The sequence below is a fragment of the Bacillus sp. P14.5 genome, assembly GCF_003316765.1.
Classification (GTDB): domain Bacteria; phylum Bacillota; class Bacilli; order Bacillales; family Bacillaceae_B; genus Rossellomorea.
Window position 1 is genome coordinate 1 of the sequence record NZ_NIJF01000041.1, and the last position, 41633, is coordinate 41633.

Below are 41633 nucleotides of genomic sequence, written 5' to 3' on the forward strand. Positions count from 1 at the left end.
TTTAGAGAGAGAGCTTTCTGCGCTGCATGAAGCTTCGACTAAAAAATAAATACTAGTGAAAACTCAAACAAAAGCATATGATTGTTTGGGTTTTTTACTAGCCTATCAATATTGTTTCTATTTAAAAGGCCCTTTTTTGTAAACTTTGTTGCTATTCTATACTAATTCCGAAAAAATTATAGTACGAAGGAATAATTTAGTATTAATGAAAAGAAAAGAGCTGCTCTTCCCCCATTAGAGAAAAACTCCTGGTATCCGGGGGAAATCCGGCTCTTGGGATTTTCCGAAAGCAACAACATAGGTGAAAACAGCCATTTTAAAAGAGCAGCAGGATTTTTGCTATTTAGATAGAATATTTCTAAAAAAGGGATAGGAAGAGATTATGCTCATAAAAAAATATTAAAATCGTATGATTACTCGTTGGTAGCTGTTTATCTTTTCTTGTGTTTTTTCGGGTTGATCATGATATACAGCGCAAGCATGGTGACAGCGGTAGAGATCTATGGTTACAGCAGTGACCACTTCTATAAAAAACAGCTGTTTAATATTTTAATAGGGTTTGCGGCATTCTTATTTGCTGCTGCATTTCCGTACAAAGCTTTCACAAAGTTCAAGTTCCCTTTAAAAGCAGTGATTTTTGGCACAATCGGGCTCCTTCTGGCTGTCCATTTCATTGGTGTAGAAGTGAATGGGGCACAAAGCTGGATCGACACCGGAATCATGAGGATTCAGCCCTCCGAGTTTGCCAAATTATCAGTGATTATTTATCTCTCTGCAGTTTATGCTAAGAAGCAGGATTACATAGATCAATTGAATGTTGGTGTCATGCCTCCATTACTGCTTTTTGGCTTTATCTGTTTCCTGGTCTTTCTGGAACCGGATTATGGAACGGCGGGAATCATCTTTGTGATCGGCTGTTTTGTTATACTCTGTTCCGGCATTAGCTTTAAAATGTTTTTTAAGCTGGGAGCATTAGGAGCCGGGCTGCTGATATTGGTTTCTCCTCTCATTTATCTGGGCAGGAAGTATATTTTCACTACTGAGAGGGTGGGAAGGATCCATGCCTATCTTGATCCCTTTCAATATGCACAAGGTGACGGATACCAGCTCGTCAACTCCTATTTGGCGATAGGTGCTGGCGGTTTAAAAGGGCTTGGCCTGGGGCAGGGCATCCAAAAGCTTGGATATCTTCCGGAGTCACACACAGACTTCATCATGGCCATCATAGTTGAGGAACTTGGCCTCCTGGGGGTTGCTTTTGTCATCCTGGGGCTTTCCTACATTGTACTCCGGGGCATATACACCGGGGTGAAGAGCCGGGATCCTTTCGGGACAATGCTTGCTGTCGGTATTTCAAGCATGATTGGCCTTCAGGCATTCATCAATCTGGGAGGCGTATCTGGTGTGATACCCATCACAGGAGTCCCGCTGCCTTTTGTCAGTTACGGCGGATCTTCCCTGCTTGTTCTCTCGCTTTCAATGGGAGTACTTGTGAATGTATCGATGTTTGTTAAATATGACGAGAAATACGGCAAGAAAAAAGAGAGTTCTGCCGTCAATGACAGCAGGGAAGTCAAAAATGTTTACAATATCCATCATTAGAAAGAACGGGCTGGTTATTTAAGATATACCTTAGTGATCAGCCCTTCTATATAAGCAGATTTGTTTGAAAAATTAAAATTTTATCATTGATTTTTCAGCAGCTGCATGTTCAATACATAACTCACAAGATTATTGCTTAAAGGAGAGGTAGAATTTGAGGAAATTCAGCAAAGTTTTAGTGGCCAACCGCGGAGAAATCGCAATCCGGGTATTTCGTGCATGTACAGAATTAAATCTAAGGACCGTAGCAGTTTATTCTAAAGAGGATTCAGGTTCCTATCACCGTTATAAAGCCGACGAGGCTTACCTTGTCGGCGAAGGGAAGAAACCGATTGACGCCTATCTGGATATTGAGGGGATCATCGAGATCGCCAAGAAAGCGGATGTTGACGCCATACATCCGGGCTACGGATTTCTGTCCGAGAATATAAATTTTGCGAGAAGATGCGAAGAGGAAGGTATTACGTTTATAGGACCGCATTCTAAACATCTTGATATGTTTGGAGATAAAGTAAAAGCCAGGCAGCAGGCTCAACAGGCTGAAATACCGGTCATACCGGGAAGTGACGGACCGGTCAGAGGGCTTGATGAAGTTGTGCAGTTCGGGAAGGAGCACGGTTATCCCATTATTATCAAGGCTTCACTTGGCGGCGGCGGCAGAGGGATGAGGATTGTTCACGGACCTGACCAGGTGAAAGAATCCTTTGAAAGAGCTAAATCTGAAGCTAAGGCCGCTTTTGGTAATGATGAGGTGTATGTAGAGAAGTTCGTACAAAATCCCAAGCATATTGAGGTTCAGATTTTAGGGGATGAACAAGGGAATATTATCCACTTGTTTGAGAGGGATTGCTCTGTTCAGCGCAGGCACCAGAAAGTGGTGGAAGTTGCACCTTGTGTTTCACTCGATGAAAAACTGAGAGATGAAATATGTGATGCAGCTGTCCAGTTGATGAAAAAAGTAGAATACGTGAATGCCGGAACCGTTGAATTCCTGGTAGCGGATAACCGTTTCTATTTTATAGAGGTAAATCCAAGGGTGCAGGTTGAACATACCATCACTGAAATGATCACAGGTGTGGATATCGTGCAGTCACAGATTATGATTGCAGAAGGAAATGAGCTCCATGGAAGCAGAATCGGCATTCCTGCTCAAGATAAGATAGCGATTCACGGTTATGCGATTCAATCAAGGGTGACCACAGAAGACCCTTTGAATAACTTCATGCCGGATACAGGAAAGATTATGGCTTACAGGTCAGGCGGAGGTTTTGGAGTAAGGCTTGATGCCGGGAATGGATACCAGGGGGCAATCATTACCCCATTCTATGATTCACTGCTCGTGAAGGTATCCACATGGGCATTATCATTTGACCAGGCTGCATCAAAAATGGTCCGCAACCTTCAGGAATTCAGGATAAGGGGGATCAAGACGAACATCCCTTTCCTTGAAAATGTAATTAAACATGACCAATTCCTGACTGGTCAATATGATACTTCCTTTATTGATACAACTCCGCAGTTATTCATATTCCCCAAACGAAAAGACAGGGGAACAAAGATGCTCTCATATATTGGAAATGTCACAGTCAATGGTTTTCCGGGGATTGAAAAAAAGAGGAAGCCGGTGTTTGACAAACCGAGAATCCCGAAAGCTAAAGAATTACCGGATTTACGGAGCGGTACAAAGCAAATTCTTGATGAGCAAGGTCCGGAAGGTATAGTTAACTGGATCAGGGAACAGAACCAAGTCCTCCTGACTGACACCACTTTCAGGGATGCGCATCAATCATTGCTGGCGACGAGGGTCAGAACCACTGATTTAACTTCGATTGCAGAACCTTCTGCCCGTTTGATGCCGGATCTCTTTTCTTATGAGATGTGGGGAGGGGCGACTTTCGATGTGGCTTACCGCTTTCTTAAGGAGGATCCATGGGACAGGCTCATTTCCCTGCGTCAAAGAATTCCAAATGTCCTTTTTCAGATGCTGCTCAGGGCTTCTAATGCGGTTGGATACAAGAATTATCCCGATAATGTAATTAGGGAGTTTGTAGAAAAATCTGCGTTTACGGGTATTGATGTTTTCCGTGTTTTTGACAGCCTTAACTGGGTTCAGGGAATGGAAACAGCCATTGACGCTGTAAGGCAGAATGGCAAGATCGCAGAAGCTGCCATTTGTTACACGGGTGATATAATGGACCCTTCCAGACAAAAGTACGATGTACAGTATTATAAGAATCTCGCCAAGGAGCTGGAAGCCCAAGGAGCCCACATTCTTGCAATCAAAGATATGGCTGGACTTCTAAAGCCTCAGGCAGCCTATCGATTGATATCGGAACTGAAAGACACCGTCGACCTGCCGATACACCTGCACAGCCACGATACAAGCGGTAACGGGATCTATATGTATGCCAAAGCAATCGAGGCAGGGGTGGATATCGTTGATACGGCACTTGGCTCCATGTCCGGATTAACTTCACAGCCAAGTGCAAACTCACTGTATTATGCAGTTAATGGAACTGATAGAGAACCAAAAGTTGATGTGCAGTCTCTTGAAAAACTTTCATACTATTGGGAAGATGTCAGGAAATACTACCGTGACTTTGAAAGCGGCATGATGTCTTCACATACAGAGGTTTATCAGCACGAGATGCCAGGCGGCCAATACAGCAACCTGCAGCAGCAGGCAAAAGCGGTGGGGCTTGGGGACCGCTGGGAAGAAGTCAAAGAAATGTACTCAAGGGTGAACCACCTGTTTGGTGATATTGTCAAAGTGACTCCGTCATCTAAGGTTGTGGGGGATATGGCATTATTCATGGTTCAAAATGACTTGACGGAGACTGATGTATTAGAACGGGGTGAGAAAATCGATTTCCCTGATTCTGTTATTGAACTATTTGAAGGCTATCTGGGACAGCCATATGGAGGGTTTCCGGAAAATCTGCAGAAAGCAATTTTAAAAGGAAAAGAACCCATCACGGTCAGACCTGGGGAATTGCTGGATAATGTAGATTTTGACAAGCTGAAAGAAAAATTGTTCAAGGACCTTGACCGTCAAGTGACGAGCTTTGATGCCATAGCATATGCTCTTTATCCAAAAGTTTTCATGGAATACAGCAAGACGGTGGATACATTTGGCGATATTTCAGTCTTGGATACACCGACTTTCTTGTATGGTATGAGACTGGGTGAAGAAGTAGAGGTGGAGATAGAAACGGGTAAGACCTTGATCGTCAAGCTGATTTCTGTAGGGGAGCCTCAAGCAGATGGAACAAGGATTGTGTATTTCGAGCTGAATGGCCAGGCGCGTGAAGTGGTCATCAAGGATGAAAGCATCAAAGCCTCGGTAACTTTGAAACCAAAGGCAAACCCTAAAAACGAAAACCATATCGGTGCCACCATGCCCGGAACTGTCATTAAGGTAATAACGGAAAAAGGTGAAAGAGTCAGTCAAGGCGACCATCTTCTAATTAACGAAGCAATGAAGATGGAGACGACTGTGCAGGCTCCTTTTACTGGAACGATAAAAGATATCCATGTAAAGGGCGGAGATGCAATTGCCCCTGGAGATTTATTAATAGAAATAGACCGAATCTGACAAAAAAGGATGCCGTCCCCAGAGGGGCGGCATCCTTTTTGGATATTCATATGCTCAATTCTCTTAAACCAGGATGATCTTTTTAAGAAATTGGTTACCCTTATTATCCTGCTGTACCCAGGTATGCAAGAATGAACGAGCTGACTCTCTCTATCTAAGAAACTAAAAGGCTGTTCGCAAGCGGCAACCGGTCCGAAAACAGTCTATTTTATTGACGGAGCTTGCTCCGGGAGGCAAGCAGGATCAAATAGCACAGAAGCCCGAACAAGCAGGAGATAATCAGTGCGTGAGCAAGGGCGATCATAAGATTCAATCTTGTAATTACTGTCAATGCACCTGTAGAAGCCTGAAGCGTGACAAGAATAAAGGCTATGATCCAGCCCCAGTAAATGACTTTCTGATCTTTGTAATTTTTGACAGCGAGATATGCGGCATAAGCAATCCAGAAAAAGATAATGCCAGCAGCGAATCTATGGCCCATCTGAATCCATTCGTACATATTCGAAGGAAGTCCAGGACTGTCGTTAAGGCATAATGGCCAATCACGGCATACAAGGCTTGAGTCTGTATGCCTGACCAAAGCGCCGGTATAAACGACGATATAGCTGTAAAGAGTAATGCCGAGAATGTGGAACCTCATCTTGCGGTCGATGACCACCTTGTCAGCATCGAATTTTTTGTCCACTTCAAATATCAAAAGAGTTAATAATAATACTGCTGCAAAAGAAATCAATGAGATCCCGAAGTGGAGTGCCAGCACAAAATCGGATTGCGCCCATATAACGGCTGCAGCTCCTATAAGTGCCTGAGCGGCAAGGAAGAAAAAAGATAAAGCAGCGAGAAGCTTTGTTTCCCTTTTATGTCCGATGGCTTTCCAGGACCAGACAGCCAGTATAAGAACAAGAATCCCTACACTTCCTGATACCAGCCTGTGAGATAACTCAACGACCAGTTCGAAAGTAATGTTACTTGGGACAAACTCTCCATGACACAGCGGCCATGAACGTCCGCAGCCCATCCCTGAATCGGTTTTGGTTACCAAGGCCCCGCCGAGTAAAACAAAAAGCATTCCCAGGGTTGTTATGACGCTTAACCACTTTAATCCTTTGTGCAATCTATTCACCTACTTTAAATAAACTCTGAGACTTATAATCATAAGAAACAAGACAAACATTTCAAAATGAAGCATTTGTAATAAGGTTTAAAAAGGTATACTGCAAAAATGTACGCCTCTAAGATGATACCGAATAAACCCTCAAAAAACAACAGATAAAATGTTACAGAATAACGAGAATATCACTATGCAATAACTAATGTGAAAGAGTGGAAGTTAAAGAGGATGATGGAATTGTTATAAAAACGTCGAATGTCTGTAAGCGTTTCAATGAAAATTGTGATATGATGATTTTGTGAAATAAACTATAATGTTGGAAGGAAGCTGGATGACACAATATCGCCATATTTCATTCCGTTCTAATTCCCATTTAGAAAAAAATCTGTGGTTTAATATAATATTGACAGCTTGAATTTCAAAATTTTCTCAGGCTGGGCAGATCATTTTTTCGAAGTTAAGTGAGGAAATCTATTAAATTCCCGCGTGGTTATAGAAATGGTTTTGGAATTCCTTTATAGTATAGAGGTGAGGAAAACCTCTGTTATTTAAGAGAGAGGAGGGGGAAAGATGTCTAACAGCAGAGTAATTGCAGATATGAAAGATGCAGATATTCAAGTTACTACAGCCTGGAAAGACTTTTTGGCCCTTATAAAAATTGGCATTGTCAATTCCAATTTGATTACAACATTCACTGGTATGTGGTTAGCCTTTTACTTCACTAATACACATTTTCTAAATTCACTTGATACAATGTTCCTTACTTTGGCAGGATCAGCACTAGTCATGGGCGGAGCTTGCAGCATCAATAACTTTATTGACCGCGATATTGATCATTTGATGGAGAGAACCAAAGGACGCCCTACGGTTACCGGTAAGATTACAGGAAGCAGAGCACTGCTGATCGGGCTGCTTATGATTACGATAGGGACAGTCTTTTTATTTATGACAACTGTGACTGCAGGAGTCATAGGGATTATTGGTATTTTCAGCTATGTTGTTCTTTATACTATGTGGTCGAAGAGGCAGCATGTAAGCAACACGATTGTGGGGAGTATCTCGGGTGCAGTGCCTCCGCTGATTGGATGGGCCGCAGTTGATGCTGACCTCAGTCTGCTGGCATGGATGCTGTTTGCAATAGTATTTATTTGGCAGCCTCCGCATTTTTATGCCTTGGCGATGAAACGCTGTGAAGAATACAGAGCAGCCAATATTCCAATGCTTCCGGTGGTAAAAGGATTTAAAGTTACAAAGCATCATAGTGTTGCATGGGTAGCTGCCCTGCTGCCGATTCCATTCTTCTTGATGGATCTAGGCTTGCCCTTTTTTATTTTAGCCACAGCATTCAACCTTGGATGGTTAGCGCTTGCCCTTTGGGGATATAGAATGAAAGATGATCTTAAATGGGCAAGACTCATGTTTGTTTATTCTCTAAACTATTTGACAATCCTTTTTGTAGCGATGGTCATCGTTACAGTCATTTAATGAATCCGGGAATTCTTTCTATAGGAAATCCATATAAAATAAGTTTCAGTCCTTGTTTTACAAAAAGTACATTACACGAAAGAGGGGTTTGATTAAGCTATGAAAGCAAGGCTATCTAAATGGCGTCTATTATCGCTTTTCACGCTGATGGCGCTCGTTCTTTCCGGCTGTGGAGAGCCATTTGTTTCTACATTACAGCCAGCCGGTGAAGTGGCACAGATGCAATACGATCTTATGATCTTGTCTACCGTAATCATGGTTCTCGTCATACTGGTAGTTGCAGTTGTCTATTTTGTTGCTATTACACGTTTCCGTCGTAAAAAAGGAGACGAAAACAGGATTCCTAAGCAGGTGGAAGGAAGCCACACATTAGAGGTAATCTGGACGACTGTCCCGATCATCCTGCTATTGATCCTTGCTGTTCCTACTGTTTCAGCTACTTTCAAATTGGCGGATACAGAAGCAATGGAAAAGAAAGACGCGGAAGGCAATCGCGAAGCACTTGTGGTTAATGTCCGTGCTAATCTCTACTGGTGGGAATTCGAGTATCCTGATCAAGGTATCATCACTTCCCAGGATCTTGTAGTGCCGACTGACAGAAAAGTTTACTTCAATGTTACAGCTTCTGATGTCAAGCACTCGTTCTGGATTCCGGCAGTTGGAGGTAAGATTGATACAAACGTTGATAATGTCAACACGTTCTTCCTTGAGTTTGACAGTGATGCAGCTGAAGAAGTTGAAAGTGTATTCTACGGAAAGTGTGCTGAACTCTGCGGACCATCACATGCATTGATGGATTTTAAAGTTAAAGCAATTTCCCAAGATGATTTCAACAGCTGGACAACAGCTATGCAAGATACAGAAGAACAAGCTCCTACAACTGAACTTGCTCAGGAAGGACAAGAAATCTTCAACCAAAAATGTTTAAGCTGCCACGCAGTATCAGGTGTGGATGAAAGACCTGAACAGGCACGTCTTGCACCTAACCTTGCCAACTTTGGCGAGCGTACACGTGTAGCAGGCTTCCTTGAGCATAATGAAGAAGAAATTAAAAACTGGCTGAAAGATCCAGAACAATACAAACCTGGAAACAAGATGACAGGAACGTATGAAGAACTGGATGAACAGGAGCTGGACGCCCTTGCAGAATATCTGATGGGCTTAAAAGTACAAGATTAATTGGGGAAAGTAAAAGGGAGGTTTAATCGTGAGTAGCTATGCACAAAAGAAAGGCTTCGGCGCCACTCTTTGGGACTATCTGACAACAGTGGACCACAAGAAAATAGCTATACTCTACCTGGTATCAGGAGGATTCTTCTTCTTGCTGGGTGGACTTGAAGCCTTGATAATACGTATTCAGCTTGCTGTTCCAAACAGTGATTTTATCAGCGCAGGCTTATACAATGAAGTTCTGACCATGCACGGAACGACGATGATATTCCTGGCAGCCATGCCGCTTATATTCGCATTCTTAAATGCCATTGTTCCTTTGCAAATAGGTGCACGTGACGTTGCATTTCCATTCTTGAACTCACTTGGTTTCTGGCTCTTCTTCTTTGGAGGAGTATTCTTAAACCTTTCTTGGTTCCTGGGTGGCGCTCCTGATGCTGGATGGACATCCTATGCATCTTTATCACTGCATTCAGAAGGCCATGGAATTGACTTCTATGTCTTAGGCCTTCAGATTTCTGGGGCCGGTACGCTTATTGGCGGTATCAACTTTTTGGTAACGATCATTACTATGCGTGCTCCAGGGATGACTTACATGCGACTGCCTTTGTTCACTTGGACGGCATTCGTTACATCCGCACTGATTTTATTCGCATTCCCGGCTTTGACTATCGGGTTGTTCCTTATGATGTTTGACCGTATGTTCGGTTCTAATTTCTTTGATTCAGCAGCTGGAGGAAACACAATTATCTGGGAACATTTCTTCTGGATTTTTGGACATCCTGAGGTATACATCCTGATCCTGCCTGCATTCGGTATTTTCTCTGAAATTATCCCAACATTCGCAAGAAAGCGTTTGTTTGGTTATTCTTCAATGGTCTTCGCGACAGTACTTATTGGTTTCTTAGGATTCATGGTATGGGCTCACCATATGTTCACAGTTGGTCTGGGACCTATCGCGAACGCAATCTTTGCTGTTGCAACAATGGCTATCGCTGTTCCTACAGGAATTAAGATATTCAACTGGCTGTTAACCCTTTGGGGCGGAAGCATTTCCTTTACAACTCCGATGCTTTATGCGGTATCTTTTATTCCGTCATTTACCGCAGGTGGTGTAACAGGTGTCATGCTTGCATCCGCAGCTGCTGATTATCAGTTCCATGATACTTATTTCGTTGTAGCTCACTTCCACTATGTAATCGTGGGCGGAGTAGTATTTGCACTATTGGCTGGAACGCATTTCTATTGGCCTAAAATGTTTGGTACAATGTTGAATGAATTCCTGGGGAAGATTTCTTTCTGGTTATTCTTTATCGGATTCCATTTAACATTCTTTATCCAGCATTTCCTTGGACTCATGGGGATGCCGCGCCGAATCTGGAAATTCTTGCCTGGTCAAGGTTTCGAAACAGGAAACCTGGTAAGTTCCATCGGAGCCGCATTCATGGGAGTGGCAGTTCTGGTATTGCTTTACAACATCATCATGACTCAGGTCAAAGGTGTGAAAGTCGGCAACGATCCTTGGGGAGACGGCCGTACATTAGAATGGGCAATTCCATCTCCTCCTCCATTCTATAACTTCAAGCAAACACCGCTTGTCCGCGGATTGGATGCTTGGTGGTTAGAGAAGATGGAAGGGAAGAAAGAATATACTCCGGCAGAACCGCTTGGAGACATTCATATGCCAAACAATTCATTCCTTCCGTTTGTTATCTCACTTGGATTATTCATAGCTGCATTCGGGGCAATGTACAGAGTGGATGACAAGGCATGGGCGATTCCTGTCCTTGTAATTGGAATGCTGATTACTCTCGGAGCTATGTTCTTGAGATCAGTAATTGATGATCACGGCTACCATGTTCATAAAGAAGACCTTCTTGACGATTCTGACAAAGGAGGTAATGCATAATGCATAATGAAGAAAAGTTCACTCCAAAAACATGGCCTGCGGCTCCCGAAAAGGCAACTTTGGAAGCTAAGAATAAGTTCATGGGGTTCTGGTTTTTCCTTGGCGGGGAAACAGTATTGTTTGCTTCCCTGTTTGCTACTTATCTTGCATTGAAAGACAGTGTTCCAAGTCCTGATCATGCGCTTGCGAAAGATATCTTCGACCTTCCGCTGGCTTTTATAGCAACCATGTTATTATTGACCAGTTCACTAACAAGCGTATATGCTATGTACCATATGAAAAACTATAACTTCAAGGGTATGCAGGCTTGGCTTCTGATTACAGTTTTGCTTGGTTTTGCTTTCCTTGTACTGGAAATTTATGAGTTTTATCATTATGTTCATGCATATGGGCATACATTTACAAGCAGTGCCTTTGGTTCCGCCTTCTATACCTTAGTCGGCTTCCATGGTGCCCACGTTGCTTTCGGTCTGATGTGGATCATTTCATTGATGGTCCGAAATGCGAAACGCGGACTAAGCTTGTATAACGCACCAAAATTTTATGTAGCAAGTTTATACTGGCACTTTATTGATGTCGTGTGGGTGTTCATCTTCACGGTAGTATATCTAATGGGAATGGTGGGATAAACTGATGGCGAATGTACAATCAAATTCAGGTAACCCAAGTGTAGATTACGAATATCGCCGCAAGAAAAACGCAGAAGACATGAGAATGCAGGTAGTATCGTTTGCTCTGATGATCTTCTTGACTTTGACGGCATTCGTGGCAGTTGCAGGTGGTTTTTCTAAATGGTTTGTTATACCATTTATCCTTCTGCTGGCAGCTGTGCAGCTGATATTCCAATTGTATTATTTCATGCACATGAGCCACAAAGGACATGAAGCTCCAGCATTGTTCCTGTATTCAGGAGCGTTGGTTGGGTTCATTACCATCTTGGCTTTCATGACAATCGTCTGGATCTAATGAATAAAACCCTTGAAACTGCAATGGCAGTTTCAAGGGTTTTCTTTTTTTGCTCTTTAGCAAAAATTGTGGCTCTTGAGAAAAATAATGGATTTCCCCTCCAGGAGTAAGCTCCGCGGGGCGGGCGGTGAAGCAAAAGTAGAAGCGGCCGAGCAGCGACGTACAGATTTCAGGGCTCTCATATAAGATAAAGGAATCACAATGATCGTAGTGAGTTGATGTTGACTTATCGCAAGGAGGAGGCAGGGAAGTATGCTAGCCGTTGGGGCCATGCAGTTAGATTAGCAAGGAGAGAGAACGAAATCTGCTAGTCGGTGGCCGCTGGAGCTAGATTGGCCTCCTCGGCTGCGCCTGTATAAAAAGTGAAAGCAGCCTGCTCAGTCCCGACAGGCCAATGTTCCAAAGCAAAAAAAGGTGGTCTTTGCTTTTATCCGCTTGGGTTTATTTGAACCCGAGGGACTGGGCCAGGAACTAGACGACGCTAGTCTCGCAGGAGTCGTACGCCTGCAGCGAAGTTTCCCCTGCGTAAAAGTGACTGAAAATAAAATGCGAAAATAATATAAAACGGAGGCATTCTTGTAAAACAAAATGCACCTTAAATAGCAAATGACAGAACTTTTTGTTCTTCAAAATTAGGGAAGGATTTCCTAAACACATTCAATCCCAATATAAATCTTTAAGAGAGTAGTTAATAATTAAAAATCTTACAATAATTTTATTGGAACGGAAGGTGCGTGACCTCCTGCGGGACTAGCGTGACAGGTGAGACCCCACAGGCAAAGCCGAGGAGGCTCACCGCACGCCCCGCGGAGTCACGCACCTGGAGTGGAAATCAATAGACATTGTTTTAAGGTGCGGATCACTCAATCATTTCCTTGGTTAATTAGAAGATTGTACTTCAAAACAGTACCCGTTATACGAATACAGCCTTTTTTGCATGCCATTAGGTGAGGCACTGTCAATGAATGTCATGGATTTTCTGTAATAAGTTAAACACAACAAGATAATTCTCTCTATATAAGATGGTGATAAGTTTCCATGTGCAACTCATCTGTACAATTTTTAAGCATACCCTGCGCATTGATCCTTGCATGTCCATATAAAAATCATGAGATCTTGAAGTAGCTGCTATGCTAATGATGACAGTGGAAGAGAGCATGGCTGCTATGGGAAATGTCATGAACTTGTCAAGAGCTGGCGTTGAACTGTTGTAAGGGTCAACGTATAATAAAGATGAGCATTCCTAGGAAATGAGGTATTCATTATGCATTTAGGTATATTCGGATTTTTTGCACTGTGGAGTCCGTTATTTATAATTACAATCTTATTCATTACTGCTGTATATTTCTTAATAACCATTAAGTGGAGGGGCAGTTTTCAAGAGAGTGAGCCGCTTACTGTTAAACAAGCAGCCTGCTTTTTAATCTCTATGATACTACTCTATGCTATTAAAGGTTCCCCTGTGGAAGTGATGAGCACTATGCTGTTTTCCGTCCATATGACCCAGATGGCGACTCTTTACCTGGTATTCACACCGTTGTTTATCCTTGGTATTCCTTCCTGGGTGTGGAAGAGCGTGGTGAAGCTTCCGGTAATCAAACCGGTCATGTCATTCATGACAAAACCGCTGATTGCCCTTGTTTCATTCAATATTTTGTTCTCTGTTTACCATATACCGGGGGTTTTTGACAATGTCAGGACAGATGTGACCTTGCATGGTTTGTTCACATTCATCTTATTCCTCCTGGCAATCTTTATGTGGTGGCCGCTGCTTAACCCTGCAGATAATAAAATTGACTTGCACGGCCTGAAAAAAATCGGCTATATCCTTGGAAGTGCCGTACTGTTGACTCCAGCATGCGGACTAATCATCTTTGCCGATAATCCGCTTTATGCCACTTATTATGATCCTACAGAGTGGTTAAAAGCTTTGGCCCTGTGTGTCCCTGCAAACACTCTGTCCGGTTTGAACTTAAGCGGTCCGGAATTATTTACTTCCATGTCACTTGAAAATGATCAGCAGCTAGGCGGCGTAGTCATGAAAATCATTCAGGAAATTGTTTTTGGGTTTGTGCTCGCCAGCTTATTCTTCCAATGGTATAAAAAAGATCAGGCAGAAGCCGATGAAACCATGAAGCAATATGAAAATGGAGAATTCACTAATCCAAGACCTGTTGAATAAGAAGCGTTTCTACCATATAGAGAAGAGAGGAAGAAATCATGTCTTTACCTATTTTACCTACTATCAGCACCACATTTATCGTTTTAAGTGCCATTACTGTGGCTATAGGCTGGTGGCAGATTAAACAACGAAAGATTGAAGCTCATAAAAAACAATGTTTATGGCAGCTGTTTTCGCTTTAACTTTCTTTATTATTTATGTTAGCCGGACTATCTTTGTTGGAAATACTGCATTTGGCGGTCCTGCTGATATAAAAATCTACTACACCCTATTTTTGATTTTTCATATCACCTTGGCTACAACCGGAGCGGTCTTTGGTCTGGTGACTTTATGGACAGGGTACAAAGCTAATTATGAAAGACACAGAAAATTGGGGCCAATTACAAGTATCATTTGGTTCTTCACGGCCACTACGGGTGTAGCTGTATACTCATTGTTATATGTCATTTATGAAGGCGGAGAAACAACATCTGTTATCAAAGCGATCCTAGGCTTTTAATAGCAAGGTAATGTAAGGAGCCGGTGAATTTTCCGGCTCCTTTTTGTGAACGCTGAAGGGATTATACCTTTATTTATAGAATTATTTATGATGAGGTGAAATGAGTATGACAATTAAAAGACTGGACAAACATTCTTATGAAGAAACGTTAAATTTATCGATGTATGCGTTTCAGTACAATGTTCCTGAAGAGGAAAAAGAAAAAAGATTTAAGCAGTTGGATCAACATGAATTATATGGCATTGAGATTGAAGAAAATCTTGCAGCGAAACTCCACCTGTTGTCATTGAATGTTTTCCTGGGAGAGAAGGAGTTTAAAATGGGAGGTATAGCCGGAGTGGCAACCTACCCTGAATATAGAAGAAAAGGAATGGTGCATGATTTATTAACCTTTACTCTGGAACGGATGAGAGAAAAAGGTCAAACTCTTTCAATGCTTCATCCTTTCTCGATAGCGTTCTATCGGAAATATGGCTGGGAATTGTTCGCCACTTTAAAAAAGGTAAAAGTACCAAAGGCGGAAATGAAAATGTTTGAGCATGCCCCCGGGACAGTAAGGAGATTCAACAAAGAAAGCTATCCTGATAAATTAGAGGAAATATACAGGCGGTATGCCAAAGGGTACAGCGGCATGCTGGCAAGGGATAGTGAGTGGTGGAAGGATAGATCCATAACGACTCTCCATGTTGCCATTTACTCCAACGATAAAGGAGAAGAGACAGGATATATTCTTTATAAGATCAAGGAAGAAAAGATGAAAGTTGAGGAGTTTATACCACTGAACGCTGAAGCAAGAAACGGCTTATGGAATTTCATCTGCCAGCACGACTCCATGCTTACAGAAGTGGAATTAGTATTGCATCCTGGTGATCCATTACCCTTTCTGCTTGATAATCCAAAAACAAAAACAGAGCTGCATCCTTATTTCATGGCAAGGGTAGTGGATGTCACACAATTCTTTCGATTATATTTCCCTTCTTTTAATGGAGAATTATCGATGCAGATCAATGATAAATATGCTCCTTGGAATAACGGAAAGTTTCTCATGACGAACAAAGAAATCAAGAGCATGTCTCCTGAACATGAAGTAGACCTGGAGTTGGACATCAATGTTTTAATTCCGCTGTTTTTCGGGACTTATTCTGCCGCAGAGCTTTTTAATATGGGGCTCATTAAAGGAAATGCAGAGAAAATATTTATTTTAAATGAAAATCTTCATTCACGACCTGGTTTCTTTATCGATTTTTTCTAAAGGAGCAATCTGAAAAAAGAGGCATTTTTGAAGGCGTATATGAAACGTATTGTCCTCAAAAAAGAGGCAGGTCGCTAATGACCTGCCTCTTTCTATATAAGATTATTGAGCCGGAAAGTGCTGATTAAGTTTCTGAATCAAATTTTGAAGTTCATTTTAATGATTCCCGCTTCCTTAGCGGAATTGAACACGATTAAAATCAAAGGTCCCAATATGAAACCGAGAACACCCAGCAGCTTTAACCCCAAATACATCGCAATTAGTGTGGCTAGTGGGGAGAGGCCGATGTGGCTTCCCATCACTTTGGGTTCTACTGTCCTCCGGATAATCAGTAGGACCGCCGCAAGGATTGCAAGCTCTGTTCCTAAAGTGAGGTTTCCTGATAATAGGTGGAATATGGCCCAAGGAGCCAGCACAACGATTGATCCTATCAATGGAATGAAATCAATGATCCATATGATGATCGACATGACGATGGCCACTTCAGGAGAAATAAAGAGAAGGCCGATCAGTGCAGCTACAAAGATTATAATACTTACCAGGAACTGTGCTTTAAAGAATCCGAATATAACATAGGAAAGCCTGGAAGTCATAAAGTTCACTTTTTCTGCAGTTTTTTCCGTAAGATGGTTAAAAATGGTCTGCTTTATCCTCGGAAGGTCAAGCATGAACATGAACAATGCTATTAAAAATACAAGGAAACTGACTAAGTAGTTAGGAATGTAGGCGAGAAATGCACTGATTTTCTCTATATCTAAATACTCTTTCAAGCTGCTTTTGAAGCTGTTCAAAAAGTCTTGGACCTCTCTGCTTGTTTCAGTGACAATTTCTATTGGCAGGTCCTTTGCCGCATTAGTAAATTGTTTCTCATAAGACAGCCAGATATCACTTAACTGATTGATATATAAGGGAATATCCTCTACAAGTTTAACACCTTCACCAACGACTTTCGTAATCACAAAGTATGAAACCACACCGATTGAGAGAATAAAAATGATAAAGACGATTAAGACAGCAAGCTTCCTTTTGATCTTAAATCTTCTTTCAAGCATTTTTACTGCAGGGTCAAGCAATAGTGCGGTGACAATGGCGGTTATAAGAGGGATGGAAACAGGGAGGATATAATAAAGCAATAAACTAATTAAAATGACTGAGATTGCAATCAAAATCATTTTCTTGGAAAGAAACTTTGTCAATTTGGTGCCCCTTTCTTCTTATGTACCTATATAACTATTATATTACAATACAGCCTATACTGAATAGAGCACAGCTTCTAATTCCACATTTTTTTCTGTTTGCTCTTTTCTTCATAAAAGGCTGCTGTTTTCGCTAAGGTGGTGGTTGTTGAAAAAATCGATTTCCACTCGGGCACCTGGGTCCAGAGGTGCTAGGTGCGCAAATAGAAACCCGCTAGTCCTGCAGGGGGCCGCACGCCTTCCCCTCCAATCAATAGGGGGCGGGTAAAATGGCACCCGGGTTTTCGAATAAATGGTTTCTTGCGGATTCCCCCTGGATACTAAGGTGTTTCTTTCTAAAAGGGGAGTGCAGTTCTTTTCTTTTTGTAAATCAAAGATATTCTTTATATTTCACAATAAATTACATCGTTGAATACGAAATTCTTATAAAAAAAAGCCGGCAGAGAGGTAATCAATCTACCTTCCTGCCAGCTAAGCTTTCGTTATTCGGCAAATCCAGATACTTCAGCTTTAATTTCAGCCAATAGCTTTTCACATGTAGTCACAAGGTGGGCAGGGAAATGCTCTCCCTCACCATATTCGATACCATGCGGATAGTAGTGTTTGCCCAGAAGAGGTGTCATAAGCTGAATGATTGCATCATGTCTGCCGATGTCACCGTTGACCGTATGACCTTGAATTCTAAGATAGTATGTACCTTCTTTGATCTCAAACTTTTTGTCATAAGTCACGCGCTCATAATCCCATTGTCCATCACGCAGCATGCCGTGTGAACTCATTACTTCATCAAGTCTGTTTAAATCCGCTTTCATTTCATTGACGCCAGAAGTTTCAAAACGCATATATATCCCTCCAATATCATCAACGCATTCTCACCTATTGTTTTCCTTCAGAATGCAAAATTCCTCATTCTTTATAATAGTGTAATTTGTCAATTGATGCAACGAATACATTGTGACGAAATTAGTAAATCGCGGAATTGCAGGCGAATACTTCGCTTTATAAGGAGAATGATAATAACAGCATCAATGACAATTGGAGGGATCAGAATGAATGTCAAAGAAATCATGACCAAGAATGTAGAGACATGCACCCTGCTTGATAATGTTTATGAAGTGGCAGTAAAAATGAAGGAGAATGATGTCGGCGCGATTCCAATTGTGGATGGTGAGTTTCTGGTGGGGATGATTACCGATAGAGATATTGTGGTCAGGGGTGTCGCAGAAAAGCATCCTGGTTCTTCTAAAGTCGAACAAGTGATGAGTGATGAACTGGTCACGATAGGTGCGGAAGCCTCTATCGATGATGCAGCGTCGCTCATGAGCAGGAACCAGATAAGAAGACTTCCTGTAGTGGATGGCCAGAAGCTAGTGGGAATCGTGTCGCTTGGAGACCTTGCCGTGAGGGATAAACTTGATCATCAAACAAACATGGCTATTGAAAAAATATCACAGCACGATATTGGTTCCAACAAACCTTGTTAATAGTTTGAATTCCTTTCAGTGGCTTAGCACGTCAAGAACTTGCTTTCAATTCTTGAGGCCAGATTATAAGATGTGAGTGTTCTTTTTAAAAGTAATGGCTTGCAGCTCCAGTCCCGCAGGGGGCCGCAAGCCTTCCGCTCCGAACCTTATGGGTTAAAGGATAAGAATTTAAATAGCATTAAAGCAAACAATCTTTTTAACGGCAGCAGCAAAGTATACGAAAAGAGCTTTAAAAAATGATAGAGCCGTGCTTTCAGAGTGCGGCTCTATTTGGTTAGACAGGTGCCTTGAATTAAAGAAAGATCTCAAAAGCGCTAAATAACCTTTGCTGCTTTAAATTCAATTATCTATAAATCCCAACCCTGACAACTGTGTAATTAGGTCAAATACTTAAAAACACTCAAATAAAAGAAGTAGACAGTGAATATTATAAGTAATATATGAAAAATAGAAATGAATACGCCTGCCGTTGAAATTTATAAAAGGTCTTACTGTAAAAGGAATTATAAGTAATGCTATACTAATAATAGTTATATATACATAAGGCCTCTGTCTGGATGTTTAAATTCATGGTTCATTTCTTCAGGTTTGTAGAAATATTTTATATCAGCATACTAAGAGAAAGGAGGATAACTCCTGAAAACCTTACTTCGTATCTTAACAATTTTAGCCATTATAATTTTTGTAGGTATTTATTCAAATGGAAAGCAGGATGACACCCCTATATTACAAGGGCCTGCAATAAATGAGCCTCAAGAGGATCAAAACGATTCCTTAAATGGGACAGAAAAAAACTTAACTCCGGGAGGACCAGCTCAAGGGATAGCCTCCTTTATCAATAAAAGCGCCGAGGAATTGGTTGCGCAGTTAGGGGAGCCTGACCGTATCGATCCATCAGCATACGGGTACGAGTGGTGGATCTACCATATTTCTGATCAGCAGTACTTTCAAGTCGGAATACTTCGAAGCAAAATCGTTACCATTTATGCCGCTGGAGATGAAGCGGAGATAGAACCATTCAAGGTGGGGCAGACGATAAAAGAAATCTACCAGACATCTCCCGTGGAATCAGAAGTAGTCGTCAAGGTTAATGAAGGCACCTACCGATTTGAACTTTCTGAAGAAGACCTTAATACAAGGATGCTGACCACACTCGGGGATGTGTATGCCCAGCTTAATCTTGATAAATATACTGGTAAGCTTGTCAGTATACGTCTGTTCAATAAAGAGGCCTTAGTAGAACAAAGACCCTATGAGATGGTGTATAGAGGGGAATTGATGGAAGAAAGCGAAATTCCTCAAGAAAAATGGAATGAGATAGCAGAAGGCAGTGAGAAGCAGATATTCGACATTACCAATATTATCCGTTCCAGTTATGAAGCGGGCGAGGTGGAATGGGACGAAGAAACAGCCTCTGTTGCAGAGCAGCACAGTAAAGACATGTTTGAACAAGATTATTTTTCCCATGAATCTCCTACCTCAGGAACACTCGCCGACAGGCTTGAAAGTGCGGAAGTGGCCTTTGGAATGGCGGGAGAAAATATTGCAGCACAATATGCTGACGGCCCTGCTGCTGTACATGGCTGGCTGAATTCCGAAGGGCACAGAAAAACCTTATTGGAGCCGGATTTCACACATCTTGGAGTAGGAGTGTATAGAAAGTATTTCACTCAAAACTTTATACAGCAGTTCCAACCATAATAAAAAGAATCGGTCATTGATGACTGATTCTTTTTATTTGGCTCTTTTTCGTGAATTTTGATATGTGTAAAGGCTCTGGTAAAGATTATTGTTGTTCTTACAGGATATGTTGACTTCCGTTCCAGGTGTACGTCTCCGCGGGGCGGGCGGTGAGACTCCCTCGGCTTCAGGGCGCATTAATCATAAAAGGGCATGCTTATTAAATCAATCAGGGTCTTTTTTTAACCACAAAAAATGATCCTGTACAATGGGCAACTGTTTTTCCATCATCCGCCATTACTTTGCCATCAATAACTAAGGTTTTGGAGCCTTTATGCACAAGGGCAGCTTTGGCCGTCAAGCTTCCTGTTTTCCCAGGTGACAGGTAATGAATATTCAGGTTGGTTGTGACCGCGCCATATCCTTCGGGAAGGAGTATGTTAGCCAATGTTCCCATGGCAGAATCGACTAAAGTGGCCGTGATGCCTCCATGTACGATTTCCAGGGAGTTATAAGTGAAAGGCGTAATAGGGATTGTCACTTCACAGGAATCTTCTGAGGTGACCCTCTCCATCGCCAAGGCGGCCCCTATATAGGATCCATTGTACTCGTCCTGCTTCCTTCTGACTCCTTGAAGCACTTGCTTTAAAACTTTGAAGTCTGCTTCATTTCCATTTTCTATGCAGTCATTCAAAAGTTCTGTTAATTCTTCTTTCATTTTCACTTCATCCTTCGTCTTTGTTTTAGCTTGAATTGGCCATTTACTATATTTGAATAGAAGATTGGGAGCAAATTCATTCTAGAAAATCTTAATAATATGAATAAACAGCCATGTTATTGTTACCGGTTCTAAGATAAATCTAGTTAATCATATCATGAAATAATTTTCCGGGGAATTTTTGGTTTTTTTCCTGCTTTATTATAAAGGCTTCTTTTCCAAGGAGTGAAATAAGAGCTGCTTTAATCTTTTTGGCCGCTGGCTATATCAGAGTGTATATTCTCCTTGAGAAGAGGTTTAAATCATAATTTTCATAAGCTAATGCCATAACTCACCGAAATTACCTTGGTAAACAAGAAAGACAAGAGCTTCTCCCTCAGTTTAAGAGATGAAATTCTTAGTATTCGGGGTAAAATGGGGTTCTTGAGATTTTTCTGAAAGCAACATAAATGCGAATACAGCCTTTCTAAAAGATTGTTGCTATTAATTGTTATCTTATCCTCTTCCCCCTCTTACATAGAAGGATTGGAGCGGAAGGCGTGTGACCTCCTGCGGGACTAGCGGTCGTCTAGTTGCAGCGCCCAGCCCCTCGGGGTCGCGCGCCTGGAGCGGAAATCCATTACTTTTAAAACGGCTAGAGTCTCTCTGCTAAAAACAACCTTGTGAAAAGAACTTTTAGAAAGGGTCCAGCATTTTTGTCTTAAGAATTCACATTTAATCAGGACTTTCATATCTTATAGTAGGTATATGCCCCGACTTAGGAGGTGAAGGATATGGCTAAAAAGCTGCATCCAAAAGTTAAGGAATTCAAGGAATTTGTGCAAAGGCACCCTAAAATGTCGTCAGAAGTCAGGAAGGGTACAGCCAGTTGGCAGGAGTTATTTGAGGAATGGTACTTGTTGGGGGAAGAAGATTCAAGGTGGGATGAGTTTAGAGAAGGAAAGGCGCATACTAAAGAAGAGAAGAAGGACTCCAAAGGGTTTATGGATCAAATTGGAGGGATGCTGAAAAATATGGATCCTGCTCAAATGGAACAGCATATCAACAGTTTGAGCCAGGCGATTGGTGCAGTGCAAGGAGTGCTTTCGCAATTTCAATCGTCTGATACTTCATCTTCGCCGGCACCTAAACAGTCTGAAGCACCAGAGCGGCGGCCCCATCCGTTTTCATTTAGAAAAGATTGAGGGAAGTGGTTTGTATGAGAAAAGAAGTGGTGGACTATATCCATTCTAAGGAAGATCTTAAAAACTTTATAAGGTTACAGCCAGCGTGGTATCGAATCCTTAGTAAAAATCCCCATCTGCTGGATAAGTTCGAAGCAGCCTCCATCAATCATTATGAAAAAACGGTCCACCATCAGGTTCAGCGTTTTTCCAATGGCGTTCAAATGGCATCGATGATGATGCAAATGTTCCAGGCTATGAATGATTCCCAGTAGTAATGGAAGCTTGAAGTTCCGGCCAGGAGAATAAGGCTTATTTTTTGTTTAAAAACCCCCATGTCTGCAAACGCTAACGGCAAGGAGTGGTTTTTATGAAAAAATGGATACTATTACTGGTCATAATATGTTTGGCAGGCTGCAGAGAAGATATGCCTGAACCGGAATCTTTTGGTATGGAGCATGAAGCAGAGGCAGCGATGCTTAACGCCCAAAAGAAAACAGATATAACAGTGAAACATATCGTTCAAGGCAGTCAAGTATACGTAGAATGCATTGTTCCCGGAGTCACTTTTTCGACAGGAAAGAAAGGCAAGAAGGGTAAAATAGTGGTCAGTGTAGATGGGAAGAGGCATGACGAATATCATACTGCAGCATTTGTCATCAAGGGACTTACCAAAGGGATACACCATGTGAAGCTTGATATAGTGGAGAAAAAAAGCAGGCAATCTTTAGGGCTTCAAAAACAATTCTATATCACCATCCCCTAAAAACAACTATTAGCTTACTTTCCCTAAACGTGTTAAAATGTCGTTATGGAGGTGAGCGTTTTTGCTTGCTACATTGGAAAGATTGGAAATTCAGGAATCCGCAGAAGAATTGGCAGCTCAGATTCTGGAATCAGATGTTGCAGAAGAGTATCGCCGTAGTTTATATATGTTAAAGTCAGATAAAGGCACGCAGCTCAAAATACAGAAATTCAGCAAAATGAAAGAACTGTATGAAGAGGTTCAGCGCTTTGGCCGTTATCATCCCGATTATAAAAGGGTGATGAAGGAAATCCGGGAGCTGAAACGTGATATGGATATGGATGAAAATGTCGCAAACTTCCGACGTGCAGAAAAGGATCTGCAAAGCCTGCTGGATGAGGTCAGTGTTTTAGTCGGCCGTTCAGTTTCTGAAAATGTTAAAGTGCCGACCGGAAATCCCTTCTTTGACTCAGGCTCTGCTTGTGGAGGCGGTTGCGGAAGCGGAGGAAGCTGCGGCTGTTCATAAATGCGGGGATTTCCTCGCATTTTTTTTGATGCTCTTAGAATCCCTGGCTGTGCCGGGGGTTGCAAAGATCTTATACCTGGAGTTAAAACCTCCTTCATGATAGGAGCCGGCTAATCCATTTCATCATAGAAGGAGGTTTGCCATGTGAAGGACCCAACAATCCTTCATTGAGTCACCAGTTATATTTAAATAAGCGGAGAATTTCCGGTTAAGCTGTGGAACAGAAGTCTATTTAGGGCAAATAAGCGGAAATTTTCCGCTTAAGCACGCCAATTGGACTCATTTTGCACCTTTTCAGAGAATAAGGGAAATTATTCCGTTAATTCATCTGTTTTTAGAGCTATCTTTAAAAATAGGCGGAATTTTTCCCCTTATTTTTAAAAAATCCGCCGATCCGCATACAAGTGATACAAGTGTGCCTTTTATGTCAAGGCCGGTAAGTAAGGTTCTCAGCGGCATAGAAAACCACCAGTTCACACTAGTGGTTTTGATTATAGAGGAAAACAAGAAAATCATAACGGGTTCTGTTTTCGAGTACATAATCAAGAATTACAAATCAAAAGGAGTGCCAAATCGCATCGATGTTGACACTCCTTTTTTGTTAGTTTAACGCTATTCTTGCTGGTTAATCTGTTTATTGGGTAATACTAAATGTAACTCAAATAGCAAATGACAGAACTTTTTGTTCTTCAAAATTTGTGGCACAATTTCCTATGCACTTTCATTCCCAATATTAATATAAAGGAGAGTATTTATAGAAAGTCAGCAATGATTTGATTGGAACGGAAGGTGCGTGACCTCCTGCGGGACTAGCGTGACAGGTGAGACCCCACAGGCGAAGCCGAGGAGGCTCACCGCACGCCCCGCGGAGTCACGCACCTGGAGTGGAAATCAATAGACATTGTTTTAAGGTGTGAATAACTCAACCAATTCTTTGGATAATTAGAAGTTTGTACTTCAAAATAGAACCCGTTAAGAAAATCATCGCCTTTCCTCTCTTGAGAACAATTTCCTGTCGGGGCTGTACCAGGGGCTTTCGCTTTTAAATTTACCCTCGCAGTCTTATGCAGTCGACACACAGGTTGCCGCAGCAGAACATTTTTTCCTGTGGTACATAGAAACGGTGGCGGTATACGTAATACTCTGATCTTTTCCTGACATATACCGTTTCGGAATGCAGCCGCTTGCCCCGGATGGATTTTGCGGCCGCCCGTTTAATTGAGTCTTCAAGCTCTTCCTTAGGAAGCTCGGCTTTAATATAAATAAAGGGAATGCCAGCTATTTTTTTCATTTCATAGTCTTCAATGCCTTCGAAGGATTGCAAATGTTCTGCGAATTTATCCCAAATCAAGGCAAGGTCCATGCTTCTCAGCCCTTCTTTTGTTGATTTATAGTTATTTCTTATGCTAGACTTATGAAAAACAGAGTGTTATTTAAGGGGAAAATAAAGATGTTCACCGATAGACAAGGTATTACAGTATGGTTATATAGTTTAAAACACGCCAAGTCGATGAGAAGGTTTGGCAATGTACAATATGTTTCCAGAAAGATGAAGTATGTTGTCCTGTATTGTAATCAAGATGAGACAGAGGCGATTGTTGAAAAGCTGTCTTCGTACTCCTATGTAAAAAAAGTGGAGCCGTCCTACAAGCCTTTCATCAAGACACAGTTTGAAAATTCCAAGCCGGATAAAGCAAAAGAGTATGATTATAAAATGGGTATTTAAGTGAAAGAAAACAGGTGTCTGCCACCTGTTTTCTTTTTTTGTTATAAGACTTTCCCGTTTCCAAAACCTCTTTCAATTGAAAGCCCCCGTCCTGGGTCTAACTACTGTAAAGGGGGGATAAAGTGGTTCAGGCGCAAAATGGCAATCAGATGCTGATAGTATAATTCTTTTTCCGCGAAGAAGGAGGAAGGCTTAACGTCCATCTGTATGACTTCCCGGCCTTGAGCCCTTGCTGCTTCATCAAATAGCTGATATCTTTTGTTAGGCAGGTGGTTTGGATCTGGAACGCCTTCCCTGCATATATATAGTGGCTGGAATTTGCTCTCTCCTGCAGGCTTAAGTACAACCGCCAGAGAAGTTACAGGTCGTTCTTTCACAACAGTATGAAACGCCATGAAATGAAGCATTCTTGGTTCATTGTATTGGGCCAGTTCAATAAGCTCATATAAATCAGAATACCCTTCTCCTAGTTCAATAAAACGCTGGATCATGTATACTACTTCCTTTCAGCCTTCATTAGTATAGTCTTTTCCAACTTTCAATTATTCCAAAAGCCTATAAATAAGTAAAGGATATTGTTAAATTGGTGATGATTGTGAAAGGCGGGTGACCCGGTTCCAGCACAAAACCGTATTTCTAAGGCAGCGATAAAGTTTAAAAAATAAAATAAAAATTTTTAATTTACTAAAACTTTTTCAGAGTGAGAAAGTCTAACGTACAGGAAGGAGGATTATATGAAAAAAGAAGATGAAGTATTAGTCAAGAAAGCAAGTAAAGGTGATGGCGAAGCATTTTATCAGCTCATGAAGATATATAAAATGCAATTATACCGTATAGCATTATCTTATTTCCGAAACGACCAGGATGCTCTGGAAGCCATTCAAGAAACCACATTCCGCGCTTACAAAGGAATTGGGAAGCTGAAGAAACCCAGCTACTTTTCCACATGGCTGGTCAGAATCCTTTTGAATTACTGCAACGATGAACTGAGAAAGAAAAAAGAATTGTATATAATAATGAAATTCTCCATAAGGCACCAGCTTCCGAAGAGAAATCCAGCTTGGAAATAGATGAGGCTATTGAGCGGGTTGATGAAAAATACAGAGAAGTTATCATCCTTAAATACCTGGAAGGGATGAAAATAGATGAGATAGCGGACATACTGGAACATCCACAGGGTACAATCAAGACTTGGCTTCATAAGGGGCTGCTTTCTTTAAGAAAACAATTCACTGAAGATGAGGAGGGGGATTCTGATGTCTAATCGTGAAGAAGATCGTCTTGAAGAACTTAAAAAGAAATTGAATGAACGAAAATACCCAGAATTAGCAATCGATGAGGCTATTAAGATGGGAATCCAAAAGGCCAAACGCTCAAAAAAATCAGGTCATCTTTGGAAAGCAGGGATAGCGGCAGCGGTGATCCTGCTTACAGTCTTCATCAGTTCACTGAGGGTCTCTGAGGCTTTTGCCGATTATGTCAGGAACATACCAGGTATGGAGCAGATTGTTGAATTGGTAAGACAGGACAAAGGGTTGGTATCCATAATTGAGAATGATTATGTTCAGGAAGTGAACAGCTCTGTTACACATAAGGGAATCACAATCACACTGAATTCATTCGTTGCCGACCAGGAGCAGCTGGTCCTGTTTTACCAGGTGGAATCAGACTCCACTCCGTTTGAAGATTTGCAGGTCGAAAAGATCATGGTGAAGGAGGAATCCGGCGATGAGGTTCCATTTGAGAGCTTGGGCATTGACTCACTTGATACGGAGAAGTCAAATATGTATCAGTCTAACTATGGGTTGAAAGAATCCTTAAACAATGAGGAGTATACCTTGGTAATGAACTTGCGCAATGGGGGTGAGGTGTTTTCTGAAACATGGGAAATCCCTTTCTCAGTGGACAAAAAGAAAATTGGAAAAACGAGAGAAAAACATCTCAATAAAGAATACCTGGTAGAAGGCCAAAAGGTCTTAGTAGAAAAACTTGAGGTTTCACCAAGCAGGACCAAAGTACAGATGAAATTTCCGGCTGAAAACGATAAACGGATTTTTGATATAGAGGACCTCCGTATAGTTGATGAGAATGGAGAAACCTGGTCAAGAATTTCAAACGGTCTTACAGCCAGCGGTGATTTTGAAGAAAAAACCTATTATCTTCAAAGCAACTACTTTGAGAAACCTGATGAGCTTTATCTGGTCTTCAGTAAGGTAAGGGCATTAGAAAAAGATAAACTGAAAGTGAAGGTAGATACCGGAGAGCTGAAGATCATTCAGGCACCCGATGAAAGGCTTGCAAAAGTGGAATATGAGGAAATATTTGATGAGACTGGCGCCTTACTCTTTTCGTGGGATAAACGATATGAACAGGCTGATCATATGTCCCCAATCCAAAGCTACACCGGAGCTGATGGGGAAGTGCATGAATTGAAGTCACAGTATCATGAGGGCGGCGGTGTGGACCGCATGCCGCGTTTTGGTTTTCCTTATGACAGAAGCGAAAGTTCCGGGGTAATCACCTTTGAACTTCAAGATTATCCATCATGGATTGAAGGAGACGTTAAGATTCCGTTAAAACAGTAATTCATGTTAGAGACTTTAAAAATGCTGCTGATATGGAAAGGCATTAGAAATATAAAAAATACCCTGCAGGACTTCCTGCAGGGTCCTTCTATTTCCACAAGGGAAAGAAGGCAAAGGGAGAGGAGAAACCGGAGGAAGAACTTATGGGGAAACGTAAGTCTTCTCCGCGGTTGGCAACAACACCAGAAAAGATGTTGTTACTAGCATTATCACCAGTGAACTATGTTTTATACATGAGGATCCAAATTTCATCGTTTTCCTCCGCAATTCGACGATGGATAGAAAAGAATGTTTATATATGGTAGGATATAAAAGAAATAAATACATATTCAGTGGTGAATTTAATGAGAGTTATATCAGGCGAATGTAGAGGAAGGCCGTTAAAGTCAGTGCCGGGAAGCGGGACCAGGCCGACAACTGATAAAGTGAAAGAAGCAATATTCAATATTATAGGTCCCTATTTTGAGTCTGGCAGCGGTCTAGATTTATTTGCAGGCAGCGGCGGTCTTGGAATAGAAGCCCTGAGCAGAGGACTCGGGAAGGTTATATTTGTGGATAAGGATTTCAAAGCAATACAGACCATTAAATCCAACTTGGATTCATGCGGATACAGTGATAGAAGTGAAGTATACCGTAATGAAGCTGGAAGGGCACTTAAAGCTGTTATGAAAAGAGATATAACCTTTGATTATATCTTTCTTGATCCTCCGTATAAGAAACAGAAACTTCAGCAATTAATGAAAGAGATTGATGAAAACGGCTTATTGAATGAAAGCGGTTTCGTTATTTGTGAGCATGGATCCGAGATTGAACTGCCGGAAGAAGTCGGCACTTTGAAAACAATCAGGGCGGAATCCTATGGAATCATCGGAATCACAATCTATCAAAAGAGCTGAGCCTTTTTCAAAGGCTTACTCTTCTTGATTTTTATTGTTTTTTTATAGAGGGGCAAGTATATCCGCGAGTCCGCATGTCAGGAAATGGAAACGAATTCAGCATTTCCAAAAGATTACGAACTATTTTTCTAGGGGAGTTCCCCTATCTAATGAAACGGAGGCTGCAAGCGAATGGGAAGTATAGCTGTCTGTCCTGGAAGTTTTGATCCAATTACATATGGACATCTGGATATCATAACTCGGGGTGCAAAAGTATTTGATAAATTGTATATAACTGTTTTGAACAATTCATCGAAACAACCGATGTTCTCAGTAGAAGAGAGAATGCAGTTAATCAGGGAAGTGACCAAGGATATACCTAATATAGAAGTGGATTCCTTTCAGGGGCTTCTTATCGACTATGCCAAGAGTGTGAATGCCAATGCCATCATCCGGGGGTTGAGAGCCGTTTCGGATTTTGAATACGAGATGCAAATCACCTCCATGAACAGGGTTTTGGATGAAAATATCGAGACTTTCTTTATCATGACCAATAATCAATATTCATTCTTAAGTTCTTCGATTGTTAAAGAAGTGGCCAAGTATGATGCCGATATTTCAGAACTTGTCCCTAAACCTGTCGAAATTGCCCTGCAGGCTAAAAATAGCGGTTGATCTTAGATATGAAATTTAAGAGGCTGGGACAAAAGTAGAAAACTAATTGATGCAAGTAGAAATCATCGAAAAAAACCGCATGAGATCAAGGTTATATACTTGATCTCATGCGGTTCATTTTTGTTATTAGGCTCTTACCTTATAGATTAGGTTATCCCCCAGTTCCTGATCGTAGGCGGATTGGAGCGGAAGGTGTGCGACCTCCTGCGGGACTAGCGGGACAGGTGAGACCCCGCAGGCAAAGCCGAGGAGGCTCAGCGCCCGCCCCGCGGAGTCGTGCACCTGGAGCGGAAATCCTTTCTTTATACTCAGACACATTCTTTTGAAAAGAGCTTTTTATAAGGTTTTGTCCCAGCCTCTTTTTGAAGAAATGAAAAAATCTGCCCCAGCTGTTATTAATGAGCGCTTATTTTAAAGCCGGCTGTTCTCTCTCAATTTTTGGACATATAAGAGTATATAAACCACCATGGAAAAGATCGTGATCACAGGCCCCCACTGTTTCAGCCATAAAAGTGCCTGTTCCCAGAAAGTCCAGTCAGGCTGGTTAAAAACAGGTACAGAATTTGAAGGTTTATCTCCGTAAAAATTCACATAAATCGGCTTCCAAATAAGGAGAGTTATGATGGCGGCGGCAGTCCCGTGAATAAACCTGGCTATAAAGAATGGACGAAAGCGGATATCTGTCTGTGCCAGTATGCTGGCCACTTGAGCCTGGACGCTGAAACCGCTGAATCCAAGGATGAAGCTGGTGATGATGGCTTGCTGAAGAAGGGTTGCTTCTCCGGCCCCGCTGGTCATCTGGCTTCCAAGGGTGATTTCAAATAACCCTGATATAAAAGGAAGAGTTAAAGCTTCAGGGAGGGTCAGCGTCTTTAGGAAAATATTAAGCGCATCTGCAGCAAATGGAGTAATGCCAAGGTGAAAGAGGAGCTTATTGATCACTGAAAATAAGATAATGAAACCGCCAATCATAAGCAGAGTCTGAATCGACGAGTTCACTGCATCTCCCAGCTGTTTGCCAATGGGCCTCTTTTCTTTCACTCTTGTTCTGTGAAGTGCGGCTAAAGCTGCCCTGATTGAAAAGCCATTATTGGAAACTGTATTACTCTGACTTTCTTCTTTACGTCCATAGAAGCTCATCATCAACCCAACAAAAATGTTGCCAAGATAATGGGCGCATGCAAGAATGACCCCTAAGTGCGGGTTATAGAAAAAGCCGATGGATACTGCACCAAATATAAAAAGAGGATTGGAAGAATTGGTGAAAGAAACCAGTCTTTCAGCTTCGATCCGAGTCAGCTGCTTTTCTTGTCTGAGCCTGGCCGTCAGCTTTGCGCCAGCAGGGAATCCAGATGCCATGCCCATTGCCCAGACAAATCCTCCTACTCCAGGAACCCTGAAAAACGGGCGCATGAGCGGTTCCAAAATAACACCGATAAACTTAACAACCCCGAATCCTATGAGCATTTCGGAGATGATGAAAAATGGGAGCAGCGACGGAAAGACGATTTCCCACCACATATTCAGTCCCCTGATGGAGGCTTCAAAGGATTCTTGAGGAAATATAATTAAAGAGGCTGCAAGTGTAGTGACGGATAGTGCTAAAAAGATTGTTTTAAATTGCGAAGCATTCAATCTGTTCCCTCCCGGAGTCTATATGGATGATCCATTTCCTTACCTTGTAGATAGTGGAAAAAATGGTAGAATGAAATTAGGTAGTGCTATAACAAGCAATCACACCTTGTCCTCATATTATTGAAATATACTCATAGTCACTCAAAATAGACCATAGAATAAACCAAACGGTGAAAAAAGGGGGAGGCCAAGTGAACAAGCCTAAAGTCGGCTTAGCTCTCGGTTCAGGAGGAGCAAGAGGGTTTGCCCACCTGGGGGTGCTGAAGGCCTTTAAAGAAGAAGATATCCCTGTTGATATGATTGCCGGAAGCAGTATGGGGGCACTTGCTGCCTGTTTGTACGGAGTCGGCCATAATATGGAAGATCTTTATAAGTTATCTACCGCATTTCGAAGAAAGTACTATCTGGACTTCACTGTGCCAAAAATGGGGTTCATCGCAGGCAAGCGGATCAAGCAGTTTGTCAGGCTGTTTACCCATAATAAAAACATAGAAGATCTCAGTATTCCAATAGCAGTGGTCGCCACTGACCTTACCAAGGGAGAAAGAGTAATCTTTACTGAAGGCCCTATAGCCGAGGCAGTAAGAGCGAGCATCAGCATACCGGGAATTTTTGTTCCAGAGAGAATCAATGGAAGACTGCTTGTCGATGGTGGAGTAATCGACCGGGTGCCTGTTTCTGTAGTTGAAGAGATGGGGGCGGATATCGTCATAGGAGTTGATGTTGCACAAGTGAAACAAAATGCAGAAATTCTGACTGTGTATGATGTTATAATGCAGAGTATTGATATACTTCAAAAAGAAATCATCATGAATCGGGAGTTGAGCGCTGATTTTATGATAAGGCCGAATGTGGAACAGTACAGTTCACGAGCATTCACTAATACGGAGGAAATCATTGCCGCGGGAGAAGAAGAAGCCAAGAAAATAATTCCTTCAATAAAGCAAGCCATTGAAGAATGGAAGGAGAAGCAGCAATAAGTGTCACAAAAAAAATGGATCAGAATTCTAGTCATCATGACAATTCTTATTATAGGAAGTTCTTTTTATTATCTACCGTACTACGTCACCAAGCCTGGAAGTGCAAAAGATCTTGATTCAATCATTGAAGTGGAGAACGGATTTGAGGATGAAGGCCGGCTCATGCTGACGACCGTCCGGATGGGGAAGGCCAATATCTATACCTATCTCATCGCTTCTTTACGGAAGTACGAACATATCTATCCGGCAGGTGAAGTCAGAAGCCCGGAAGAAACAGATGAAGAATACAATGTAAGGCAGCTTCACCTGATGGAAACGTCTAAGTTGAATGCCATAGAAGTCGCCTTTAAACATGCAGACAAACCTTATTCATTTGACTATAACGGGGTCTATATCTTGAACGTTTACCCTGGTATGCCCGCAGATGAGGTTCTTAAACCAGGGGACATGATTACAGCCATAGATGGGAATGCATTCAGTTCTTCTCAGGAATTCATTGACTATATCAGCAAAAAGACAGTGGATGACACGGTCAAGATCACTTTTACCAGAGAAGGGGAAGTGTTTGAAGAAGAAGTTCCGCTTGCAGAGTTTTCGGCCAGTGACGGCAAGGTCGGGCTGGGGATCGGCCTGGTGGATGACAAGGATATTGTCACTGAAACAAAAGTGACAATGAATACCGAGAAAATCGGAGGACCGTCCGCAGGATTGATGTTCAGTTTACAGCTGTATAATGGCTTGGTCGAAAAAGATATTACCAGGGGGATTGATATTGCCGGCACAGGAACCATCTCATCGAATGGAACTGTTGGAAGAATAGGCGGGATTGAGCAAAAGGTCATTGCAGCAGATAATGCAGGCGCGGAGATTTTCTTTGCCCCTATGGACATCATTCCCGAAGACATAAAGAAATCCAACCCCGATTTACAACCGAATTATGAAGAAGCCTTGAAAACAGCCAAAGAAATTGGAACTGACATGGAAATAGTGCCTGTCAAGACGTTTGAAGATGCGTTGAATTATCTGGATTCTATATAAAGGGATAAATCCGGCAATTGGAATTTTTCCGGAAGCGACACTCTTTGCGAAAACAGTGTATTAAAAGAAAGAACTAAATAATTTCTTAAGTGATGGGTTTTGAAGTGAAAAATTAAATGAACGCTGCGTTTGGGATACTAATCCGCATATGGATTGGTATCCCGCTTTTATTTTATTTATAGGGATTTGAACTGTTTCCAAGTATGACTTAGCGAGTTCTTATACAGCTTAACAAGTGCCTGATAGACGGAAGTCGACTTAATTAGTCTGTTAATCACACTGTTAAATTGGGCAAATAAAAAGGTCAGTGGCTGTCACCTCTGACCAATAGTTATATTCATCACGAATTTCTCTCTAAATCATTAATTCTTTTTTCAAGTTCTTTTACATTATTACTACTATTCAACACTGTCGTATAAGCAACAATACCGAAAGTAAATCCCGCCATGCCAAAAATAAACCCCATAATCCCGAAAACCTCCATATAATCCCCCCTTATTTTGAACTCCACTGCTTTACCGGAACAATTGATTGAATTATATTTTAACATAAATCCCCATTTTGTTTTGCCCCTTTAGAGGATATAAAATAGAGCAGCAGGTGTTTGGGTCACCTGCTGCTCTTCTGTTATCATCATTGCTAATACTATTGCAATTACAATTGAGTTAACGAATAAGCATTTTCTACTCGAAAACCGAACTCGTTAACAATTTCTGTTCATTTCTTTCTTTTATAAACGCTCATTTCGTAAACTTTGCTGCTTATGATATGAATTTCGTAAGTTGACGTCATTATTCATTGGAACTATCCTGGTAAGCAAAAAAGAAAAGAGCTACTACATCCATGTTAAAGAGAGAAACCTGAGTATCCGGGGTAATCACGTACCTTGGGGATTAGTCCAAAAGTAGCTATATTTGTAAAAAATCCTCTCGGAAAGGTTGTTCCTTTTAAATGCTAATTTCTCCTTACTCCCCCTCATACGTAAAAGGAGTGGAAATCCATTACTTTTAAAACAGCCACAATCTTTGCGGAAACAGCCTTTTGAAAAAATGCTGAAAATCTAATCAGATATCAGTCTTCCTGTTTAATACAGTAATTATCCTTATTTAACTTTTCAGGTAGATCGGAGGCTGCTTGAATTCCTGCTGCAGCAGCTTCATTTGTAATTCCGGGTCCACCGCACCTAGTGAAAAGATTTCAGCTGCCTTTATATCAAGGGAAATCATTTCCCTGTCGGCAGAACTCAGCTTACTGATCAATGGCAGGCCGAGATCCTTTTTTATTGTATTAAGATACTGCCTGCCTGCTTCCGTCATGCCCAGCAGACGTATGTATTGCGGAGATTTATGGGCATCCATAGCTTCCTTGGTTGTGTTAGTCAGTATATGAAGTGCCATCCGTTGAAGACGTGTCCAGGTGTATCTCTTCGTTTTAACTGTTTCCATAAACTCCTGAAAGCTTGAACAAGAACGAGCTGCGGCTTTGAATCTGTTTTCGATGCCTTCTTCTATTTCATAGATGCCAGCGAGCTCCTCACTGGAAGATGATAAGATTTTATATTTCAAAAGGCTCCAGTAAAGTTCCCAGTCATGAAGAATTCCGAATGTATCCTGGTAATCTTTCAGTTCAGCCAGGGTTGATTCAGTGATGAAGGAGTGGACTGCATCCACATTTCCTTCTCTCTTTTTTAATTCTTTTCTAATGCTAGTAGCACTTGCGATGGATTCATCGCTAAAATGTTCATCATGATAATTTGCATTTTTTCTGGCAAGGGTATAAGCTTTCATTTCTGAGCCTATAGCATTGCGTGCATGGATATAATGATATCCGAGAATATTATTGGGCAGTGAAAGGTCGACCAGGCTTCTATCCGGATTGAGACTCTGAAATGCTTTTGACAATGCAGAAGGATAGCTCATTCCCATCTTGATATATTCTTGTACAAAAGCATTATATTGCTCATCATGGTTATGAAGGTACTCTACAGTATTTTCAAAGGAGGCGATGTTACCCGACTCACTTCCAAAGCAAAAAGCCGAACATTTCATGGCATCCAACAGTGCAACCGATCCAGAGGCGAAAATTTCAGCATGCTGGGTTGCAAAGGCGTAGGGAAGTTCTATCACTATATCTGCACCTGATTTCAAGGCCATCTTTGCGCGGGACCATTTAGAAACAATGGCAGGTTCTCCCCTCTGCAAGAAATTTCCGCTCATTACAGCAATGATCAGGTCTGCATTTGTCATTTTTCTCGTCTCTGAAAGATGGTGAAAATGTCCATTATGGAATGGATTATATTCTACAATAACGCCCGCTGCTTTCATTTCTTTTTCACATCCTTTAAAATGGGTGGTAAATACTCATAAATACAAGTTATAATTACAACACTATACTTGTAAAGAGTGTAAAGAAAAAATATTGACAAAAGGTATTATGAAAGCTATAATTACCTTTGTTGCCTTGAGGTGATTACATTGAAATGGTCAATTATTCAATTGCAAAAGTTTCGTGATAAGGGAATGCCCCTTGATGAAACAGTAGATGCAAGTGAAGTGAAAAAACTTGATCCTCAGATACGTGATGTTTCTCCAATCCATGTCACAGGAAGAGCAGACATCAGTTCTGATAAAGTAACCTTCCATCTGCATATTGAAGGCCAACTTGTTCTTCCTTGCTCAAGAACGCTGGAAGATGTCCATTTTCCGGTTGATATTGACACGGTCGAAACATTCTTATTAAAAGCAAATGACTATGATCAGTATGAAGAGGAAGAAGTGCACAGGATTCAGGGAGATGTCATTGACTTGATGCCTGTCATCAATGAGCTGCTTGTCCTGGAAATTCCTATGCAAGTTTTCAGCGAAAAAGCGAAAGACGATGAAAACCTTCCATCCGGCAAGAATTGGGAAGTCATTACGGAAGAGCAGGCCATTCAGGCGGAAGAAGAAGAGGAAAAGAAAGTTGATCCTCGGCTTGCCGGTCTTGCTAAGCTTCTTGAACAAGACAAGAACTCTTAAAGCGTCGTGAACCAGCTCGTTCTGGCTTCATCATAACATATCTCTGTAAGGAGGTGGGAAGAAATGGCAGTACCTTTTAGAAGAACATCTAAAACAGCAAAGAGAAAACGCCGTACACATTTCAAGTTAAATGTACCTGGTATGGTTGCATGCCCCAATTGCGGGGAAATGAAACTAGCTCACCGTGTATGTAAAGAGTGCGGTACTTATAAAGGAAAAGAAGTTGTGAATAAATAAGTTTATTCTCAGCAAAAAAGCGTGAAGAGACCATGGCTCTTCACGCTTTTTTGTTTTTTCTTTTAGCTGTTTTCTTAAGGATTGTGGCTGTTTTAAAAGTAATGGATTTCTGCTCCGGGTGTAAAAGGGGGAGGGATTTATAATAGCACCCAAAACAACAATCTTTTTGAAAGCTTTTTTGCAAAAATTGCTGCTTCCGAATTTCCCCCGGAAACTAAGGTTTTTCTCTTTAATATGGAGGGAGCAGCTCTTTTTCTTTCTTATGAGATTATTTCCACTCAATTATAACGGTAGTTTTCGATATTTATGTGGATAGCAACAAAGTTTACGAAAAGAGCTTTTTCGTTTTACTGGTTACTTGCTTTGTGCAGGGGAGCTGTTCGGTTTTCATTACACCGCGCTATGTGAGCGAGAGGCATCATATACGTAATTTCCTCTTTTGATGAACCGCATTGTGTTAGCGAGGGGCATCATCTTCGTGATTTCTTCTTTTGATGTACCGCGCTGCGTGAGCGAGGGACATCATAATCGTAATTTCCATTTTTAATGTACCGTCATTCGTTTGCCAAGTGAATTTGTTGCTATTAAGGATGTCGATTACGAGGGTTCTCTCTGACATTTAAGTAAAGCAGTTTCGTATAAAGTGTTGATTTCGAAGCCTCGATTAAGATAGGTGGTATTTATCCTTGACTTGTTACTGATGCATGACGTGCGGATATAGTCTTATTGATCCCATAAACTCGTCTTGGGGTATTGAGTCTGGTGCACTAGTCTATCACAATGACTTAACCGATCTTCTTCACCTAAGTAAATTGCATCCTTTAAATAGATGAAAATCAGAAACTCGGCGCAGGGAACACCCTCATTCCCGAATTATAGAGACCCGTTAACAAAGAATTAATGATCACCGCTTGCGCATATAGAAAAACTTCCCCTGTATCTGTAAATGTATGGTATTAATATAGAAAGAGAAACAAGTTTAACTACATATAAAATTTACTGCAAAGGGGAATGAAGATGGAAGATTATCTACTGGAAAAAACAGAAGACGGCGTTCTTGTTTTTACCATCAATAGGGAAGAGAAACGAAATGCGGTTAATTATGAAGTGATGGACGGACTACAGAAAGCTATTGATGAGGCGTCTTCTGATGATGAGATTAAACTTCTGATTATAAAAGCTGCTGGAGGAAAGGCATTTTGTTCTGGAGGGGATCTGGAAACCTTTCATGGGTTAAAGACAGAAGAACAGGCCTATTCTATGCTGAAAAAGATGGGGGACATACTCTATCAATTGGCGACACTTCCGAAAATTACCGCTGCCCTGATAGATGGAAGTGCGGTAGGGGGAGGATGTGAAATCGCGGCAGCATGTGATTTCCGGGCTGCGCGAAAAGGAGTAAAGCTGGGATTCATTCAAGGAAGGCTGGCGATTACAACGGGGTGGGGCGGAGGTTCCTTGCTAATGGAAAAAATGACGCCTGGACATGCCCTCTATCTATTAGGAACTGCCGATTTATACTCGTCTGAGCATATGCATGAATATGGATTCATCAATTATCTTCTTGAAAAGGCGGATGTTCCGTCGTTGGTTCAATGTATGAAAGGCTTTTTGAACAAAGATGTTAACGTCCTTGTCGCTTATAAGCAAGCGGTAAAAGAAAAATGGGAATCAGTCAATCTCTATGAAAGAATTGATAAGGAAATAAGGACATGTGCAGGATTATGGGAGAAAGAAGCTCATCATCAAGCGGTAGAAAAATTTTTATATAAAAAGTGAAATGGAAGAATTTGAAAGAAAGAGGAATTTATCGGTAAGAGAGCAGCATCGGTTCTAAAAAGCATTAAAATCTTGAGTTATATATTCTATCTTTTCTACTATAAACATAAGTATGGATTAATAAATAAATTCATACAGGAGGGATAGAAGTGACTTCTAATAGACAAGATGCATGGAGCCAAGATGAGGATTTATTGCTTGCCGAGGTGGTGCTTCGTCATATCAGAGAAGGGGGAACGCAGCTTCAGGCTTTTGAGGAAGTGGGAAGGAAGTTGTCAAGAACGGCCGCCGCCTGCGGATTTCGCTGGAATTCATTTGTGAGAAAACAATATAAATCCGGGATAGAACTTGCAAAAAGACAACGTAAGGAAAATAAAAAACATTCTGTACCTGCCGAGCAGCCTGAACCTGAGCAGAATGAAAGAGTCCAGGAAATTCCGTCACTGAAAAACGATGAAACGCATTCAGGAAAGCTGACACTCGATGGGGTCATAGAATTTCTTAAGAGCCTGAAGGGCAATTTAACTGAGGATATAGAATTGCAAACTGCTTATAGAAAACTTGAAGAATACTCCGAAAAGCTTGAGCAGCAGGTAGAGCGGCTTAAAGAAGCTAATTCAGCCTATAAAGATAAACTGGAACTGCTTGAAGAAGATCATCAATCCCTGCTGTTCATATTTGAAAAAGCCAGGAAGATGGCTCTGCTGCAAGAGAGTGATGATAAAGTGAAGTTCCAAATGGATAAAAACGGAAACCTGCAGCGGCTTCAAAAATGATTACTGCCAGATGGCGAGATTCTTAAACACACAAAAGGCTGACTAATCGTCAGCCTTTTGTATTGATCTAATCAAGAATGTTTTTGTTCGTGGACACCTTCAGGAAGCCATATCAGCGGATTTTGCCCCAGGTCTCTTTCCATATCGTAGGTTGCCTTCTCGAAGCCCATTCTTTCCCAGAATCCATGAGATTGTATCCTGGGATTTGTTTTGATCGCCACATTGAAGCTTTTAGCGAAATCAACCAGAACTTTGCCATACCCTTTTCCCTGGTAGGTTGGGAGAACCTCCAGCTTCCATAATTCAAGGTAATTTTGCGGTGGATCAAAATACTGGTCATTGCTTGAGTCCCTCTGATATAGGCTCATGCGCGCTATAAGAGTATCGCCAAAATAAATGCCATAGAAGGGTGACTCACTGTTATTTTCGATTATATTGGATTCCAGGTCTTCCATCATCGAAAGCTCCTGTACACCGTACTCTTTAAATTTCTTGAATTCTTCCAAAGTCTTGTAGTTTACTTTTAGTTTTTCAACTTTTACTGTCATATGCGGTACCTCCCGGCCAAGTGATATAAGTGTATACCTTCTCTGTTGAATGAATATCATCTAGTGTAAAGAGTATGAGTATCTCTTTTCATTCATTACTATAGGAGAAGATTATGATATTATCATTATATAACAAAAATACAAAAAATTCTGCACTCAGCTAAGAAAGCGTTTGCAGTTTTGGGAGGATTTTTTGTTTTTTGTAGAAATCTAATACTAGAATACTTATTCATGAACAAGGAAAGGGGATATGTTGTGCAGAAGATTTTAGTGGCAAACAGGGGAGAAATAGCTTCAAGAATCATTCGGACTTGCAAGGAAATGGGAATACAAACTATAGCAATCTATTCAGATGCTGATAAAGATATGCCATATGTTGCTGAAGCAGACAGTGCATTCCGTATAGGGGAGCCGCCGGTTAATAAGTCTTACTTACAAACTGATACCATCCTGGACATTGCTGTAAGGGAAGGAGCAGAAGGGATACATCCAGGGTATGGGCTGTTATCAGAAAACAGCGATTTTGCAAGAAAGACAAGAGACCGCGGCATAACATTTATCGGGCCTTCAGCGGAAGTGATGGAGATGATGGGAGATAAAGTTGCTGCAAGAAAAACAATGATTGCGGCGAATGTACCTGTTGTTCCTGGGAGCGAAGGCGGGGTCGCTTCGATCGAAGAGGCCAAGGAAGTGGCGCAATCCATCGGCTACCCTGTTATGTTGAAAGCCAGCAGCGGCGGAGGGGGCATCGGCATGATCCGCTGTAACGATGAGCAAGCGCTCGTTCAAAGCTTTGATTCTACGAAAAACAGGGCAAAAGCCTACTTTGGTCATGACGAAGTTTTTCTGGAAAAATGTATAGATGACGCAAGACACATAGAGGTACAGATATTTGGAGATGAAAAAGGTAACATCATCCACCTATTTGAAAGAAATTGTTCTGTACAAAGGCGGAATCAAAAAGTTATTGAAGAAGCGCCGTCACCTCAACTATCTCATGAGGCAAAGGAAAGAATGTTTGAAGCAGCTGTCAGGGCAGGAAGGGCGGTGAATTATGTCAATGCCGGTACGGTCGAATTCATTGTGGATAGCGAAGAAAATTTCTATTTTCTCGAAATGAATACGAGACTGCAGGTCGAGCACCCGGTTACAGAAAGCATCACCAATCTGGATCTGGTTAAGTGGCAGGTCCTCGTCAGCAGAGGAGAAGAACTTCCTATTTCCAGCCAGGAAGCTATCCGATGCGATGGCCATGCCCTGGAGTTTCGGGTATATGCAGAAGATCCCAAAACCTTTTTCCCTTCACCCGGCAATATTTCGTCCATTAAATGGGGAACCGCGAAAAATGTCCGGATAGACACCGGCTATGAGCAGGGAAATAATGTAACACCTTTTTATGACCCGATGATTTCCAAAGTCATCATTTACGGAAGCACCCGTGAAGAGTGCGTTCGAGAAGCAATCAAGTTTTTTGAAGATACGGAAATACAAGGGGTAAAGACAAATATCCCTTTATTCAGGGAAGTGCTCAAAGAAGAGAGCTTCCAGGACGGGTCCTATAATACTGCGTGGCTGAGTTCAAGGAAGACCGTAAATAACTGACAACGATTACTTAGGAGGAACAGGAAATGAAAGAAATTACAGCATCAATGGCAGGAACAGTATTGAACGTTTTTGTTGAAAGCGGAGCTGAGGTTAACGGCGGGGAGACCATCCTAATGCTTGAATCGATGAAAATGGAGATTCCGGTAGAAGCTGAGGCGGCTGGAAAGGTTGCTGAAGTAAAAGTGAATGTCGGCGATTTTGTCAATGAGGGCGACGTTCTTATTACGTTCGAATAGAGATGCATCACAATAAATAAACCTGGAGAGAAAGAAAGGGAAACCGTCTTTCTCTTCGGAACATCGCCTGTCGGGCTGACCAGGGCGCATTCGCTATTTATGACAATCCAGCTTCTGACCCGGGGGTCCTCGCCTATCGGAACCTTCATCTGGAGAAGGTCCATCTGCCCCTTGCGAAGTTGTGCCTCAGGAGCGGTAATCAATTTTTTAAAAAAGCAGATGGCAGTAATGCATTTGAAAACAAAGGGGGATTTTTTGTGTCACAGAAGACATATGAACATGTACTGGAAGAGCAAAGGGAGAAAATATCCAGCGGCGGCCAGCAGAAATATCATGAAAAGCTTAAAGAACAAAATAAGCTTTTTGTAAGAGATCGTTTGAATCTATTGTTCGATAACGGGGAGTATCAAGAAGACGGCATGTTCGCCAATTGCCAGGAAGAAGGGCTTCCTGCCGATGGTGTAGTGACGGCAACTGGCAAAATTGGAGGAAGAACAGTTTGTGTTATGGCAAATGATTCTACAGTCAAAGCTGGATCATGGGGTGCCAGAACAGTGGAAAAAATCATCCGTATCCAGGAAACTGCCCTGAATCTTAAAGTGCCCATTCTGTACTTGGTCGACTCAGCTGGAGCGAGG

42 protein-coding genes and 1 pseudogene are annotated in these 41633 nt (G+C 41.6%); 32 read left to right on the forward strand and 11 right to left on the reverse strand.

Annotated features, from left to right (window positions below):
• Positions 1-369 precede the first annotated feature (369 nt).
• Positions 370-1602 carry an FtsW/RodA/SpoVE family cell cycle protein gene (locus tag B9Z54_RS04915; RefSeq protein ID WP_113927378.1) on the forward strand — a complete coding sequence of 411 codons (1233 nt, stop codon included), beginning with the start codon at positions 370-372 and terminating at the stop codon, positions 1600-1602.
• A gap of 154 nt (positions 1603-1756) precedes the next feature.
• The gene (gene pyc / locus B9Z54_RS04920) at positions 1757-5197 is read left to right on the forward strand and encodes a pyruvate carboxylase (protein ID WP_113927379.1); all 3441 of its coding nucleotides are present in this window, start codon (positions 1757-1759) and stop codon (positions 5195-5197) included.
• 208 nt (positions 5198-5405) lie between these two features.
• On the opposite strand, the gene B9Z54_RS04925 is transcribed toward pyc, so the two are convergent.
• Positions 5406-6311, reverse strand: coding sequence for a COX15/CtaA family protein (locus B9Z54_RS04925; protein ID WP_113927380.1), 906 nt, complete (start codon positions 6309-6311; stop codon positions 5406-5408).
• A gap of 567 nt (positions 6312-6878) precedes the next feature.
• Between B9Z54_RS04925 and cyoE the strand changes: the two genes are divergently transcribed.
• From cyoE to B9Z54_RS04965, 8 genes and pseudogenes are all read left to right on the forward strand, one after another.
• Positions 6879-7793, forward strand: coding sequence for a heme o synthase (gene cyoE, locus B9Z54_RS04930; RefSeq protein WP_113927381.1), 915 nt, complete (start codon positions 6879-6881; stop codon positions 7791-7793).
• Between the two features lie 99 nt (positions 7794-7892).
• Positions 7893-8972, forward strand: coding sequence for a cytochrome c oxidase subunit II (gene coxB, locus B9Z54_RS04935; RefSeq protein ID WP_113927382.1), 1080 nt, complete (start codon positions 7893-7895; stop codon positions 8970-8972).
• A 28-nt stretch (positions 8973-9000) separates the two neighbouring features.
• Positions 9001-10872: a cytochrome c oxidase subunit I gene (gene ctaD, locus B9Z54_RS04940; RefSeq protein WP_113927383.1), complete on the forward strand. Its 1872-nt coding sequence runs from the start codon at positions 9001-9003 to the stop codon at positions 10870-10872.
• A complete protein-coding gene (locus B9Z54_RS04945; protein WP_113927384.1) occupies positions 10872-11501 on the forward strand; it encodes a cytochrome (ubi)quinol oxidase subunit III in 630 nt (209 codons plus the stop codon). The genes ctaD and B9Z54_RS04945 overlap by 1 nt, the downstream gene beginning before the upstream one ends.
• A gap of 4 nt (positions 11502-11505) precedes the next feature.
• Positions 11506-11838: a cytochrome c oxidase subunit IVB gene (gene ctaF, locus B9Z54_RS04950; protein WP_113927385.1), complete on the forward strand. Its 333-nt coding sequence runs from the start codon at positions 11506-11508 to the stop codon at positions 11836-11838.
• A 1264-nt stretch (positions 11839-13102) separates the two neighbouring features.
• Positions 13103-14020, forward strand: coding sequence for a cytochrome c oxidase assembly factor CtaG (gene ctaG / locus B9Z54_RS04955; RefSeq protein WP_113927386.1), 918 nt, complete (start codon positions 13103-13105; stop codon positions 14018-14020).
• 38 nt (positions 14021-14058) lie between these two features.
• Positions 14059-14519, forward strand: a pseudogene (locus tag B9Z54_RS04960) (DUF420 domain-containing protein).
• A gap of 106 nt (positions 14520-14625) precedes the next feature.
• On the forward strand, positions 14626-15771 hold the full coding sequence (locus B9Z54_RS04965) for a GNAT family N-acetyltransferase (RefSeq protein ID WP_113927387.1): 1146 nt from the start codon (positions 14626-14628) through the stop codon (positions 15769-15771).
• Between the two features lie 137 nt (positions 15772-15908).
• Here B9Z54_RS04965 and ytvI read toward each other — a convergent pair whose 3' ends face one another.
• The gene (gene ytvI / locus B9Z54_RS04970) at positions 15909-16967 is read right to left on the reverse strand and encodes a sporulation integral membrane protein YtvI (protein ID WP_113927388.1); all 1059 of its coding nucleotides are present in this window, start codon (positions 16965-16967) and stop codon (positions 15909-15911) included.
• Between the two features lie 482 nt (positions 16968-17449).
• Positions 17450-17809, reverse strand: a complete 360-nt coding sequence (locus B9Z54_RS04975) for a YugN family protein (protein WP_113927389.1) — start codon at positions 17807-17809, stop codon at positions 17450-17452.
• Between the two features lie 207 nt (positions 17810-18016).
• On the opposite strand from B9Z54_RS04975, the gene B9Z54_RS04980 reads away from it, so the two are divergent.
• Both B9Z54_RS04980 and B9Z54_RS04985 read left to right on the forward strand, forming a co-directional pair.
• Positions 18017-18451, forward strand: coding sequence for a CBS domain-containing protein (locus B9Z54_RS04980; protein ID WP_113927390.1), 435 nt, complete (start codon positions 18017-18019; stop codon positions 18449-18451).
• A gap of 723 nt (positions 18452-19174) precedes the next feature.
• Positions 19175-20152, forward strand: a complete 978-nt coding sequence (locus B9Z54_RS04985; RefSeq protein WP_397541237.1) for a CAP domain-containing protein — start codon at positions 19175-19177, stop codon at positions 20150-20152.
• Between the two features lie 208 nt (positions 20153-20360).
• Here the strand turns inward: B9Z54_RS04985 and B9Z54_RS04990 are convergent, their stop codons facing one another.
• Positions 20361-20849: a PaaI family thioesterase gene (locus B9Z54_RS04990; RefSeq protein ID WP_113927392.1), complete on the reverse strand. Its 489-nt coding sequence runs from the start codon at positions 20847-20849 to the stop codon at positions 20361-20363.
• A gap of 773 nt (positions 20850-21622) precedes the next feature.
• Here B9Z54_RS04990 and B9Z54_RS04995 point away from each other — a divergent pair.
• The 5 genes from B9Z54_RS04995 (at position 21623) to B9Z54_RS24685 (ending at position 23893) form a co-directional block, all read left to right on the forward strand.
• Positions 21623-22033 (forward strand): YlbD family protein, encoded by a 411-nt coding sequence (locus B9Z54_RS04995; protein ID WP_113927393.1) that lies wholly within the window; start codon positions 21623-21625, stop codon positions 22031-22033.
• Between the two features lie 14 nt (positions 22034-22047).
• Entirely contained in the window at positions 22048-22287 is a 240-nt protein-coding gene (locus B9Z54_RS05000) for a YlbE-like family protein (protein WP_113927394.1), read from the forward strand.
• Between the two features lie 95 nt (positions 22288-22382).
• Positions 22383-22778 carry a hypothetical protein gene (locus B9Z54_RS05005; RefSeq protein WP_113927395.1) on the forward strand — a complete coding sequence of 132 codons (396 nt, stop codon included), beginning with the start codon at positions 22383-22385 and terminating at the stop codon, positions 22776-22778.
• A 61-nt stretch (positions 22779-22839) separates the two neighbouring features.
• Positions 22840-23283 (forward strand): YlbF/YmcA family competence regulator, encoded by a 444-nt coding sequence (locus tag B9Z54_RS05010; protein ID WP_113927396.1) that lies wholly within the window; start codon positions 22840-22842, stop codon positions 23281-23283.
• Positions 23284-23707: 424 nt separating this feature from the next.
• On the forward strand, positions 23708-23893 hold the full coding sequence (locus B9Z54_RS24685) for a hypothetical protein (protein WP_162785092.1): 186 nt from the start codon (positions 23708-23710) through the stop codon (positions 23891-23893).
• Positions 23894-24331: 438 nt separating this feature from the next.
• Here B9Z54_RS24685 and B9Z54_RS05015 read toward each other — a convergent pair whose 3' ends face one another.
• Entirely contained in the window at positions 24332-24634 is a 303-nt protein-coding gene (locus B9Z54_RS05015) for a hypothetical protein (protein ID WP_240189808.1), read from the reverse strand.
• Positions 24635-24733: 99 nt separating this feature from the next.
• Here B9Z54_RS05015 and B9Z54_RS05020 point away from each other — a divergent pair, with 99 nt between their 5' ends.
• On the forward strand, positions 24734-25009 hold the full coding sequence (locus B9Z54_RS05020) for a YlbG family protein (RefSeq protein WP_113927398.1): 276 nt from the start codon (positions 24734-24736) through the stop codon (positions 25007-25009).
• A 101-nt stretch (positions 25010-25110) separates the two neighbouring features.
• Here the strand turns inward: B9Z54_RS05020 and B9Z54_RS05025 are convergent, their stop codons facing one another.
• A complete protein-coding gene (locus B9Z54_RS05025; RefSeq protein WP_113927399.1) occupies positions 25111-25500 on the reverse strand; it encodes a DUF7147 family protein in 390 nt (129 codons plus the stop codon).
• Positions 25501-25743: 243 nt separating this feature from the next.
• On the opposite strand from B9Z54_RS05025, the gene B9Z54_RS26095 reads away from it, so the two are divergent.
• The 5 genes from B9Z54_RS26095 to coaD all read left to right on the forward strand — a co-directional run bounded on the left by B9Z54_RS26095 (position 25744) and on the right by coaD (position 29144).
• Entirely contained in the window at positions 25744-26079 is a 336-nt protein-coding gene (locus tag B9Z54_RS26095) for a sigma-70 family RNA polymerase sigma factor (protein WP_275887781.1), read from the forward strand.
• On the forward strand, positions 26070-26273 hold the full coding sequence (locus B9Z54_RS26100) for an RNA polymerase sigma factor (protein WP_275887782.1): 204 nt from the start codon (positions 26070-26072) through the stop codon (positions 26271-26273). The genes B9Z54_RS26095 and B9Z54_RS26100 overlap by 10 nt, the downstream gene beginning before the upstream one ends.
• Positions 26266-27594, forward strand: a complete 1329-nt coding sequence (locus B9Z54_RS05035; RefSeq protein WP_162785093.1) for a DUF4179 domain-containing protein — start codon at positions 26266-26268, stop codon at positions 27592-27594. The genes B9Z54_RS26100 and B9Z54_RS05035 overlap by 8 nt, the downstream gene beginning before the upstream one ends.
• 344 nt (positions 27595-27938) lie before the next feature.
• On the forward strand, positions 27939-28490 hold the full coding sequence (rsmD, locus tag B9Z54_RS05040) for a 16S rRNA (guanine(966)-N(2))-methyltransferase RsmD (RefSeq protein WP_113927401.1): 552 nt from the start codon (positions 27939-27941) through the stop codon (positions 28488-28490).
• Between the two features lie 171 nt (positions 28491-28661).
• The gene (gene coaD, locus B9Z54_RS05045; RefSeq protein WP_113927402.1) at positions 28662-29144 is read left to right on the forward strand and encodes a pantetheine-phosphate adenylyltransferase; all 483 of its coding nucleotides are present in this window, start codon (positions 28662-28664) and stop codon (positions 29142-29144) included.
• A 411-nt stretch (positions 29145-29555) separates the two neighbouring features.
• On the opposite strand, the gene ylbJ is transcribed toward coaD, so the two are convergent.
• Positions 29556-30779 (reverse strand): sporulation integral membrane protein YlbJ, encoded by a 1224-nt coding sequence (ylbJ, locus tag B9Z54_RS05050; RefSeq protein ID WP_113927403.1) that lies wholly within the window; start codon positions 30777-30779, stop codon positions 29556-29558.
• A gap of 191 nt (positions 30780-30970) precedes the next feature.
• Here ylbJ and B9Z54_RS05055 point away from each other — a divergent pair, with 191 nt between their 5' ends.
• Positions 30971-31759, forward strand: coding sequence for a patatin-like phospholipase family protein (locus tag B9Z54_RS05055; protein WP_113927404.1), 789 nt, complete (start codon positions 30971-30973; stop codon positions 31757-31759).
• On the forward strand, positions 31760-32797 hold the full coding sequence (locus B9Z54_RS05060) for a SepM family pheromone-processing serine protease (protein ID WP_240189809.1): 1038 nt from the start codon (positions 31760-31762) through the stop codon (positions 32795-32797). It abuts the gene before it with no gap.
• Between the two features lie 340 nt (positions 32798-33137).
• On the opposite strand, the gene B9Z54_RS25180 is transcribed toward B9Z54_RS05060, so the two are convergent.
• Positions 33138-33281 (reverse strand): hypothetical protein, encoded by a 144-nt coding sequence (locus tag B9Z54_RS25180; RefSeq protein WP_187444436.1) that lies wholly within the window; start codon positions 33279-33281, stop codon positions 33138-33140.
• Between the two features lie 622 nt (positions 33282-33903).
• Positions 33904-35121, reverse strand: coding sequence for a nucleotidyltransferase (locus B9Z54_RS05065; protein WP_113927405.1), 1218 nt, complete (start codon positions 35119-35121; stop codon positions 33904-33906).
• A 150-nt stretch (positions 35122-35271) separates the two neighbouring features.
• Here B9Z54_RS05065 and B9Z54_RS05070 point away from each other — a divergent pair, with 150 nt between their 5' ends.
• Positions 35272-35814, forward strand: coding sequence for a YceD family protein (locus B9Z54_RS05070; RefSeq protein WP_113927406.1), 543 nt, complete (start codon positions 35272-35274; stop codon positions 35812-35814).
• 63 nt (positions 35815-35877) lie between these two features.
• On the forward strand, positions 35878-36051 hold the full coding sequence (gene rpmF, locus B9Z54_RS05075) for a 50S ribosomal protein L32 (protein WP_006836756.1): 174 nt from the start codon (positions 35878-35880) through the stop codon (positions 36049-36051).
• A 457-nt stretch (positions 36052-36508) separates the two neighbouring features.
• On the opposite strand, the gene B9Z54_RS24690 is transcribed toward rpmF, so the two are convergent.
• Positions 36509-36670: a hypothetical protein gene (locus tag B9Z54_RS24690; RefSeq protein WP_162785094.1), complete on the reverse strand. Its 162-nt coding sequence runs from the start codon at positions 36668-36670 to the stop codon at positions 36509-36511.
• A 398-nt stretch (positions 36671-37068) separates the two neighbouring features.
• Between B9Z54_RS24690 and B9Z54_RS05080 the strand changes: the two genes are divergently transcribed.
• Together B9Z54_RS05080 and B9Z54_RS05085 are read left to right on the forward strand one after the other, a co-directional pair.
• Positions 37069-37830 (forward strand): enoyl-CoA hydratase/isomerase family protein, encoded by a 762-nt coding sequence (locus B9Z54_RS05080; RefSeq protein WP_113927407.1) that lies wholly within the window; start codon positions 37069-37071, stop codon positions 37828-37830.
• Positions 37831-37979: 149 nt separating this feature from the next.
• The gene (locus B9Z54_RS05085) at positions 37980-38606 is read left to right on the forward strand and encodes an RsfA family transcriptional regulator (RefSeq protein ID WP_113927408.1); all 627 of its coding nucleotides are present in this window, start codon (positions 37980-37982) and stop codon (positions 38604-38606) included.
• A 71-nt stretch (positions 38607-38677) separates the two neighbouring features.
• Here the strand turns inward: B9Z54_RS05085 and B9Z54_RS05090 are convergent, their stop codons facing one another.
• Entirely contained in the window at positions 38678-39154 is a 477-nt protein-coding gene (locus B9Z54_RS05090) for an N-acetyltransferase (RefSeq protein WP_113927409.1), read from the reverse strand.
• 255 nt (positions 39155-39409) lie between these two features.
• Here B9Z54_RS05090 and B9Z54_RS05095 point away from each other — a divergent pair, with 255 nt between their 5' ends.
• From B9Z54_RS05095 to B9Z54_RS05105, 3 genes are all read left to right on the forward strand, one after another.
• On the forward strand, positions 39410-40756 hold the full coding sequence (locus B9Z54_RS05095) for an acetyl-CoA carboxylase biotin carboxylase subunit (RefSeq protein ID WP_113927410.1): 1347 nt from the start codon (positions 39410-39412) through the stop codon (positions 40754-40756).
• Between the two features lie 26 nt (positions 40757-40782).
• On the forward strand, positions 40783-40995 hold the full coding sequence (locus B9Z54_RS05100) for a biotin/lipoyl-binding carrier protein (protein WP_113927411.1): 213 nt from the start codon (positions 40783-40785) through the stop codon (positions 40993-40995).
• A gap of 257 nt (positions 40996-41252) precedes the next feature.
• Positions 41253-41633 (forward strand): carboxyl transferase domain-containing protein (locus tag B9Z54_RS05105; RefSeq protein WP_275887783.1); only part of this gene is annotated, 381 nt, incomplete at its 3' end.

Excerpts from the sequence above, each read along its gene's own strand:
- B9Z54_RS05000 (WP_113927394.1), top strand. The coding sequence starts at position 22,048 with ATGAGAAAAGAAGTGGTGGACTATATCCATTCTAAGGAAGATCTTAAA.
- coxB (WP_113927382.1), top strand. The coding sequence starts at position 7,893 with ATGAAAGCAAGGCTATCTAAATGGCGTCTATTATCGCTTTTCACGCTG.
- cyoE (WP_113927381.1), top strand. The coding sequence starts at position 6,879 with ATGTCTAACAGCAGAGTAATTGCAGATATGAAAGATGCAGATATTCAA.
- B9Z54_RS05090 (WP_113927409.1), bottom strand. The coding sequence starts at position 39,154 with ATGACAGTAAAAGTTGAAAAACTAAAAGTAAACTACAAGACTTTGGAA.
- B9Z54_RS05100 (WP_113927411.1), top strand. The coding sequence starts at position 40,783 with ATGAAAGAAATTACAGCATCAATGGCAGGAACAGTATTGAACGTTTTT.
- B9Z54_RS05080 (WP_113927407.1), top strand. The coding sequence starts at position 37,069 with ATGGAAGATTATCTACTGGAAAAAACAGAAGACGGCGTTCTTGTTTTT.
- B9Z54_RS04975 (WP_113927389.1), bottom strand. The coding sequence starts at position 17,809 with ATGCGTTTTGAAACTTCTGGCGTCAATGAAATGAAAGCGGATTTAAAC.
- ctaG (WP_113927386.1), top strand. The coding sequence starts at position 13,103 with ATGCATTTAGGTATATTCGGATTTTTTGCACTGTGGAGTCCGTTATTT.
- rpmF (WP_006836756.1), top strand. The coding sequence starts at position 35,878 with ATGGCAGTACCTTTTAGAAGAACATCTAAAACAGCAAAGAGAAAACGC.
- B9Z54_RS05025 (WP_113927399.1), bottom strand. The coding sequence starts at position 25,500 with ATGATCCAGCGTTTTATTGAACTAGGAGAAGGGTATTCTGATTTATAT.
- B9Z54_RS05020 (WP_113927398.1), top strand. The coding sequence starts at position 24,734 with ATGTTCACCGATAGACAAGGTATTACAGTATGGTTATATAGTTTAAAA.
- B9Z54_RS04990 (WP_113927392.1), bottom strand. The coding sequence starts at position 20,849 with ATGAAAGAAGAATTAACAGAACTTTTGAATGACTGCATAGAAAATGGA.
- B9Z54_RS24690 (WP_162785094.1), bottom strand. The coding sequence starts at position 36,670 with ATGTCAGAGAGAACCCTCGTAATCGACATCCTTAATAGCAACAAATTC.
- B9Z54_RS05005 (WP_113927395.1), top strand. The coding sequence starts at position 22,383 with ATGAAAAAATGGATACTATTACTGGTCATAATATGTTTGGCAGGCTGC.
- B9Z54_RS26095 (WP_275887781.1), top strand. The coding sequence starts at position 25,744 with ATGAAAAAAGAAGATGAAGTATTAGTCAAGAAAGCAAGTAAAGGTGAT.
- B9Z54_RS04995 (WP_113927393.1), top strand. The coding sequence starts at position 21,623 with ATGGCTAAAAAGCTGCATCCAAAAGTTAAGGAATTCAAGGAATTTGTG.
- B9Z54_RS04965 (WP_113927387.1), top strand. The coding sequence starts at position 14,626 with ATGACAATTAAAAGACTGGACAAACATTCTTATGAAGAAACGTTAAAT.
- B9Z54_RS04945 (WP_113927384.1), top strand. The coding sequence starts at position 10,872 with ATGCATAATGAAGAAAAGTTCACTCCAAAAACATGGCCTGCGGCTCCC.
- B9Z54_RS24685 (WP_162785092.1), top strand. The coding sequence starts at position 23,708 with ATGTCAAGGCCGGTAAGTAAGGTTCTCAGCGGCATAGAAAACCACCAG.
- coaD (WP_113927402.1), top strand. The coding sequence starts at position 28,662 with ATGGGAAGTATAGCTGTCTGTCCTGGAAGTTTTGATCCAATTACATAT.
- B9Z54_RS25180 (WP_187444436.1), bottom strand. The coding sequence starts at position 33,281 with ATGGAGGTTTTCGGGATTATGGGGTTTATTTTTGGCATGGCGGGATTT.
- ctaF (WP_113927385.1), top strand. The coding sequence starts at position 11,506 with ATGGCGAATGTACAATCAAATTCAGGTAACCCAAGTGTAGATTACGAA.
- B9Z54_RS05065 (WP_113927405.1), bottom strand. The coding sequence starts at position 35,121 with ATGAAAGCAGCGGGCGTTATTGTAGAATATAATCCATTCCATAATGGA.
- rsmD (WP_113927401.1), top strand. The coding sequence starts at position 27,939 with ATGAGAGTTATATCAGGCGAATGTAGAGGAAGGCCGTTAAAGTCAGTG.
- B9Z54_RS04980 (WP_113927390.1), top strand. The coding sequence starts at position 18,017 with ATGAATGTCAAAGAAATCATGACCAAGAATGTAGAGACATGCACCCTG.
- B9Z54_RS05035 (WP_162785093.1), top strand. The coding sequence starts at position 26,266 with ATGTCTAATCGTGAAGAAGATCGTCTTGAAGAACTTAAAAAGAAATTG.